At 62.7% G+C, this 56,811-nt stretch carries 51 protein-coding genes and 2 pseudogenes (2 of these 53 only partly in view); 15 read left to right on the top strand and 38 right to left on the bottom strand.

What is annotated here, in order from left to right; all coding sequences use genetic code 11:
• The 6 genes and pseudogenes from PSH78_RS08320 to mtnA form a co-directional block, all read right to left on the bottom strand.
• Window positions 1–1,425, bottom strand: partial view of a bifunctional prephenate dehydrogenase/3-phosphoshikimate 1-carboxyvinyltransferase gene (locus PSH78_RS08320; protein ID WP_305501208.1) — the 5' portion only. It extends 783 nt beyond the left edge of the window; only the first 1,425 of its 2,208 coding nucleotides appear in the window; its start codon is at window positions 1,423–1,425; its stop codon lies beyond the left edge, outside the window.
• 28 nt (window positions 1,426–1,453) lie between these two features.
• Window positions 1,454–2,566, bottom strand: coding sequence for a histidinol-phosphate transaminase (gene hisC, locus PSH78_RS08315; RefSeq protein ID WP_305499690.1), 1,113 nt, complete (start codon window positions 2,564–2,566; stop codon window positions 1,454–1,456).
• Window positions 2,567–2,578: 12 nt separating this feature from the next.
• Window positions 2,579–3,673, bottom strand: a complete 1,095-nt coding sequence (pheA, locus tag PSH78_RS08310; RefSeq protein ID WP_305499689.1) for a prephenate dehydratase — start codon at window positions 3,671–3,673, stop codon at window positions 2,579–2,581.
• Window positions 3,673–4,758 carry a 3-phosphoserine/phosphohydroxythreonine transaminase gene (gene serC, locus PSH78_RS08305; RefSeq protein ID WP_305499688.1) on the bottom strand — a complete coding sequence of 362 codons (1,086 nt, stop codon included), beginning with the start codon at window positions 4,756–4,758 and terminating at the stop codon, window positions 3,673–3,675. The genes pheA and serC overlap by 1 nt, the downstream gene beginning before the upstream one ends.
• 304 nt (window positions 4,759–5,062) lie before the next feature.
• Window positions 5,063–7,737, bottom strand: a pseudogene (gyrA, locus tag PSH78_RS08300) (DNA gyrase subunit A).
• Window positions 7,738–8,159: 422 nt separating this feature from the next.
• Window positions 8,160–9,236 carry an S-methyl-5-thioribose-1-phosphate isomerase gene (gene mtnA, locus PSH78_RS08295; RefSeq protein WP_305499687.1) on the bottom strand — a complete coding sequence of 359 codons (1,077 nt, stop codon included), beginning with the start codon at window positions 9,234–9,236 and terminating at the stop codon, window positions 8,160–8,162.
• Window positions 9,237–9,342: 106 nt separating this feature from the next.
• On the opposite strand from mtnA, the gene PSH78_RS08290 reads away from it, so the two are divergent.
• From PSH78_RS08290 to PSH78_RS08270, 5 genes are all read left to right on the top strand, one after another.
• Window positions 9,343–10,674, top strand: coding sequence for a TRZ/ATZ family hydrolase (locus PSH78_RS08290; RefSeq protein ID WP_305499686.1), 1,332 nt, complete (start codon window positions 9,343–9,345; stop codon window positions 10,672–10,674).
• A 60-nt stretch (window positions 10,675–10,734) separates the two neighbouring features.
• Complete coding sequence (gene ubiG, locus PSH78_RS08285) at window positions 10,735–11,433, top strand: bifunctional 2-polyprenyl-6-hydroxyphenol methylase/3-demethylubiquinol 3-O-methyltransferase UbiG (protein WP_305499685.1); 699 nt, start codon at window positions 10,735–10,737, stop codon at window positions 11,431–11,433.
• A gap of 4 nt (window positions 11,434–11,437) precedes the next feature.
• On the top strand, window positions 11,438–12,109 hold the full coding sequence (mupP, locus tag PSH78_RS08280; RefSeq protein ID WP_305499684.1) for an N-acetylmuramic acid 6-phosphate phosphatase MupP: 672 nt from the start codon (window positions 11,438–11,440) through the stop codon (window positions 12,107–12,109).
• Window positions 12,110–12,295: 186 nt separating this feature from the next.
• A complete protein-coding gene (locus PSH78_RS08275) occupies window positions 12,296–13,036 on the top strand; it encodes a YciK family oxidoreductase (protein ID WP_305499683.1) in 741 nt (246 codons plus the stop codon).
• Between the two features lie 353 nt (window positions 13,037–13,389).
• Window positions 13,390–14,316: a GGDEF domain-containing protein gene (locus PSH78_RS08270; protein WP_305499682.1), complete on the top strand. Its 927-nt coding sequence runs from the start codon at window positions 13,390–13,392 to the stop codon at window positions 14,314–14,316.
• A 181-nt stretch (window positions 14,317–14,497) separates the two neighbouring features.
• Here the strand turns inward: PSH78_RS08270 and PSH78_RS08265 are convergent, their stop codons facing one another.
• The 7 genes from PSH78_RS08265 to PSH78_RS08235 form a co-directional block, all read right to left on the bottom strand.
• Window positions 14,498–15,268: a TenA family transcriptional regulator gene (locus tag PSH78_RS08265; RefSeq protein WP_370871116.1), complete on the bottom strand. Its 771-nt coding sequence runs from the start codon at window positions 15,266–15,268 to the stop codon at window positions 14,498–14,500.
• Window positions 15,269–15,347: 79 nt separating this feature from the next.
• On the bottom strand, window positions 15,348–17,807 hold the full coding sequence (locus tag PSH78_RS08260) for an EAL domain-containing protein (RefSeq protein WP_305499680.1): 2,460 nt from the start codon (window positions 17,805–17,807) through the stop codon (window positions 15,348–15,350).
• Between the two features lie 191 nt (window positions 17,808–17,998).
• Window positions 17,999–19,828: an ABC transporter ATP-binding protein gene (locus tag PSH78_RS08255; protein ID WP_305499678.1), complete on the bottom strand. Its 1,830-nt coding sequence runs from the start codon at window positions 19,826–19,828 to the stop codon at window positions 17,999–18,001.
• A complete protein-coding gene (locus tag PSH78_RS08250; protein WP_305499677.1) occupies window positions 19,821–20,456 on the bottom strand; it encodes a DsbA family protein in 636 nt (211 codons plus the stop codon). The genes PSH78_RS08255 and PSH78_RS08250 overlap by 8 nt, the downstream gene beginning before the upstream one ends.
• Window positions 20,457–20,459: 3 nt before the next feature.
• Window positions 20,460–21,401, bottom strand: coding sequence for a rhodanese-related sulfurtransferase (locus PSH78_RS08245; RefSeq protein ID WP_305499676.1), 942 nt, complete (start codon window positions 21,399–21,401; stop codon window positions 20,460–20,462).
• Window positions 21,402–21,574: 173 nt separating this feature from the next.
• Complete coding sequence (locus tag PSH78_RS08240) at window positions 21,575–21,874, bottom strand: BolA family transcriptional regulator (protein WP_305499674.1); 300 nt, start codon at window positions 21,872–21,874, stop codon at window positions 21,575–21,577.
• A 13-nt stretch (window positions 21,875–21,887) separates the two neighbouring features.
• Window positions 21,888–22,409 (bottom strand): DUF2059 domain-containing protein, encoded by a 522-nt coding sequence (locus tag PSH78_RS08235; protein WP_030141033.1) that lies wholly within the window; start codon window positions 22,407–22,409, stop codon window positions 21,888–21,890.
• Between the two features lie 190 nt (window positions 22,410–22,599).
• Between PSH78_RS08235 and PSH78_RS08230 the strand changes: the two genes are divergently transcribed.
• Window positions 22,600–23,994: a class II fumarate hydratase gene (locus PSH78_RS08230; RefSeq protein ID WP_305499673.1), complete on the top strand. Its 1,395-nt coding sequence runs from the start codon at window positions 22,600–22,602 to the stop codon at window positions 23,992–23,994.
• A gap of 169 nt (window positions 23,995–24,163) precedes the next feature.
• Here the strand turns inward: PSH78_RS08230 and PSH78_RS08225 are convergent, their stop codons facing one another.
• Entirely contained in the window at window positions 24,164–25,126 is a 963-nt protein-coding gene (locus tag PSH78_RS08225) for a DMT family transporter (RefSeq protein ID WP_305499672.1), read from the bottom strand.
• Between the two features lie 188 nt (window positions 25,127–25,314).
• Between PSH78_RS08225 and PSH78_RS08220 the strand changes: the two genes are divergently transcribed.
• Window positions 25,315–25,518 (top strand): DUF6316 family protein, encoded by a 204-nt coding sequence (locus PSH78_RS08220; protein ID WP_305499671.1) that lies wholly within the window; start codon window positions 25,315–25,317, stop codon window positions 25,516–25,518.
• A 188-nt stretch (window positions 25,519–25,706) separates the two neighbouring features.
• On the opposite strand, the gene PSH78_RS08215 is transcribed toward PSH78_RS08220, so the two are convergent.
• Together PSH78_RS08215 and pap are read right to left on the bottom strand one after the other, a co-directional pair.
• Complete coding sequence (locus tag PSH78_RS08215) at window positions 25,707–26,891, bottom strand: thiolase family protein (RefSeq protein WP_305499670.1); 1,185 nt, start codon at window positions 26,889–26,891, stop codon at window positions 25,707–25,709.
• A 106-nt stretch (window positions 26,892–26,997) separates the two neighbouring features.
• Window positions 26,998–28,511, bottom strand: a pseudogene (pap, locus tag PSH78_RS08210) (polyphosphate:AMP phosphotransferase).
• 150 nt (window positions 28,512–28,661) lie between these two features.
• Here pap and mnmC point away from each other — a divergent pair.
• The 5 genes from mnmC (at window position 28,662) to PSH78_RS08185 (ending at window position 36,197) form a co-directional block, all read left to right on the top strand.
• Window positions 28,662–30,647 carry a bifunctional tRNA (5-methylaminomethyl-2-thiouridine)(34)-methyltransferase MnmD/FAD-dependent 5-carboxymethylaminomethyl-2-thiouridine(34) oxidoreductase MnmC gene (gene mnmC, locus PSH78_RS08205; protein ID WP_305499669.1) on the top strand — a complete coding sequence of 662 codons (1,986 nt, stop codon included), beginning with the start codon at window positions 28,662–28,664 and terminating at the stop codon, window positions 30,645–30,647.
• A gap of 266 nt (window positions 30,648–30,913) precedes the next feature.
• Window positions 30,914–32,686 carry an N-acetylglutaminylglutamine amidotransferase gene (locus PSH78_RS08200; RefSeq protein WP_305499668.1) on the top strand — a complete coding sequence of 591 codons (1,773 nt, stop codon included), beginning with the start codon at window positions 30,914–30,916 and terminating at the stop codon, window positions 32,684–32,686.
• A 3-nt stretch (window positions 32,687–32,689) separates the two neighbouring features.
• On the top strand, window positions 32,690–34,435 hold the full coding sequence (ngg, locus tag PSH78_RS08195) for an N-acetylglutaminylglutamine synthetase (protein ID WP_305499666.1): 1,746 nt from the start codon (window positions 32,690–32,692) through the stop codon (window positions 34,433–34,435).
• Between the two features lie 162 nt (window positions 34,436–34,597).
• Window positions 34,598–35,788 (top strand): osmoprotectant NAGGN system M42 family peptidase, encoded by a 1,191-nt coding sequence (locus tag PSH78_RS08190; protein WP_370871077.1) that lies wholly within the window; start codon window positions 34,598–34,600, stop codon window positions 35,786–35,788.
• Between the two features lie 181 nt (window positions 35,789–35,969).
• Window positions 35,970–36,197, top strand: coding sequence for a YheU family protein (locus PSH78_RS08185; protein ID WP_305499664.1), 228 nt, complete (start codon window positions 35,970–35,972; stop codon window positions 36,195–36,197).
• Here the strand turns inward: PSH78_RS08185 and csrA are convergent.
• The 3 genes from csrA to PSH78_RS08170 all read right to left on the bottom strand — a co-directional run bounded on the left by csrA (window position 36,194) and on the right by PSH78_RS08170 (window position 37,737).
• Window positions 36,194–36,385: a carbon storage regulator CsrA gene (gene csrA / locus PSH78_RS08180; protein ID WP_305499663.1), complete on the bottom strand. Its 192-nt coding sequence runs from the start codon at window positions 36,383–36,385 to the stop codon at window positions 36,194–36,196. The two genes, PSH78_RS08185 and csrA, sit on opposite strands and share 4 nt — an antisense overlap.
• Window positions 36,386–36,531: 146 nt before the next feature.
• Entirely contained in the window at window positions 36,532–36,864 is a 333-nt protein-coding gene (locus PSH78_RS08175; RefSeq protein ID WP_305499661.1) for a YnfA family protein, read from the bottom strand.
• Between the two features lie 63 nt (window positions 36,865–36,927).
• Window positions 36,928–37,737 (bottom strand): SDR family oxidoreductase, encoded by an 810-nt coding sequence (locus PSH78_RS08170; RefSeq protein ID WP_305499660.1) that lies wholly within the window; start codon window positions 37,735–37,737, stop codon window positions 36,928–36,930.
• Between the two features lie 382 nt (window positions 37,738–38,119).
• Between PSH78_RS08170 and PSH78_RS08165 the strand changes: the two genes are divergently transcribed.
• Complete coding sequence (locus PSH78_RS08165) at window positions 38,120–38,272, top strand: DUF3309 family protein (protein ID WP_018606531.1); 153 nt, start codon at window positions 38,120–38,122, stop codon at window positions 38,270–38,272.
• Window positions 38,273–38,329: 57 nt separating this feature from the next.
• Here PSH78_RS08165 and PSH78_RS08160 read toward each other — a convergent pair whose 3' ends face one another.
• The 12 genes from PSH78_RS08160 to ccmA form a co-directional block, all read right to left on the bottom strand.
• Complete coding sequence (locus PSH78_RS08160; protein ID WP_305499659.1) at window positions 38,330–40,423, bottom strand: LTA synthase family protein; 2,094 nt, start codon at window positions 40,421–40,423, stop codon at window positions 38,330–38,332.
• Between the two features lie 285 nt (window positions 40,424–40,708).
• Complete coding sequence (speE, locus tag PSH78_RS08155) at window positions 40,709–41,584, bottom strand: polyamine aminopropyltransferase (RefSeq protein WP_305499658.1); 876 nt, start codon at window positions 41,582–41,584, stop codon at window positions 40,709–40,711.
• A gap of 131 nt (window positions 41,585–41,715) precedes the next feature.
• Window positions 41,716–42,123 carry a hypothetical protein gene (locus PSH78_RS08150; protein ID WP_305499657.1) on the bottom strand — a complete coding sequence of 136 codons (408 nt, stop codon included), beginning with the start codon at window positions 42,121–42,123 and terminating at the stop codon, window positions 41,716–41,718.
• A gap of 14 nt (window positions 42,124–42,137) precedes the next feature.
• Window positions 42,138–43,340, bottom strand: a complete 1,203-nt coding sequence (gene ccmI, locus PSH78_RS08145) for a c-type cytochrome biogenesis protein CcmI (RefSeq protein WP_305499656.1) — start codon at window positions 43,338–43,340, stop codon at window positions 42,138–42,140.
• Window positions 43,333–43,806, bottom strand: a complete 474-nt coding sequence (locus tag PSH78_RS08140; RefSeq protein WP_305499655.1) for a cytochrome c-type biogenesis protein — start codon at window positions 43,804–43,806, stop codon at window positions 43,333–43,335. Before PSH78_RS08140 ends, ccmI begins: the two co-directional genes overlap by 8 nt.
• On the bottom strand, window positions 43,803–44,339 hold the full coding sequence (locus PSH78_RS08135; protein ID WP_095963989.1) for a DsbE family thiol:disulfide interchange protein: 537 nt from the start codon (window positions 44,337–44,339) through the stop codon (window positions 43,803–43,805). The genes PSH78_RS08140 and PSH78_RS08135 overlap by 4 nt, the downstream gene beginning before the upstream one ends.
• Entirely contained in the window at window positions 44,336–46,324 is a 1,989-nt protein-coding gene (locus PSH78_RS08130) for a heme lyase CcmF/NrfE family subunit (RefSeq protein WP_305499652.1), read from the bottom strand. The genes PSH78_RS08135 and PSH78_RS08130 overlap by 4 nt, the downstream gene beginning before the upstream one ends.
• 3 nt (window positions 46,325–46,327) lie before the next feature.
• Window positions 46,328–46,783: a cytochrome c maturation protein CcmE gene (ccmE, locus tag PSH78_RS08125; RefSeq protein WP_305499651.1), complete on the bottom strand. Its 456-nt coding sequence runs from the start codon at window positions 46,781–46,783 to the stop codon at window positions 46,328–46,330.
• Window positions 46,780–46,956, bottom strand: coding sequence for a heme exporter protein CcmD (ccmD, locus tag PSH78_RS08120; RefSeq protein ID WP_007939192.1), 177 nt, complete (start codon window positions 46,954–46,956; stop codon window positions 46,780–46,782). The genes ccmE and ccmD overlap by 4 nt, the downstream gene beginning before the upstream one ends.
• Complete coding sequence (locus tag PSH78_RS08115) at window positions 46,953–47,708, bottom strand: heme ABC transporter permease (RefSeq protein WP_305499649.1); 756 nt, start codon at window positions 47,706–47,708, stop codon at window positions 46,953–46,955. Before PSH78_RS08115 ends, ccmD begins: the two co-directional genes overlap by 4 nt.
• 95 nt (window positions 47,709–47,803) lie before the next feature.
• Window positions 47,804–48,472, bottom strand: a complete 669-nt coding sequence (gene ccmB / locus PSH78_RS08110) for a heme exporter protein CcmB (protein ID WP_305499647.1) — start codon at window positions 48,470–48,472, stop codon at window positions 47,804–47,806.
• A complete protein-coding gene (gene ccmA, locus PSH78_RS08105; RefSeq protein WP_305499645.1) occupies window positions 48,469–49,104 on the bottom strand; it encodes a cytochrome c biogenesis heme-transporting ATPase CcmA in 636 nt (211 codons plus the stop codon). Before ccmA ends, ccmB begins: the two co-directional genes overlap by 4 nt.
• Window positions 49,105–49,302: 198 nt before the next feature.
• On the opposite strand from ccmA, the gene PSH78_RS08100 reads away from it, so the two are divergent.
• A complete protein-coding gene (locus PSH78_RS08100; protein WP_305499643.1) occupies window positions 49,303–50,874 on the top strand; it encodes a flagellar hook-length control protein FliK in 1,572 nt (523 codons plus the stop codon).
• A complete protein-coding gene (locus PSH78_RS08095) occupies window positions 50,871–51,200 on the top strand; it encodes an EscU/YscU/HrcU family type III secretion system export apparatus switch protein (RefSeq protein ID WP_305499642.1) in 330 nt (109 codons plus the stop codon). Before PSH78_RS08100 ends, PSH78_RS08095 begins: the two co-directional genes overlap by 4 nt.
• An 801-nt stretch (window positions 51,201–52,001) precedes the next feature.
• Here PSH78_RS08095 and PSH78_RS08090 read toward each other — a convergent pair.
• The 7 genes from PSH78_RS08090 to PSH78_RS08060 all read right to left on the bottom strand — a co-directional run.
• A complete protein-coding gene (locus tag PSH78_RS08090) occupies window positions 52,002–52,397 on the bottom strand; it encodes a DUF2802 domain-containing protein (RefSeq protein WP_305499641.1) in 396 nt (131 codons plus the stop codon).
• A 1-nt stretch (window position 52,398) separates the two neighbouring features.
• Complete coding sequence (locus PSH78_RS08085) at window positions 52,399–52,884, bottom strand: chemotaxis protein CheW (protein ID WP_003199144.1); 486 nt, start codon at window positions 52,882–52,884, stop codon at window positions 52,399–52,401.
• A gap of 72 nt (window positions 52,885–52,956) precedes the next feature.
• Window positions 52,957–53,832 (bottom strand): CheW domain-containing protein, encoded by an 876-nt coding sequence (locus tag PSH78_RS08080; RefSeq protein WP_305499640.1) that lies wholly within the window; start codon window positions 53,830–53,832, stop codon window positions 52,957–52,959.
• 96 nt (window positions 53,833–53,928) lie between these two features.
• Window positions 53,929–54,720, bottom strand: a complete 792-nt coding sequence (locus tag PSH78_RS08075; RefSeq protein WP_305499638.1) for a ParA family protein — start codon at window positions 54,718–54,720, stop codon at window positions 53,929–53,931.
• A gap of 49 nt (window positions 54,721–54,769) precedes the next feature.
• Window positions 54,770–55,654, bottom strand: a complete 885-nt coding sequence (motD, locus tag PSH78_RS08070) for a flagellar motor protein MotD (RefSeq protein ID WP_305499636.1) — start codon at window positions 55,652–55,654, stop codon at window positions 54,770–54,772.
• Between the two features lie 15 nt (window positions 55,655–55,669).
• Window positions 55,670–56,410 carry a flagellar motor protein gene (locus PSH78_RS08065; RefSeq protein WP_305499634.1) on the bottom strand — a complete coding sequence of 247 codons (741 nt, stop codon included), beginning with the start codon at window positions 56,408–56,410 and terminating at the stop codon, window positions 55,670–55,672.
• A protein-coding gene (locus tag PSH78_RS08060) for a chemotaxis response regulator protein-glutamate methylesterase (RefSeq protein ID WP_305499632.1) crosses the window boundary here: on the bottom strand, window positions 56,410–56,811 show its final stretch. The gene runs 723 nt beyond the window's last position; only the last 402 of its 1,125 coding nucleotides appear in the window; the start codon falls outside the window, past its right edge — the gene reads right to left on this strand; it ends in the stop codon at window positions 56,410–56,412. The genes PSH78_RS08065 and PSH78_RS08060 overlap by 1 nt, the downstream gene beginning before the upstream one ends.

Genomic DNA, 56,811 nt, shown 5'->3' with positions numbered 1-56,811 from the left:
CAGCAGGCAGGATTTAACCTGGGCGCTGGCCATCGGCATGGTGTAGGTCAGGCCCTTGAGCTTGTTGCCGCCGCGAATGGTCATCGGTGGGCGACCGTCGGCAGCGGTCTCGATCACCGCGCCCATTTCCCGCAGCGGGTTGGCGACACGGTTCATCGGACGCTTGGACAGCGAGGCGTCACCGGTCAGGGTGCTGTCGAAATCCTGGGCGGCCAGCAGGCCGGACAACAGGCGCATCGACGTGCCGGAGTTGCCCAGGTAGATCGGGCCCGGAGCGGGCTTCAGACCGTGCAGGCCAACACCATGGATAGTCACGCGGCCGTGGTGCGGCCCCTCGATGACCACGCCCATGTCGCGGAACGCTTGCAGCGTTGCCAGGGCGTCTTCGCCCTCGAGGAAACCTTCCACCTCGGTCACGCCTTCAGCCAGGGAGCCGAGCATGATCGAGCGGTGGGAAATCGATTTATCGCCCGGTACACGAATCCGCCCACTCAGGGAGCCACCAGGTTGTGCCAGGAAAATCAGATCGTTGGAGTTCATAGCGTCCACATAGGCCCGACGGGCCAGGATTTTACTGAAATGCTCGCGGGCCACCCTGGCGCGCGTGAAAACGCCCAGCAATTGGTGCCCGTCCCCTGCATCGACCGCGTCGCGCAAGGCGTCGAGATCGCTGCGAAATGTATCGAGTGTGCGCAGGACAGCTTCGCGGTTGGCGAGGAAGATGTCGTGCCACATGACCGGGTCGCTACCCGCGATTCTCGTGAAATCGCGGAAACCGCCGGCAGCGTAACGGAAGATCTCAAGATTTTCATTGCGTTTGGCTAATGAATCCACCAGACCGAACGCCAACAGGTGCGGCAAATGGCTGGTGGCGGCCAATACTTCGTCGTGTCGCTCGACCTGCATGTGCTCGACATCGGCCCCCAGCTCGCGCCACAGACGGTCCACCACCGACAATGCTGCGGGGTCGGTCTGGTCCAGCGGCGTCAAAATGACCTTGTGACGACGGAACAGCTCGGCATTGGATGCCTCTACCCCGCTCTGCTCGGAGCCGGCAATCGGATGACCGGGCACGAAGCGCGCCGGCATGCCGCCGAACGCCTCGGTCGCCGCCCGCACGACATTGCCCTTGGCGCTGCCGACATCGGTGAGAATCGCTTGCCCGAGGTCCATGCCGGCCAAGCGGGCGAGCAGTTTCTCCATGGCCAGGATCGGCACCGCCAGCTGGATCACATCAGCCCCTTGGCAGGCGACCAGCAGGTCATCCTCGCAGCGATCCACCACGCCCAGCTCGACGGCGAGCCTGCGCGATTGCGGATCGAGGTCGACCCCCACCACTTCCCGGCACAGCCCGCTTTCACGCAGGCCCTTGGCGAACGAACCGCCGATCAACCCCAGGCCGACCACCACCAGGCGACCGATCATAGGTGTCGCAGGTTGCAGCGAGGTGACATCAACCACGAGCCAGGACCTTGCTCAGCGCCTCCAGGAAACGGCTGTTTTCCGCCGGCAGGCCGACGGTGACCCGCAGGTGATTCGGCATGCCGTAATTGGCCACCGGACGGACAATCACGCCTTCGCGCAGTAAGCCCTGAAACACCGGCGCCGCGACGCAGCCCACGTCGACACAGATGAAATTGCCCTTGGAAGGAATCCAGCTCAGCCCCAGCTCACGGAAGCCGGCTTCCAGCTGCTGCATACCGGCCTCGTTCAAGCGGCGGCTCTCGGCCAGGTAGGCCTCGTCCTGCAAGGCGGCGCAGGCGGCGGCCAGGGCGAAGCTGTTGACGTTGAACGGTTGACGCACGCGGTTCAGCACATCGGCCACCACCGCGGTGGAGAGGCCGTAACCGACCCGCAGCGACGCCAGGCCATAGGCCTTGGAGAAGGTGCGCGACACCAGCAGGTTCGGGTACGCGGCGAGGAAGTCCAGGCCGTCGGGCAGGTCGCTGCCCTCGGCGTACTCGATGTAGGCCTCGTCCAGCACCACCAGCACGTGCTCGGGCACGTCCTGCAGGAAGTCGTCCAGGGCCTGGGCATCGAACCAGGTGCCGGTCGGATTGTTCGGGTTGGCGATGAAGACCACGCGGGTATTGGCGTCTATGGCGGCCAGCATGGCCTGCAGATCGTGCCCCCAATCCTTGGCCGGAACCACATGGGCATCGGCACCAACGGCCTGGGTGGCAATCGGATAGACCGCAAACGCATGCTCGCTGAACACAGCGTTGAGGCCCGGCGCCAGATAGGCGCGAGCGACCAGCTCGAGAATGTCGTTGGAGCCGTTACCCAAGGTCACCTGGCTCAGCTCGACGCCGCAGCGCTCGGCCAGCAGGCTTTTCAAGGCAAAGCCATTACCATCGGGGTAGCGGGTCAGCTCGGCCAGCTCGTCGCGGATCGCCGCCAATGCCTTGGGGCTTGCGCCCAGCGGGTTTTCGTTGCTCGCCAACTTGACGATGCTGGCCGGATCCAGATCCAGCTCGCGAGCCAGTTCGTCCACAGGCTTGCCTGGAACGTATGGCGAAAGTTGTTGCACGCCTGGCTGCGCCAGTGCGAGGAAGTTGCCACTCATTGCTATCCGCCCTTAAAGAACTGCCTTGGGGTAGGAACCCAGCACCTTGAGTGCCACTGCTTCCTGACTGATTTTCTCCAGCACACCCTTGACCAGCGGATCGCGGTGGTGGCCGACAAAATCGATGAAGAACACGTAGGTCCATTTACCGCTGCGCGACGGACGGGTCTCGATCCGCGTCAGGTCGATCCCATTGTCGTGGAACGGCACCAGCAATTCGTGCAGCGCGCCCGGCTTGTTGCTCATGGAAACGATGATCGAGGTCTTGTCGTCGCCGGTCGGTGGGACTTCCTGGCTGCCGATCATCAGGAACCGGGTGGAGTTGTCCGGACGGTCCTCGATTTTCTCGGCCAGGCGCGTCAAGCCGTAGAGGCCTGCCGCCATATCCCCGGCGATGGCCGCCGAATTCCACTCGCCCTTGACCCGCTTGGCCGCTTCGGCGTTGCTCGACACCGCCACGCGCTCGACATTCGGGTAATGCGCGTCCAGCCATTTGCGGCACTGGGCCAGGGACTGGGCGTGGGAATAGATGCGACTGATGCTGTCGGTCTTGGTGCTCTCGCCCACCAGCAGGTGGTGATGGATCCGCAGCTCGACTTCGCCACAGATCACCATGTCATGCTCAAGGAAGCTGTCCAGCGTGTGGTTGACCGCGCCTTCGGTGGAGTTTTCCACCGGCACCACACCGAAATTCACCGCGCCAGCGGCCACTTCGCGGAAGACTTCGTCGATGGCCGCCATCGGCTTGCTGATCACCGCGTGACCGAAATGCTTCATGGCGGCAGCCTGGGTAAAGGTCCCTTCCGGCCCCAGGTACGCGACTTTCAGCGGCTGTTCAAGGGCCAGGCACGAGGACATGATTTCGCGAAACAGCCGCGCCATCTCTTCGTTGCCCAGCGGGCCCTTGTTGCGCTCCATGACGCGCTTGAGCACCTGGGCTTCGCGCTCCGGCCGGTAGAACACCGGCACTTCGCCTTCAGCCAGGGAGGCCATTTTCACCCGGGCGACTTCCTGGGCGCAGCGTGCACGCTCGCTGATCAGTTCCAGGACTTTTTCGTCGAGGGCGTCGATGCGCAGGCGCAGCGCCTTGAGTTCTTGCTCGGACATCAGCCGTGTTCCTTCTCGAACTCTGCCATGTAGGCGATCAGCGCGTTGACGGCGTTGATGTCTACGGCGTTGTAGATGGAGGCGCGCATGCCGCCGACCGAGCGGTGGCCCTTGAGGTTCAGCAGGCCGCGCTCGTCGGCGCCGGCCAGGAACGGTTTGTCGAGACGGTCGTCCGCCAGGCGGAACGGCACGTTCATCCACGAGCGGTCGGATTTGTTGATCGGGTTGCTGTAGAGGCCGCTGGCGTCGATGAAGTCATACAGCGTGCGCTGCTTCACTTCGTTGAGCTTGCCGATGGCTTCGACACCGCCCTGCTCTTTCAGCCACTCGAACACCAGGCCCGACAGGTACCAGGCCAAGGTCGGCGGAGTGTTGTACATCGAGCCGTTGTCGGCGGCGACCTTGTAGTTGAGCATGGTCGGGCACAGGGAACGGGCGCGACCGAGCAGGTCTTCGCGGATGATCGCGACCAGGATGCCGCTTGGGCCGATGTTTTTCTGGGCGCCGGCGTAGATCATGCCGAAACGGGAGATATCCACGGGACGCGAGAGGATGTCGGAGGACATGTCGGCCACCAGCGGCACGTCACCGGTTTCCGGGATCCAGTTGAATTCCAGGCCACCGATGGTTTCGTTCGGCGCGTAGTGCACGTAGGCCGCGTCCTTGGACAGGTTCCACTCGTTCTGGCCGGGGATCGCGAAATAATCGTAAGGCTTGGCGGTGGCGGCAACGTTGACGTGGCCGTAGCGCGACGCTTCTTCGATGGCTTTTTGCGACCAGATACCGGTGTCGATGTAGTCGGCCTTGCCACTTTCCGGCAACAGGTTCAAAGGAATCTGCGCGAACTGCTGGCTGGCGCCGCCCTGCAGGAACAGCACTTTGTAGTTGGACGGGATGTTCAGCAGATCACGCAGGTCCTGCTCGGCCTTGGTGGCGATGGACACGAACTCATCGCTGCGATGGCTCATTTCCATGACGGACAGGCCCTTGCCATGCCAGTCGAGAAGTTCACCCTGGGCGCGTTTCAGGACCGCCTCAGGAAGCGCCGCCGGGCCGGCACAGAAGTTATAGGCTCTCTTGCTCACATCCAATCTCGCTCTGATCTGGTGGTCACTTAAATCTTCTGGTTTGCACCGCTCCCACAGGGGCCACCGCTCACTCAAGGTATGGATGAATCCGTGGCGAGGGAGCTTGCTCCCGCTGGGCTGCGCAGCGGCCCCCTCTTTGTTGTGAGCGCTTCGCACTCAAGCGGGAGCAAGCTCCCTCGCCACGATAAATCCAACAAGCCTCAAGAGAGGGGCAGTCCCATAGGGAACGCGCAGTGTCGCAAATTTTCAAACGGAACAAACAACAAGGGGGCGAATCTTCATCCGCCCCCTGTGTGTCCGCTTAGTCCTGCGGTTCTTCTTCGTCTGCGGCGGCATCGAGTTGTTGGTCGCCGACGCCGTCGTCGCCATCAGCACTGAGGGTGCCGTCGAACGCCACGCCTTCCTCGCCTTCCTCGCCTTCCAGCTCCTCGCCTTCGACTTCCGACGGCTCCTGGACCCGCTCAAGCCCGACCAGCGTTTCGTCGCTGGCGAGTTTGATCAGTGTCACGCCCTGGGTGTTACGACCCAGGCTCGACACTTCGGCAACACGCGTGCGCACCAGGGTGCCCTGGTCGGAGATCAGCATGATCTCTTCACCATCGAGCACCTGGACAGCGCCGACCAGACGACCGTTACGCTCGTTGCTGACCATGGCGATCACGCCCTGGCCGCCACGCTTGTACTCTGGGAACTCGCTGATGGCGGTACGCTTGCCGTAGCCCCGCGCGGAAGCGGTGAGGATCTGGCTGCCTTCTTCCGGAATCAGCATGGAAATCAGCTTTTGCCCTTCCGGCAGGCGCATGCCGCGAACACCACGGGCGGTACGGCCCATGGCGCGGACGTCGGATTCCTTGAAGCGCGTGACCTTGCCGCCGTCGGAGAACAGCATGACTTCACGCTCGCCGTCGGTAATGGCAGCGGAAATCAGCACGTCGCCTTCGTCCAGCTCCAGCGCGATCAGGCCGACGCTACGCTGACGGCTGAAGGATTCCAGTGGGGTCTTCTTCACGGTGCCCTTGGCGGTCGCCATGAAGATAAAGTGACCTTCGGTGTATTCCTCGACCGGCAGCATGGTGGTGATGTATTCGTCACTGTCCAGCGGCAGCAGGTTGACCAGCGGACGACCACGGGCCGCGCGGGACGCTTCGGGGATTTCGTAGGTCTTCAGCCAGTACACCTTGCCCTTGCTGGAGAACAGCAGCAGCGTGGTGTGGCTGTTGGCGACCAGCAGGTGAGCGATGTAGTCCTCGTCCTTGACGCCGGTCGCCGACTTGCCTTTGCCGCCGCGACGCTGGGCCTGGTAGGCGGCCAGCGGCTGGGTCTTGGCGTAGCCACCGTGGGAAATGGTCACCACGCGCTCTTCTTCCGGAATCATGTCGCCCAGGGTCAGGTCGAGGCGCGCATCGAGGATCTCGGTGCGGCGCACGTCGCCGTACTCGGCGCGGATCACTTCCAGTTCTTCGCGGATCACTTCCATCAGGCGCGTGGCACTGTTGAGGATGCGGATCAGCTCGCCGATCTGGTTGAGGATCTCCTGGTACTCGGCCAGCAGCTTCTCGTGCTCCAGACCGGTCAGGCGGTGCAGGCGCAGTTCCAGGATGGCTTGCGCCTGTTCCGGGGACAGGAAGTACTTGCCTTCGCGCAGACCGTACTGCGGATCGAGGTTTTCCGGACGGCACGAGTCGGCGCCAGCGCGCTCGACCATCGCCACTACCGCGGAGGATTCCCAAGGGGTGCTGATCAGCGCTTCCTTGGCTTCCGACGGGGTTGGCGAGGCCTTGATCAGGGCGATGACCGGGTCGATGTTCGACAGGGCAACGGCCTGGCCTTCAAGGATGTGGCCGCGTTCGCGAGCTTTACGCAGTTCGAATACGGTCCGCCGGGTAACCACTTCGCGACGGTGACGCACGAAGGCTTCCAGCAGGTCCTTGAGGTTCAGGATCCGCGGACGGCCGTCGATCAGCGCGACAATATTGATGCCGAACACGCTTTGCAGCTGGGTCTGGGCGTAGAGGTTGTTGAGGATCACCTCCGGCACTTCGCCACGGCGCAGTTCGATCACGACGCGCATGCCGTCCTTGTCGGACTCGTCACGCAGCTCGGTGATGCCTTCGAGTTTCTTTTCTCTTTCACCAGCTCGGCGATCTTCTCGATCAGGCGGGCCTTGTTCAGCTGGTACGGCAGCTCGGTGATGACGATCTGCTGGCGGCCACCGACCTTGTCGATGTCCTCGACGGTCGAGCGGGCGCGCATGTAGATGCGACCGCGACCAGTACGATAGGCCTCGATGATGCCGGCGCGACCGTTGATGATCGCCGCCGTCGGGAAATCGGGACCGGGGATGTATTGCATCAGCTCATCGACGGACAGCTCGGGGTTGTCGATAAGGGCCAGGCAACCGTCGATGACTTCACCGAGGTTGTGCGGCGGGATGTTGGTCGCCATGCCCACGGCGATACCGCTGGAGCCGTTGACGAGCAGGTTCGGGATACGCGTCGGCATGACCGCCGGGATCATCTCGGTGCCGTCGTAGTTCGGCACCCAGTCGACGGTTTCCTTGTGCAGGTCGGCCAGCAGTTCGTGGGCCAGCTTGGTCATGCGCACTTCGGTGTATCGCATGGCCGCGGCGTTATCGCCGTCCACCGAACCGAAGTTGCCCTGGCCGTCCACCAGCAGGTAGCGCAGGGAGAATGGCTGGGCCATCCGAACGATGGTGTCGTACACGGCAGTGTCGCCGTGGGGGTGATACTTACCGATCACATCGCCGACGACACGGGCGGATTTCTTGTACGGCTTGTTGAAGTCGTTGCCCAGCTCGCTCATCGCGAACAGCACGCGCCGGTGCACGGGCTTCAAGCCATCGCGCGCATCCGGCAGCGCCCGCCCGACGATTACGCTCATCGCGTAGTCGAGGTAGGACTGTTTCAGCTCGTCTTCGATATTGACCGGGAGGATTTCTTTGGCCAGTTCGCCCATGAGAAGCCTGATTCCTTTTTCTGGTGAAACCTCGCCACATCCAGATGGGATGAACGAAGCTCGCCGCTGCAGGACAGGTGCCGTGCAGCGACTTACGACAAATCAACGAGTTATGCCATGGATCTGCGCAGTAAAGGCCACCTCGCGAGGCAGCCTTGGAAACCGCCGGATGTTATCACAAGAGCCGCCACGCACCTATCCCCCTGATGCGCATGGTGCGTAGTTAGTTGACTGATGACAGGCTGGAACGGGACGAGAGGGGCTCAGAGGCGATCCGGATGGAGAACCAGAGGGTAGATGCAAGGTGTTTGTTGCGCTTTAGTGCCTCTTCGCGAGCAGGCTCGCTCCCACAATGAAGACATGCGGCGCCCTTGTGGGAGCGAGCCTGCTCGCGAAGGCAATGGATCAGACAGAACCCGCTATCAATGCAACCGCTTGCGACACATCAATTGGGCCATCTTCGCGGTATCCGGCCGCTCGACGATGCCCTTCTCCGTCACGATCGCATCGATCAGGTCCGCCGGGGTCACGTCGAACACCGGGTTGAACGCATCGGCATCAGCCCCGACCCGCTTGCCGCCGACTTCCAGCAGCTCGCGCCCGTCGCGCTCTTCGATCGGGATGTCATCACCGCTGGCCAGGTTCATGTCGATGGTCGAGCTTGGCGCCACCACCATGAAACGTACGCCGTGGTGCATGGCACAGACCGCCAGCTGGTAGGTGCCGATCTTGTTCGCCACGTCGCCATTGGCCGTGATGCGGTCGGCGCCGACGATGACCCAGGTCACGCCCTTGGTCTTCATGATGTGGGCAGCGGCGGAATCGGCGTTGAGCGTCACCGGAATGCCCTCGTTCGCCAGCTCCCAAGCCGTCAACCGTGAGCCCTGCAGCCATGGACGGGTTTCGTCGGCGTAGACCCGCTCGACCATGCCCTCCAGAAACGCCCCGCGAATTACCCCGAGGGCCGTTCCGAAGCCGCCGGTGGCCAGGGCCCCGGTGTTGCAATGGGTCAAGATGGCCTGGGCGTTGCCCTGATGCTTGCGGATCAGGTCGACGCCAAGCTGGGCCATGGTCAGGTTGGCTTCGCGGTCACTTTCATGAATCGCAATGGCCTCGGCCTCCAGGACCGCCAGCGGTTCGGCATGCTCCTTCAAGCGTCCCAACCGGTCGCGCATGCGATCCAGCGCCCAGAACAGATTGACCGCCGTCGGCCGGGAATCGGCCAGCAAGGCGAAATCCGCCTCCAGTGCCGCTTGCCAATCGCCGCCCTCGGCCATCCGCGCCCGCGCCGCCAGCACTACGCCATAGGCGGCGCTGATGCCGATGGCCGGCGCACCGCGCACCACCATCGAACGAATGGCCTCGGCCACACCGGCCGCGCTGGTGTAGGCGATCCAGTTTTCCTCGAACGGCAAAACACGCTGATCCAGCAGGTAAAGAGCGCCATCGCGCCAATCGATGGCCTTCACCTTCTCCGCAGCCAACAGTCGATCGCGCATCCCTCACCCCGCACTCAAGAACAAAAGCCGCCGATTATAGCGATCCCTCCGCGAAGACGCTCGGGTATACTTCGTCATCCTTTATAACCCATGGAACCGTTCCACGATGCCCAAGCCTGCCGTTGCGCTCGACTTATTATTGCTGCCGACCTGGTTGGTGCCTGTCGAACCCGCCGGTATCGTGCTCAAGGACCATGGCCTGGGCATTCGCGACGGTTGCATCGTGTTCATCGGGCCACGGGCCGAAGCCATGCAATGCGCAGCCACGCAGGTTCGCGAACTGCCCGGCATGCTGCTCAGCCCGGGCCTGGTCAATGCCCACGGTCACGCGGCAATGACGTTGTTCCGTGGCCTGGCCGACGACCTGCCGCTGATGACCTGGCTCGAACAGCACATCTGGCCCGCCGAGGGCAAATGGGTCGACGAGGCTTTCGTCCGCGACGGCACCGACCTGGCGATCGCCGAGCAGATCCAGGGCGGCATCACCTGTTTCTCCGACATGTACTTCTATCCCAAGGTGGCCAGCGAACGCGTGCATAACAGTGGCATCCGCGCGCAGATCGCCATTCCGATCCTCGACTTTCCGATCCCCGGCGCCGCCAGCGCCGACGAAGCCATTCGTCAGGGCATCGAATTGTTTGGCGACCTCAAGCACCATCCGCGGATCAAAGTCGCATTCGGCCCTCACGCCCCGTACACCGTCGGCGATGAGAACCTGGAAAAGATCCGTGTGATCGCCGAGGAACTGGACGCGGCCATCCACATGCATGTTCATGAAACCGCCTTCGAAGTGCAGCAGGCTGTGGATAACACCGGCGAGCGGCCGATGGCCCGATTGGCGCGCCTTGGCCTGCTGGGGCCGCGCTTCCAGGCGGTGCACATGACCCAGGTCAGCGACGAGGACCAGGCGCTGCTGGTAGAACACAATTGCAGCGTGATCCATTGTCCGGAATCGAATCTGAAGCTGGCCAGCGGCTTCTGCCCGGTGGAACGCCTGTGGCAGGCCGGCGTCAACGTAGCGGTCGGCACCGATGGCGCGGCGAGCAACAACGACCTCGACCTGCTTGGCGAAACTCGCACCGCCGCCCTGCTGGCAAAGGCTGTCGCCGGTTCGGCCACGGCCCTGGACGCTCACCGGGCGTTGCGCATGGCCACGCTCAATGGCGCCCGCGCGCTGGGCATCGAGGCGATCGTCGGCTCGCTGGAAGTCGGCAAGGCCGCCGACCTGGTGGCCTTTGACCTGTCCGGCCTGGCGCAGCAGCCCATCTATGACCCGGTGTCGCAACTGATCTACGCCACCGGCCGCCATTGCGTGAAACACCTGTGGGTGGCCGGCAAGCCATTGCTGGAGGACGGCCGCCTGACGCGCATGGACGAATCGCAGCTGATCGCCACGGCCCAGGACTGGGGCCGTCGGGTCAGCGGCCAGAACGAATAGCACAGCCCTTGAGCCACGGCTCGGGACCACTGATTTTTCAAGTTTTTCGAGGAACTGCACATGAGCAACGTCGACCACGCTGAAATTGCCAAGTTCGAGGCCCTGGCCCATCGCTGGTGGGACCGCGAAAGCGAATTCAAGCCGCTGCACGACATCAACCCGCTGCGCGTCAACTGGATCGACGAGCGCGTCGGCCTGGCCGGCAAGAAAGTCCTCGACGTCGGCTGTGGCGGCGGCATCCTCAGTGAAGCCATGGCCCTGCGCGGCGCCACCGTAATGGGCATCGACATGGGCGAGGCGCCGCTGGCGGTGGCGCAACTGCATCAGCTGGAGTCCGGCGTCAGCGTCGAATACCGGCAGATCACCGCCGAAGCCCTGGCCGAGGAAATGCCCGGCCAGTTCGACGTAGTCACCTGCCTGGAAATGCTCGAACACGTACCGGACCCGTCATCGGTGATCCGTGCCTGCTTCCAGATGGTCAAGCCCGGCGGCCAGGTGTTCTTCTCCACGATCAACCGCAACCCGAAGGCGTACCTGTTCGCGATCATCGGTGCCGAATACATCATGAAGCTGCTGCCACGCGGCACCCACGACTTCAAGAAATTCATCCGGCCTTCGGAGCTGGGCGCCTGGAGCCGCATGGCCGGGCTGACCGTCAAGGACATCATCGGCCTGACCTACAACCCGCTGACCAAGCACTACAAGCTGGCCGCCGATGTGGACGTCAACTACATGATCCAGACCCTGCGCGAGGAATAAGTCGATGCGTCTCAAAGCGGTTCTCTTCGACATGGACGGCACGCTGCTCGACACCGCGCCAGACTTCATCGCCATCTGCCAGGCCATGCGCGCCGACCGTGGCCTGCCGCCGATGAACACCCAACACATCCGCGACGAGATTTCCGGCGGCGCCCGGGCGATGGTCGCGGTGACGTTCTCCATGGATCCGGAATCGCCGGGTTTCGAGGAGCTGCGCCAGGAGTTCCTCGACCGCTACCTCAAGGGTTGCGCGGTCCACAGCCATCTGTTCGATGGGATGGCCGAAGTACTGGCCGATATCGAGGCGGCCAATCTCATTTGGGGCGTGGTCACCAACAAGCCGGTGCGTTTCGCCGAGCCGATCATGCAGCAGTTGGGCCTGGCCGAGCGCTCGAAAGTGCTGATCTGCCCCGACCATGTGAAAAACAGCAAACCGGACCCCGAGCCGCTGATCCTCGCTTGCAAGATGCTCGACCTCGACCCGGCCAGCGTGCTGTTCATCGGCGACGACCTGCGGGACATCGAGTCCGGCCGCAGCGCCGGGACCAAGACCTGCGCGGTGACCTACGGCTACATCCACCCGGACGACAACCCCAAGCACTGGGGCGCGGATGTGGTAATCGACCATCCCCTGGCGCTGCGCGAAGTGCTGGATAACGCGTTGTGCAGTTGCTGACCTGACGCTGGCTGGATTGCCTTTGTGGTGAGGGGATTTATCCCCGCTGGGGTGCGAAGCGCCCCCAAAATCTGCCATGCACTGCATCAAACAAGTCGTGAGGAGGGCCGCTTCGCGACCCAGCGGGGATAAATCCCCTCGCCACAAAAGCCGGTTTCGTGCAGTTTTCAATTGTTGAGGTTTTTTATGTTTGACTACTCTGCCCGCCCCGACCTGCTCGCAGGCCGGATCATCCTGGTCACCGGTGCCGGTCGCGGTATTGGCGCGGCTGCCGCCAAGGCCTATGCCGCCCATGGCGCCACCGTGCTGTTGCTGGGTAAGACCGAGGCCAACCTGACCCAGGTCTACGATGAAATCGAAGCGGCCGGTCATCCGCAGCCGGCAGTGATCCCCTTCAATCTCGAAACCGCCCTGCCTCATCAATACGATGAACTGGCGGCAATGATCGAGACCGAATTCGGTCATCTGGACGGCCTCCTGCACAACGCCTCGATCATCGGCCCGCGCACGCCGCTGGAACAGCTTTCCGGCGAGAATTTCATGCGGGTGATGCAAGTGAACGTCAACGCCATGTTCATGCTCACCAGCACCTTGCTGCCGCTGCTCAAACTGTCCAAGGATGCATCGGTGGTGTTCACGTCCAGCAGCGTCGGGCGCAAGGGCCGGGCCTATTGGGGCGCTTATGGCGTGTCCAAGTTCGCCACCGAAGGGCTGATGCAGACCCTGGCCGACGAAGTCGACACGGTTGCACCGGTGCGCTCCAACAGCATCAACCCCGGCGCCACCCGCACCAGCATGCGCGCCCTGGCCTATCCGGGGGAGAATCCGCTGAACAACCCGACACCCGAAGAAATCATGCCGGTCTACCTGTACCTCATGGGCCCGGACAGTACCGGCGTCAACGGCCAGGCTTTCAACGCGCAGTAACCGCCGGATCCGACGTCGCGGCGGTTTACCGTCGCGGCGCGCCTTTCTTTGATCCGCCGCCCAGGCGAAACGCCAAGGCCCCGCCGCACACCGCCCGCGCTACCAGCTCTCAACCCTTTGATTCGCCAGCGACTTTTATCACAATGAACTGAATGGCACGAGTTTCGCTCTAACCCTTTCAAACACGCCGTGTCCGGCGAGTCGGAGACACTGAGAGGGGACATCCGCCAGCACGCAAAGCGGACTAGACTCAACTCAGCGTCCCTCGGGACTGATGGATCAGTACGACGCGTAGCCCAGAGCCGCTTCACCCCCGCCGGTCAGGATCGAATCAGTTCAGGGGCTTCCGCCATATGAAAACGCCCACACAGATCAATGCAATCGCTTTCGACAACGCCAAGTTGCAGCGCCTGGGCCTCGCCCAGCCGTCGCCGCTCGTGACGCGGCCGATCAGCCTGGCGCAGCTGCGCCAGCAATTGAGCCAGCAGTTGCAGACCAGCCTGGAGCCGCAAAGGATTCTCGGTTTGTTCTTTCGTGAAATCCAGCGGCTGGTGCCTCTGGACGCACTGGTTTACCAGCACAAACCCAGCGACCTGCGCCTGGAGCTCGGCCACCGCGGGCACCACAACCTCAGCTACAACCTCAGCCATGAGGGCGAGCATCTGGGTGAGCTGGTGTTTCGTCGCAACCAGCGCTTCAGCAGCGCGGAACAGAGCGACCTGGAATCAATCCTGTCGGCGCTGTTTTTCCCGCTGCGTAACGCATTGCTCTACCGCGCCGCCACCCAGAGCGCCCTGCGCGATCCGCTGACCGGCACCGGCAATCGCATCGCCATGGACCAGACGCTGGAGCGGGAAATCGACATGGCCAGGCGGCATATGCAGCCGCTGTCGTTGCTGATGCTGGACATTGACCATTTCAAACGCATCAACGACAGCCATGGGCATGGGGTCGGTGACGAAGTACTCAAGGCCGTTGCCGACTCGATCAAGGGCCAGTTGCGCAACGTGGATATGGTGTTCAGGTTCGGCGGTGAGGAATTCCTGATCCTGCTGGCCAACACCAGCCGGGAAGCGGCAGCCATGGTCGGTGAACGGCTGCGTTATGCCGCCCAGGCCCAGGATTATTTTGCCGACGGCACGAGGATCGAATTGACGGTGAGCCTGGGCTGCGCGACGTTGCTGCCGGGCGAGTCCGCTGAAAGTCTCGTGCGCCGGGCGGATAATGCGCTGTACGTGGCCAAGCGCGAGGGGCGGAACCGGTTGACGATGGCGGGCTGAAACCCGGATTTCCCCTGCTGGCCGACACACCGCTTTCGCGAGCAGGCTCGCTCCCACCCAACACCACAAACCAATGTGGGAGCGAGCCTGCTCGCGAAGGGGCCGAACCAGTCAACACAAGGTTGCCAGGCAGACCGCTATCACGAGCAAGCTCGCTCCCACAGGGTGAAGCTATCGGGTATCAGTTACTGGCCAGCGCCAGCCGTTCACGGCCAGCCGAGGCTTTTTCGCCGGCGCCCGAGTGCTCCAGCTGCATGCACCTTTCCAGAAACAGATACATGTAGTCGTAGCTCTTGCAAACGGCCTGGCGCAGTTCCATCTGGAGCGCCTTGCTCGGGTTCATCCCCGCCAGCGTACAGATGATTTCCAGCGCTTCCCACGGGTGGGCATCGTCATACTGGGCATGCATCTTCAGCCACTTCATGGCCCGCTTGCGGTCTTCCTCGGCGAACGCCGACGCATAGACACCAGTAGAGCAGACCAGTGCCGACCACTCCCCGGTCGCCCCCTCGATGGCATAGTTGGTCGCGGCGATAGCCACGATCAGCGAGTCCGCCGAACTGGTGTGCCAGCACCAATGGCTCAGCGCATGAAGCTCCGGCGGCACCTGCTGCGCCTGCAAGTCTCCGAGCGTCACGCCGTGGGCAGCGCTCCAGTTGACCCAATAATCGGCGTGATTGAGCTCGACACGAATGTTGCGCATCAACCAACGACGCGCCATGTCCTCGCCGGGGTGGCGGGCGAAGCGGGTCTTGGTAAGGTTCTGTGCCATGTACAAGGCGAACTGTTCGACGACCGGCCAACCACCGATGAGGTAGTGGCGCATGGTCTTGGCGCTGAGCTTGTTGTCGCGCATGCGTTGATACAGTTCGTGTTCGACAACCCGGCGCTTGCTCTCGCTGCAGTCGGCAATGAGCTGCTGTGCCCATTGTGGATAACTGGCGGCGTCCATGAGCGGGCCTGTTCGGTTGAATGTGTCGATCACTGTCGGGCTCCTTCTGATTGTGATTTTTTTCGGATCAACAAGAGGTTCAGCGGAACGTGCCGGGGGCCTTGAACAACAGTGGCTGAGGCCTGGCCGGCCGGCATTGCAACGTGTCACAGGTAAACAGTTGTGGACGCTCGATGACATAACCTTGGGCGAAATCCACGCCGATTTCCAACAATGCCTGTTCGATCTGAGTAGTTTCCACGAACTCGGCAATGGTGCGCTTCCCCATCACATGGCCGATGTGATTGATCACCTCGACCATTGCCCGGTTAATCGGGTCGTCCAGCATATCCTTTACGAAACTCCCATCGATCTTCAGGAAGTCTACAGGTAAATGTTTCAAGTAAGCGAATGAAGACATTCCGGCACAAAAGTCATCCAGCGAGAAGTAACAACCCAAGCTCTTGAGTTCGTTTATAAAACGAATCGCGCTGCCCAGATTTGAAATGGCACTGGTCTCGGTGATTTCAAAACAAATCATTTCCGGAGGAATCGAGTAAGCAGCGAACTGTTTACGCAGGAAATCCAGGAACGCCTGATCACCGATGGTGGTGCCTGACAGGTTGATCGCACACATGGCCAACGGACCTTGCCGCGACTCATTCAGGCATTGGCGAATGATCTTGAACACATTCTCCACGACCCAACGGTCCAGCGAGGTCATCAAGCCGTAACGCTCCGCCGCCGGAATGAAGCTGTCCGGCAGGATCATCCGCCCTGCCTCGTCATGCAGGCGCAACAGGATCTCGATATGCCCGCCATCGTGGTCACCCGGGCCCAACGCGGCGATTTCCTGGGCGTAGAGGCAGAAACGGTTTTCCTCCAGCGCCATGTGCAAGCGCTGCACCCAAGCCATTTCGCCAAAACGCAGGGATAACTCCGAGTCGTCGGCATGGTAGACCTGGACCCGGTTGCGCCCTTTCTCCTTGGCCATATAGCAGGCCATGTCCGCGGCCCGCAATGAGGCTTCCAGCGTCGTCGGGCTCTGGGCGATATGCACCAGGCCGATGCTCACGGTGGTCACGAATGGCCGGCCTTTCCAGACGAAATGCAGGTTCTGCACAGTCTGGCGCAGGCCCTCGGCGATCTTTTCCGCCGCCTCGGGCGAGCAGTTTTCCAGCAGGATGCCGAACTCGTCCCCGCCCAGCCGGGCAAGCGTGTCGTTTTCCCGCAACCCCGATTGCAGCAAGGCACAGATGTGTCGCAGCAACTCGTCGCCCGCCGCGTGGCCGCAGGTGTCGTTGACCAGCTTGAACTGGTCAAGGTCGAGAAACATCAACGCGTGGCGCCCGACCTGGCGCGTGAGGTTGTGCAGGGCCTGCTCAAGGCGGTATTCGAATTCCCGGCGGTTCGCCAGGCCGGTCAGGGCGTCGTGGGTGGCCTGCCATGACAGGTTGGCAATGTACTGGCGCTCCTGGGTCATGTCGTGCAGCACCAGCACCGCGCCGCTGACCTTGCCGGCATGACGGATCGGCGCCCCCACCAGGGTCACCGACACCGTGCTACCGTCCAGTCGCTGGATCAGCTTGGAATGCTCGCTGCCGCCGCCGAGTCGTCCGCTGAGGATGTGCTCGATCAAGGTCAGGCCTTCGGTCTGGGCATTGTCGTCGAGCAGGTTGAACAGCGCCGCCAGGGGCAGCCCGGTGGCGTGCTCGGCTTTCCAGTGGGTCATCGCTTCGGCAGCGGGATTCATGTACGCAATGGCGCCTTCGACGTCGGTGGTGATCACGCCATCGCCAATCGATTGCAGGGTGATCTGCGCCCGCTCCTTCTCCAGTTGCAGCGCATTGGCGAAGACCTGCCGCTGTGCCAGCAACTTGTGCGTGCGTAGCAGCGCCAGCACGATCAACCCCAGCGCGGTGGCGAAGTTGGTCACCAGCAACAGGCGCAGGATAAATCGCGATCCTTCGCCCAGCGCGTCGCTGAATGCCTTGGCGGCAGGGGTAACGGAATCGTTGATGGCGAAAATCTGCGCTTTCCAGCCGCGGACATCGGCCTCGGAGGCTTCTCCCGCCGTGATGCTGCGATGCATCTGCCGGGCGACGTTATCCAGTTCGGTCAGGTAACCATCGCCAACCGTCCACAGATCGATGGCTTCTTCCAGGTAACTGAAATGGCGAAAGTTGAGGTACAACCAGATCAGGCTAGAAACATCGTCCGGATGATTGCCGCCCTGGAGAATCCCGACCCGCGCCGCTTCGAGGTCCGGCGGCTGGCGATCCAGGGCCACGCGTAAATCGTGACCGCCCTCGGGCACGGCGATGGCCTGCTGGTATTTGCGAAAGATCGCCTCGTCACGGCTGTCGGCGTAAAGATTGAGGTAATAGATAGCGTCTTTCTGGCCCTTGGACCAAAGGCTCTCACCCGCCACGTAGCCGCGAACTGCGGACAGGACATAAAGGCTGACGCCTCCTAGCAATGCTTGAAATAGCACGACGGCGATAAAGGGCCAGACGATGCCCAACAACCGAGGCGTTCCGAGAGTCCGCTTTTGCTTCATGAGGTCCCTTGCACAGGCATTGCCAATAGAGCACCCGCGAGAATTCCGTTCCTGACTCCACAGCCTAGGCTAGTTTTCGACCCTTCGAAGGACTGGATGTTCGGATCGCCCGGCTCAGGATGGAGATTTGGAACAATCGACGGATTTGGCTGATTTTTTTCCGATACTAAGCACAGAAAAGTGCATGAAACTCAAGGTCGCTGTATTTGTTGCAGATGACCGTAGAGCCGGGCGTACAGGCCACCTTCGGCAATCAGCTGCAAGTGGTCGCCGTCTTCGGCGATCTGCCCGCCGTCGAACACCAGTACCCGGTCAGCCTGTTTCACCGCCGACAGCCGATGGGCGATGATCAACGTGGTGCGCCCGCTCAGGAACCGCGCCAACGCCTGGTGAAGGTTGTATTCCGTAGCCGCGTCCAGCGCGGACGTGGCTTCGTCGAGAATCACCACGCGCGGATCGGCCAGGACCATGCGGGCGATCGCCAGTCGCTGGCGTTGCCCGCCGGACAGCCTCACACCGGAACGCCCGACGATGCTCTCCAACCCCATGGGAAGCGCCCGCACTGTTTCGTCCAGTTGGGCGATTGCCAAGGCTCGCCAGCAGGCCTCATCGCTGCGCTCGCGGCCCATGGACAGATTGGCGCGCACCGTGTCGTTGAACAGCGCCGGATGCTGCAGGACCACCGCGACATTTTCGCGGATGGTCTCCAGGCCAATTTCCTCTTGGGTGGCTCCGCCAAAGCGGATGCTGCCGGACTGTGGCGTGTAGAGCCCCAGCAGCAGTTGCACCAGGGTACTTTTGCCGCCCCCGCTGGCCCCGACGATAGCGACCTTTTCCCCCGGCGAAATGGACAGGTTCAATTGGTCGAGCACCTTTTCCTCGCCATAACCGAAGCTGAGCCCCTGGATGTCGATGCCCACGGTGTCGCGCCCCTTGAAGGGATCGACGCCACCGCTGTACTGGGGCTCGTCGGCGCGCGCCAGCAGTTCGTTGATACGGTTCAATGCCCCACCCGCCGCGTAGTAGGCATATTGAAGGTTAAGCAGTTGCTCGACCGGGCCGATCATGAACCACAGGTAGCTGAACACCGCGAGCATCTGGCCGATCGACAGATCGGAGAACAGCACGGTAAGCATGGCCGCCGCGCGAAAAATATCGATACCGAACTGGAACAGCAAACCACTGGCGCGGTTCGAGGCGTCGGTTTTCCACTGCGAGCTCACCGCGTAGTCGCGCACTTCCCGGGCGCGCGTGCCCAGGCGTCCGAGGAAAAACCCCTGGCGATTGCCGGCGCGCACTTCCTGGATCGCATCCAGGGTTTCGGTCAGCGCCTGGGTGAAGCGCGAGGTGCTGTCATTCTCCAGCTTCTTGAGGTGCTTGACCCGTTTTCCCAACTGCACCGTGGCGTAGATCACCAGCGGGTTGAACAGCAGGATCAGCAGCGCCAGTTTCCAGTGCATCCATACCAAGATGCCCGCGGTGCCTACCAGGGTCAGCATCGCCACCAGGAACCGACTCAGGGTTTCGCCGACAAATTTGTCGAGGGTGTCCAGGTCGGTGACCAGGTGCGTCGTCACCGTGCCGCTGCCCAGGCTTTCGTATTCGCCAAGGGAGATCCGCTTGAGGCGCTCGATCAACCGGATGCGGATGCGATAGACGATGTCCTTGGCGAGACTGGCGAACAGCCGCGCCTGCAACACGTTGAACAGCAATGCGCCGCAGCGCAGGGCCAAGGTCACCAGGAGCATCAGCCCGATGTAGCCGGCAGCGCTCTGCCAAGCGCTCGGCAGCGCCTGGTTCATGACCTTCAATGCCGCATCGCCGTGGCCCAGCAGCACTTCGTCCACCAGCAATGGCAGCAACAACGGAATCGGCACGCTGCACAACGTCGCCAGCACGGCGACGCCGTTGGCGATCCACAGGGCTTTTTTGTGCGTAAGGGCCAGACGACGGATTTCCGTCCAGCTCAACCGGTCGATGCGCCGCGAGGTCGATACGTCATCTGCGGGCAGGTCAGGCACAGGCCGCACGCTCCAGCCAGCGACCCAGCAATGGCGACAGCTGGTCCAACGGTTGGTAGCCGTTGGTCAGCAGGGCCAATTGGCCGTCACGTTCGGCCAGCATCGTAGGGAATCCGGCGATGCCAAGGTCTTGCACCCAGGTGAAGTCGGCGGCGGTGGCGGCATGCTGGTCGGCACGGTCGAATGCCGCGGCAAACTCGATGCGGGGCAGCCCGGCCTGTTCGGCCAGTTCCACCAGGACGCTGGCGTGGGTCACGTCGCGGCCTTGTACATAAAACGCCTGCTGGATCAGCTTCAGCAACTGCCAGGCCAGGTCCGGCGCCAGGCTGCGGGCCGTCACCAAGGCGCGGCATGCGGGTTCGGTGTCGTAGACAAAACCGTCCGGCAACGCGCCTTCAAGCTTGAACGGTTGGCCAGTGGCCTGGGTAACGGCCTGCCAGTGTTCGAGAATGTAGCGTCGGGTCGTCGGCTCCAGGGCCGAACCGCTGCCGGTGCGCAAGCCGCCCACCACCAGGTGCAGCTCCACGCCCGCCGCCTGCGCCTGCACGGCCAACGCTTCGGCCACTGGCGCGAAGCCCCAGCACCAGGAACACATCGGGTCCATCACATACAGCAGGCGCGACGCCATGGCTCAAGCCTCGGAAGATGATTGCTTGTAGTTGTAGCCGATCGGATGCGGCATGTTGCGCGCCTTGGCCAGTTCGATCTGCTTTTGCCGGTCGATGGCGCTGCGGCGGGTCTTTTCGCTCAGCTTGTCCCAGCAATGCGGGCAACTGATGCCAGGCGAATAATGCTCCGAAGCACGATCCTCTGCGCTGATGGGGGTGCGGCAGGCATGGCACTGATCGTAGTCGCCTTCGCTGAGATCGTGGCGTACGGTCACGCGGTTGTCGAAGACAAAGCAGTCGCCGCGCCATCTGGTCTCTTCCTGGGGCACCTCTTCGAGGTACTTGAGGATCCCGCCCTTGAGGTGGTAGACCTCTTCGAAACCCTCGCCGAGCATGAAGCTCGAGGCTTTTTCACAGCGAATGCCGCCGGTGCAGAACATCGCGACTTTCTTGTGCCGGGCCGGGTCGAAGTTGGCTTTGATGTACTCGGGGAACTCACGGAAGCTGGCGGTCTTGGGATCGATCGCGCCTTCGAAGGTGCCAATGGAGACTTCATAATCGTTGCGCGTGTCGATCAGCAGCACTTCCGGATCACTGATCAGCGCGTTCCAGTCCTGCGGTTCGACATAGGTGCCGACCCGCTTGTTCGGGTCCACGCCTTCTACGCCGAGGGTAACGATCTCTTTCTTGAGCTTGACCTTGGTGCGGTAGAACGGCTGCTCGTCGCAGTACGACTCCTTGTGGTCGATGTCGTCCATGCGCGGGTCGTTCTTGAGCCAGGCCATCAGCCCGTCGATGCCTTCGCGGGTGCCGGAAACGGTGCCGTTGATGCCTTCCTCGGCAATCAGCAAGGTTCCTTTGATGCCGTTGTCGAGCATCGCCTTGAGCAGGGGCTCACGCAGCTCGACGTAATCTTCCAGGGTGACGAACTTATACAGTGCCGCCACGACAATCGGTGGTGTCATGGGTATTTCTCCAGGTGGCTACCCTCGCAAAGGGTGAACCGGATGCGAAAAAAAACGCGCCGGGTGAGCGGCGCGTTGCGGATTCTAGCAAAAACCCTGTGGCTTTAGGAGCGACAGCCTTTGTGGCGAGGGAGCAAGCTCCCTCGCCACGAAAAGCTCATTTGCCTCAAATATCAGTGTTTACTGCCACCGGCACAGGTCGGCGACGCCGGGGCTGCGTCGACCTGGGCCCATTCTTCAGGCGTGTAGGTGTGCAGCGCCAGCGCATGGAATTCACCCATCAGCTCGCCCAAGGTACCGTAGACCTTCTGGTGCCGCTTGACCCGATTGAGCCCCTCGAACTGCTGGCTGACCACCACTGCCTTGTAGTGGGTCTCAAGCCCACGGCTGTGCATGTGGCTTTCATCGAGCACTTGCAGGTGCTCGGGCTGCAGCAGCCCGAGGGTCGATTCAATGCGTTGTTGCATGCTCATGCCGGGGCTCCGCTTATGGCTTTTTCTTGGCCGGGGCGGCGGCTTTCGGCTCAAGCTCGGCGGTCATGTCGGCCAGCAGCTTGTTGACCACCGGCACCGCGCTTTCCAGCTTGGCCTGGGTCAGTTGCGCCGATTGCTGGGTCAGCTGCGGCATTTTTTCCAGGACCTTCTTGCCCAGGGGAGACTGATAGAAGGACACCAGGTCCTTGAGCTCCGATTCGCTGAAATTGGAAGTGTAGAGCTTGACCATGTCCGGCTTGAGCTTGTTCCAGCCGATCGCCTGGTCCAGGGCGGCATTGGCCTTGGCCTGGTAGGTTTCCAGGGTGGCTTTTTTCGACTCGGGAGCCTTGGTCTGCTCAAAGCGCTGGGCAAACATCTGCTGTACCTGCATGTACACCGGGGTACCCAGCTTGTCAGCGTGCGCCAGGGTCAGGAACGCTTCGGCACTGGCGTTGTGGCTGGCGGTATCGGCAAGAACAGGGCCGCTGGCACACACCAGAGCAACTGCGGTACAGATGGCACGAAGACGGGTCATCGAGTTTCCTTTTCTAACAGGCGAGGTAAAACCCCAAGGGCGACCATTCTGCGCCTAAAAAACGCCGGGGCTCAACCCTGTACTTGGCTCGACTGATTGACGGGCCGAACCGGCCAGCCCTAGATTGAGGGAACCGGTGACGCCCGTCAGGGCCTAAACTGCGCATTCAGCCCTACAGGAGTTTGACCCGATGAGCCGTATCGAAACCGACAGCCTTGGCCAGGTTGAAGTCCCGGATGAAGCCTATTGGGGCGCCCAGACGCAGCGCTCGATGATCAACTTTGCCATTGGTAACGAACGCATGCCGCTGTCGGTGCTGCATGCCCTGGCGCTGGTCAAGAAAGCCGCCGCGCGGGTCAACGACCGCAATGGCGACCTGCCCGCCGACATCGCCCGCCTGATCGAACAGGCGGCCGACGAGGTGCTGGCCGGCCAGCATGACGATCAGTTTCCCCTGGTGGTCTGGCAGACCGGCAGCGGGACCCAGAGCAACATGAACGTCAACGAGGTGATCGCCGGGCGCGCCAACGAGCTGGCGGGCAACCCCCGTGGCGGCAAGAGCCCGGTGCACCCCAACGACCATGTCAACCGGTCCCAGAGCTCCAACGATTGCTTCCCCACCGCCATGCACATCGCCGCCGCCCAGGCCGTTTACCAGCAATTGCTGCCGGCCATCAGCGAGTTGTCCGGCGGCCTGGCGGAACTGGCGGCGCGCCACATGAAACTGGTCAAGACCGGTCGCACCCACATGATGGATGCCACGCCGATCACGTTCGGCCAGGAGCTGTCCGCCTTCATTGCCCAACTCGACTACGCCGAGCGGGCGATCCGCGCTTCGTTGCCGGCGGTCTGCGAGCTGGCCCAGGGCGGTACGGCGGTGGGTACCGGGCTCAATTCGCCGCACGGTTTCGGCGAAGCGATTGCCGCTGAACTCGCGGCGCTGTCCGGGCTGCCGTTTGTCACCGCACCGAACAAGTTCGCCGCACTGGCAGGTCATGAACCGCTGACCACGTTGTCCGGCGCGTTGAAAACCCTCGCCGTGACGCTGATGAAAATCGCCAATGACCTGCGCCTGCTAGGTTCCGGGCCACGGGCGGGATTTGCCGAAGTGAAATTGCCGGCCAACGAACCGGGCAGCTCGATCATGCCTGGCAAGGTCAACCCGACCCAGTGTGAAGCCTTGTCGATGCTCGCATGCCAGGTATTGGGCAATGACGTGGCGATCGGTTTTGCCGCCAGTCAGGGACACTTGCAGTTGAACGTGTTCAAGCCGGTGATCATCCACAACCTGCTGCAATCGATCCGCCTGCTGGCCGATGGCTGCAGCAACTTCCAGCAGCACTGCATCGCCGGCCTCGAACCGGATGCCGAGCAGATGGCCGCGCACCTGGAGCGTGGTCTGATGCTGGTGACAGCGCTGAATCCGCATATCGGCTACGACAAGTCGGCGGAGATCGCCAAGAAAGCCTACGGCGAAGGGCTGACGCTACGGGAAGCAGCGGTGCAGCTGGGGTACCTGACCGACGAAGAGTTCGACGCGTGGGTCAGGCCGGAGAACATGCTGGAGGCGGGTGGCCAGGGCTGAGTTGTGCGTTGATCAATAGCCCGCCATCGCGAGCAAGCTCGCTCCCACAAGGAATTTGTGTGAACCGCGCTATCGCATCCACCCAAGCTCCATTGTGGGAGCGAGCTTGCTCGCGATGAGGCCGGCAGGCTCGACATCACTGTGCCTGACAGCCCGCTCCCACAGAGGGCTAACGCCCCAGCGCCAGGCGTTCGCGCCGGGCCCTGAGCCCGGCGATGAGCGATGGCCCCAGCGCCACCAGCGCCGACCCCAATACCACCAACACTGCCCCACCGTAGCCCAGCAGATTGATCTGCTCGGCATGCACGTAGTCGGGCCACCACCAGGCAGCCATCGCCACGGCGGCGAAGGTCACCAGCGGCGTGATCGCCAGCGTCGCGCTGACCCTCGAGGCTTCCCAATGCGCCAATGCCTCGGCGAACGCGCCATAGGCAATCAGCGTGTTGAGGCAGCAGGCCAGCAATAGCCAGCCTTGTAGCGGGCTCAGTTGCAACGCTTCCAGTGGATGCACCCAGGGCGTGAGCAACAGCGCGCAGAACAGGTAGATCACCATCATCACCTGCAATGAATTCCACACCGTCAGCAATTGCTTCTGGCCCAGGGCATAGAACGTCCAGACGGTCGAGGCCAGCAATACCAACAGAACGCCGGCGGTGTACTCGCTCAGGGATGTAAGCAATTCGACGAGGCGCTGATTGAAGAACAGCGCAAAACCGATCAGCAGCACCAGCAAACCAATGCCCTGCCCCACACTGAAACGCTCCTTGAATACAAACAGGCTGGCGACCAGCAGCATGATCGGCCCCATCTGCACCACCAGTTGGGCGGTGCCGGGGCTCAGGCGGTTCAGGCCCATCAGGTACAGCACGTAGTTACCCACCAGCCCCAGCACCGCCATGCCTACCAGCCAACCGCCACGGGGGCCGAGCACCTTGCGGCTGGGCAGGCGTCGGGTTGCCGCCAGGTAGATGAACAGCAGGCCACCGGACACCGTCAGCCGAAACCAGGTCACCGTCACCGGATCCATCACCTGCAGCACTTGCTTGAGCTTGATCGGCAGGATTCCCCACAACAAGGCGGTCAGCAGGGCAAGGAACAGGCCGTAGACCCAGCGACCGGACGATATGTGCATGCAACCCTCGAAGCCAAGACATGAACGAGCATTCTAGGTCCGAATTGCTCGGCAACACAGGGACAGTTGGCGCTGCGACGCTGATGGAATTGTAAAGGTCGTAGCCGTCGATCGGCTGGACAGGCGCAAAACGGCGGCACCACATATGCTCAATTGAAACGACCACGCAGCCCCCAATGGAGACCGAAATGCCTGGAACGCGCGCCGAAGACACAGATGCTCCCAAGACGATTTACCGCAGCAGCGATCGGATCGTCCGGGAAAATGGCAAGTTCTATTTCGATACGCGCGAAGGCACCCAGGAAGGTCCGTTCGAAAGCCGCGAGGCTGCGGAGCGGGAGATAGCGGCGTATATCCAGCGGATGCTGCAACTGACCAAGGTTGCCAGCTGAGGGCTCGATAGCTTGTGAAGAGAAGCTTCTGTGGCGAGGGGATTTATCCCCGCTGGGCCGCGGAGCGGCCCCACAAGGTCATCCAATCGGGCCTGATATACCCAGTCGCTGATATCGGGGCTGCTACGCAGCCCAGCGGGGATAAATCCCCTCGCCACACATAACCATCCTTGCCACTAGGGCGGCGGTTAGCGAACCGCCTCGAACAACCCCGTTGCCCCCATCCCGCCGCCCACGCACATGGTCACCACGCCGTAGCGCAGGCTGCGTCGTTGCAGCTCCCGCACCAGATGCCCCACCTGCCGCGAGCCGGTCATGCCGAACGGGTGACCGATGGAAATCGAGCCGCCGTTGACGTTGTATTTCTCGTTATCGATCTCCAGCCGATTGCGGCTGTACAGGCACTGGGACGCAAACGCCTCGTTGAGCTCCCACAAATCGATATCGCCGACCTGCAAACCCTTGGCCTGGAGCAATCTGGGCACCGAGAACACCGGGCCGATGCCCATCTCGTCCGGCGCGCAGCCGGCCACGGTAAAGCCACGGAAAAATGCCTTGGGCTTGAGTCCCAATGCCAGGGCTTTTTCCAGGCTCATCACCAGAGTCATCGAGGCGCCGTCGGACAACTGAGAAGAGTTGCCCGCCGTCACCGAACCGTCTTCGGCGAACACCGGATTCAGCCCGGCCAGGCTTTCATACGTGGTATCGGGGCGGTTGCAATCATCGCGATCAACCACGCCGTCAACGATCTGCACCGCACCGGTGGTCTTGTCCTCGACCCGATACTTCACCGCCATCGGCACGATTTCATCGTCGAACAGCCCGGCTGCCTGGGCCCGGGCCGTGCGCTGCTGGCTCTGCAAGGCGTAGCGGTCCTGCTCCTCGCGGCTGACCTGATAACGGCGCGCGACGATCTCGGCGGTCTGGCCCATGGGGAAGTAGATCCCTGGCACCTGCTCCTTGAGCAAGGGGTTGATCAGGTTGTCAGTGTTGACGCTTTTCATCGTCAGGCTGATAGATTCGACGCCACCGGCGACGATGATCTCGCTGCAGCCGGAGGCGATCTGGTTGGCGGCGATGGCGATGGCTTGCAGGCCCGAGGAACAGAAGCGGTTCAGTGTCATCCCGGCCGTGCCGATGCCCAGCTGCGAGAGCACCGCCACGTTGCGCCCGATGTTGTAGCCTTGGGCGCCTTCGTTGGAACCGGCGCCGACGATACAGTCCTCGACGCTGGCCGGATCGATATCATTTCGCGCCAACAACGCGTTGACGCAATGGGCCGCCATGTCGTCCGGGCGGGTCATGTTGAACTTGCCGCGAAAGGACTTGGCCAGGCCGGTCCGTACGCTGTCGACGATCACCACTTCACGCATGGCGGATACCTCATTGTTGTTATCGGTTCAGGAGTGGATTCGAGGATAAATCCAGCCCATAACCGAACGCGACAATCATTCACCCCGCGTATGCGCCGCCATCGGCCTATTTCTTTTTGCGCGCCTGCCTGGCGGAACGTTCGAATGCGGCCTCCAGCGCGTCGTTGAGCGTACGCAATACCTTGACCCGGGCCCAACGCTTGTCATTCGCTTCGACCAGGGTCCACGGCGATATCTCGGTACTGGTGCGATCGACCATGTCGCAGACCGCCGACCGATAGGCATCCCACTTATCACGGTTGCGCCAATCATCCTCGGTGATCTTGAAACGCTTGAAAGGGATTTCCTCGCGTTCCTGGAAGCGCTCCAGTTGGGTTTCCTTGTCGATGGCCAGCCAGAACTTCACCACCACCACGCCGGCATCGGCCAGTTGTTCTTCGAAGTCGTTGATTTCACCGTAGGCCCGCAGCCAGTCGGCGCGGCTGCAGAAACCTTCGACCCGCTCCACCAATACCCGCCCGTACCAGGAGCGGTCGAACATGGTGAACTTGCCCCGCGCCGGAATGTGTCGCCAGAAACGCCACATGTAGGGGTGGGCGCGTTCTTCCTCGGTGGGCGCGGCAATCGGCACGATGCTGTACTGGCGCGGGTCGAGCGCCGCCGCGACCCGACGGATCGCCCCACCCTTGCCCCGCCGCGTCGTTACCTTCGAACACCGCCACCAGGGCGTGCCGGCGCATGCGTTTGTCCCGCAGCAGACCGGCGAAGCGGGCCTGCTCGGTGATCAACTGCTCCTCATAATCGGCCTTGTCCAGGCGCAACGTCATGTCGAGGCTGTCGAGCAAGGTCACCTGGTCGTCCAGTGCCGGCAGCGGCGCCACGTTGACTTTTTCCGGTCTGATCTTCGGCCGGTCCAGGGCCTGGCGCAGGCCTTCGAGCAAAATCTGCCCAACCGCGAGGCTGCGATAAACAGGCATCGACGCCTTCGATCACATGCCAGGGTGCATAGTCGCGACTGGTGCGGCGCAGCACGCGCTCGCCGTATTTGACGAACTTGTCGTAGGTCTGGGATTGCTGCCAGTCGAGCGGGCTGATACGCCAGCTGTGCAGCGGGTCGTCCTTGAGACTTTTCAGGCGGGCCTTCATCTGCTTCTTGGAGAGGTGGAACCAGAACTTGAAGATCAGCGCGCCCTCATCGCAGAGCATCTTCTCCAGGCGCTCGGCGCCGTTGATCGCCTGATCGAGCCGCGGGTCCTTGAACTCGCCATGCACCCGCCCCTGGAGCATCTGGCTGTACCAGTTGCCAAAAAAGATCCCCATCCGCCCCTTCGCTGGCAGCATCCGCCAATAGCGCCAGGCCGGCGGCCGCGCCAGTTCCTCGTCGGTCTGCTGGTCGAAGGTGCGCACCTCGATCAGCCGCGGATCCATCCACTCGTTGAGCAACTTCACCGTCTCGCCCTTGCCCGCGCCTTCGATGCCGTTGATCAGGATGATGACCGGGAAGCGGCCTTGCTGATGCAACTCGTACTGAGCTTCGAGCAATGCTTCACGCAACGCCGGCACCTCGGCTTCATAGGTTTCTTTGTCGACGACGTGACCGATTTCAGCGGATTCGAACATGGACAGCTCCTTCCAGGAATGGGGCAAGACTAGCGGATTGGATACGCCGCTGCGCAGCAGATTCCCTTCAGACGTGCCCACGCTTGCCGTGGATCAAGCATTGCCGCGCCGATCGGCTAGAATGGCGGCCTTGTTTTGACCGAGCCCACCATGACGCCCATCCAGCACCACGCCCAACTCGACTGGGATGACCAGGGTCGCCCCCGCTCCCGGGTATTCGGCGACGTGTATTTCTCCGACCGGTCGGGCCTGGAAGAAACCCGCTACGTGTTCCTTGCGCAGAACAACCTGGCCGAGCGTTTCGCCGCGCTGGCGGAGCACGGACGGCTGGTGATCGGCGAAACCGGATTTGGCACCGGGCTGAATTTTCTCTGCGCCTGGCAGCTGTTCGAAGAATGCGCGCCGGCCGGGGCGCGCTTGCATTTCGTCAGCGTCGAAAAATTTCCCCTGAGCCCCGAGGATCTGCGCCGGGCCCTTGCCCTTTGGCCGGAGCTCAAGCGCCAGGCTGATCAATTGCTTGAGCAGTACGTCGCGATTCACCAAGGCTTCCAGCGCATGACCCTGGCGGGCGGGCGAGTGACATTGACTCTGTTGATTGGCGATGCCCTGGAGCAACTGCCGCAGCTGGACGGACAGATCGACGCCTGGTTCCTCGACGGTTTTGCCCCGGCGAAAAATCCGGATATGTGGACCGCCGAGCTGTTCGCCGAACTGGCGCGGCTGGCAGCGCCCGGCGCCACCCTCAGCACCTTTACCAGCACCGGTTGGGTGCGCAGGCTGCTCAATGCGGCGGGCTTCAAGATGAAGCGCACCCCGGGCATCGGCCACAAGTGGGAAATTCTCCGAGGGGTATTTCTCGGCTGGCCGGACCAGGTGCCCAAACCTGCCCCGGCCAAGCCCTGGTATACCCGCCCCGCCCCGCCGGCTGGCGAACGCCATGCGCTGGTGATCGGCGGCGGCCTGGCCGGTTGCGCCAGCGCGGCGAGTCTCGCGGCCCGCGGCTGGCGAGTGACCTTGCTGGAGCGTCACGCCGGGTTGGCCGAAGAAGCGTCCGGCAACCCCCAGGGCGTGCTGTACCTCAAGTTGTCGGCCCACGGCACGGCGTTGTCGCAGATGATCCTCAGCGGTTTCGGCTACACCCGGCGCTTGCTCGAAAACCTGCAACGGGGCCTCGACTGGGACGGATGCGGAGTCTTGCAGCTGGCCTTCAACGAGAAGGAAGGCCAACGCCAGCGCCAACTGGCCGAGGCGTTTCCAGCGGGTCTGCTGCGAATTGTCGATCGCGCCGAAGCCCAGGCGCAGTCCGGCATCGGCCTGGCCTGTGGCGGCCTGTTCTATCCCGAAGGCGGCTGGGTACACCCGCCAGCCCTGTGCCGCTGGCAAGCCTCAGCTGCTGCGATTAGCGTGCAGCCACATCGCGAAGTGCTTGAACTGCGACGTGTCGACGGCCAATGGCAAGCCTGGGACGGCGAACGTTGCCTGGCCAGCGCCCGGGTGGCAATCCTCGCCAGCGCCGCCGAGATCAAACGCTTCGAACCGGCGGCCGAGTTACCCCTCAAGCGCATTCGCGGGCAGATCACGCGGCTGGCGCAAACCGCCCGCAGCCAAAGCCTGGCGACAGTGGTCTGCGCCGAAGGTTATGTGGCCCCGTCGCGAATGGGCGAGCACACCCTGGGCGCCAGTTTCGATTTTCACAGCGATGACCTGACCCCCACCGCCGCCGAGCACGCCGGCAACCTGCAGATGCTCGAAGAAATCTCCCACGATCTGGTGGACCGCCTGGACGCCGACACCCTTGATCCACAGCACCTCGAAGGCCGCGCGGCGTTCCGTTGCACCAGCCCCGACTACCTGCCGATTGTCGGACCGCTGGCTGACAGCCGGGCGTTCGTCGAAACCTACGCGGCCCTGGGCAAGGATGCGCGCCAAGTGCCGGACACACCGTGCCCCTGGCTCGACGGCCTGTACGTCAACAGCGGGCATGGCTCCCGAGGCCTGATCACCGCGCCGCTGTCGGGCGAACTGATCGCCGCCTGGCTGGACAACGAACCGCTGCCGCTGCCGCGAAGCGTCGCCGAGGCCTGCCACCCGAACCGGTTTGCCCTGCGGGCGGTGATTCGCGGCAAGACCAATTGACGAGCAGCCACCCTTTTCACTGTGGGAGCGAGCTTGCTCGCGATAACGTTAGATCAGCCGAGACAGTCGCGCCTGACACGACGCCATCGCGAGCAAGCTCGCTCCCACAGAAATTGCGTCGGTCTGAATGACTGGCGATCCCCACCCGTCGGCTTATAACGCATTGATATAAAACTCAGAGCAATCCCACCGGTCAGTTTCAGAGTACCCACCATTTCGGCGGGTACTGTTTGACCCCTCCCCAACGGAAAAACCGGTAAGGACTTATGTGCGGATTAGCTGGTGAGTTACGTTTCGATCAACAACCTGCGGACCTTGCGGCCGTAGAGCGCATCACCCATCACCTGGCCCCTCGCGGCCCTGACGCGTGGGGTTTTCATAGCCAGGGGCCGATCGCCCTCGGCCACCGACGCCTGAAAATCATGGACCTGTCCGATGGTTCGGCCCAGCCGATGATCGACAATCAACTGGGCCTGTCCCTGGCGTTCAACGGCGCGATCTACAACTACCCGGAACTGCGCAGCGAACTCGAAGGCCTGGGCTACACCTTCTACTCTGGCGGCGACACCGAAGTGTTGCTCAAGGGTTATCACGCCTGGGGCGAAGCCCTGCTGCCCAAACTCAATGGCATGTTCGCCTTCGCCATCTGGGAACGCGACGCCAAGCGGCTGTTCATCGCTCGCGACCGTCTCGGCGTCAAGCCGCTGTACCTGTCCCGTACCGGCCAGCGCCTGCGCTTTGCCTCGGCGTTGCCGGCCCTGCTCAAGGGTGGCGACATCAATCCGGTGCTTGACCCGATCGCCCTCAATCATTACCTGAATTTTCACGCGGTCGTCCCGGCGCCACGCACCTTGTTGGCCGGCATTGAAAAACTGCCACCGGCGACCTGGATGCGCATCGAAGCGGACGGTCGCACCGAGCAGAAAACCTGGTGGACGCTGCCCTACGGCCCACAGGCCGATGAACAGAACCTCAACCTGGAAGACTGGATCGATCGCGTGCTCGACAGCACCCGTGAAGCCGTCGCCATCCGCCAGCGCGCCGCCGTCGACGTGGGCGTGCTGCTCTCCGGCGGCGTCGATTCGAGCATGCTTGTCGGCCTGTTGCGTGAAGTCGGCGTGGAAGACTTGTCCACCTTCTCCATCGGCTTCCAGGACGCCGGCGGCGAGCGCGGTGACGAGTTCCAGTATTCGGACCTGATCGCCAAGCACTACGGCACCCGCCATCATCAGTTGCGCATCGATGAGAAAGAAATCATCGAACAGCTGCCCGCGGCGTTCCGCGCCATGAGCGAGCCGATGGTCAGCCACGACTGCATCGCCTTTTACCTGTTGTCGCGGGAAGTCGCCAAGCACTGCAAGGTGGTACAAAGCGGCCAGGGCGCCGACGAGCTGTTCGCCGGTTACCACTGGTATCCGCAAGTGGACGGCGCCAGCGACCCGTACGCCGCCTATCGCGCGGCATTCTTCGACCGCAGCTATGAAGAATATGCCGCGACCGTGCAGCCTGAATGGCTGACGGCCAACGACGCCGCCGGTGATTTCGTCAAGGAGCACTTCGCCCAGCCGGGCGCCGATGCCGCCGTCGACAAGGCCCTGCGCCTGGACAGCACCGTGATGCTGGTGGACGACCCGGTCAAGCGCGTCGACAACATGACCATGGCCTGGGGCCTGGAAGCGCGCACGCCGTTCCTCGACTACCGGCTGGTGGAGCTTTCGGCACGGGTGCCGGCGAAATTCAAGCTGCCCGATGGCGGCAAGCAGGTACTCAAGGAAGCGGCCCGCCGGGTGATCCCGAGCGAGGTCATCGACCGCAAGAAAGGTTATTTCCCGGTCCCGGGCCTCAAGCACTTGGAAGGCAACACCCTGGCCTGGGTTCGCGAACTGCTGCTGGACCCGAGCCAGGATCGCGGCTTGTTCAACCCGACCATGCTCGACCGTTTGCTGACCGACCCCAACGGCCAGCTCACGCCGTTGCGCGGCTCGCGGCTATGGCAATTGGCGGCGCTGAACCTGTGGCTCAGCGAGCAAGGAATCTGATCGATGAAACCCCACCCGACCCTTCACAACCAACGTCTTTTGCGCGGCCAACCACCGTCCTACGAACGCTTGCAGGCGCGCCTGGCCGAAGACGGCAGCGAACTGGGCGCCGCGCCGATCGCCGTGCATTGCGGCTGGGGCCGCTTGCTCATTGGCCATACCTTTCCGGACCCGGCGACTCTGGCCCAGGAACTGCTCAACGAGCAGCCCGGCGAGCGCGACATTGCCTTGTACGTCGCCGCGCCCCAGCAAGTGCTGGGGCTGGAACCGGCGCATCTGTTCCTTGACCCGTCGGATACCCTGCGCCTGTGGTTCAGCGATTATCGCCAAGCCATGCGAGTGTTTCGCGGCTTCCGGATCCGCCGGGCCCAGAGCGACAGCGACTGGCAAGCCATCAACCAGCTCTACCAGGCTCGCGGCATGCTGCCCATCGATCCCGAGCGCCTGACCCCGCGTCACCAGGGCGGCCCGGTGTACTGGCTGGCCGAAGACGACGACACTGGCGCGGTGATCGGCAGCGTCATGGGCCTCAACCACCAGAAAGCGTTCAACGACCCGGAAAACGGCAGCAGCCTCTGGTGCCTGGCGGTGGACCCGCAATGTTCGCGGCCCGGTGTCGGCGAAGTGCTGGTGCGCCATCTCATCGAGCATTTCATGAGCCGTGGCTTGAGCTACCTGGACCTGTCGGTGCTGCACGACAATCGCCTGGCGAAAAATCTCTACGCCAAGCTCGGCTTCCGCAGCCTCCAGACCTTCGCCATCAAGCGCAAGAACGGCATCAATCAGCCGCTGTTCCTCGGGCCGGGTCCCGAGGCGCAATTCAACCCGTACGCGCGGATCATCGTCGAGGAAGCGCACCGGCGTGGCATCGAAGTGCAAGTGGATGACGCCGAGGCCGGGCTGTTCACCCTGGTGCATGGCAGCCGGCGGATTCGCTGCCGGGAATCGCTGAGCGACTTGACCAGTGCGATCAGCATGACCCTGTGCCAGAACAAGAGCCTGACCCACAAGGTGCTGAAAAATGCCGGTCTGAACCTGCCGGCGCAACAGCTGGCGGGCAATGCCGACGACAACCTGGCGTTTCTCGATGAACACCAGCGCGTGGTGGTCAAGCCGCTGGACGGCGAACAGGGCCAAGGCGTGGCGGTGGACCTGCGGACCATCGAGGAAGTCCAGAACGCCATCGAAACGGCCCGACGCTTCGACAGCCGCGTGCTGCTGGAGAGCTTCCACGAAGGGCTCGACCTGCGCATCCTGGTGATCGGTTTTGAAGTGGTGGCGGCGGCGATCCGGCGCCCGGCGGAAGTGATCGGCGACGGCCAGCACACCATTGGCGCGCTGATCGAGGCGCAGAGCCGGCGGCGGCAGGCGGCTACCGGGGGCGAAAGCAAGATCCCGATGGATGCCGAGACCGAGCGAACGCTGAGCGCGGCCGGGTATGACTATGACAGCGTGCTGCCGGCGGGTGAGCATCTGTTTGTCCGGCGCACCGCAAACCTGCATACCGGCGGCGTGCTGGAAGACGTCACCGCGATCCTGCATCCGACCCTGGCGGATGCGGCGGTGCGCGCTGCGCGGGCGCTGGATATACCGATGGTCGGCCTCGACCTGCTGGTGCCGGCGGCCGATCAACCGGAGTACGTGTTCATCGAAGCCAACGAACGCGCCGGCCTCGCCAACCACGAACCGCAACCGACTGCCGAGCGCTTTGTGGACCTGTTGTTTCCCCATAGCCAGTCGGCGGTCTGATTCAAATCTCTCTGTGGCGAGGGAGCTTGCTCCCGCTAGAGCGCGAAGCGGTCGCCTGGGCCCCGAGGCCTGAAAAGAAGGACCGCTTCGCGGCCCAGCGGGAGCAAGCTCCCTCGCCACAAGGTTCCCCATTCAAAACTTAATGTTCCGCGAGGAGTTTCCATGATCAGCAAAATTCCCGAACCGGATCTCGAATACCTGCAGAAAGTCCTGTTGGAAATGCTCGCCATTCCCAGCCCGACCGGCTTCACCGACACCATCGTGCGGTACGTCGCCGAGCGACTCGAAGAGCTGGGGATCCCTTTCGAAATGACCCGGCGCGGCACGATTCGCGCCACCCTCAAGGGCCGCAAGAGCAGCCCCGACCGGGCCGTATCGGCTCACCTGGACACCATCGGCGCCTCGGTTCGCGCCATCAAGGACAACGGCCGCCTGACGCTGGCGCCGGTGGGTTGCTGGTCGAGCCGTTTTGCCGAGGGCAGCCGGGTCAGCCTGTTTACCGACACTGGGGTGATCCGTGGCAGCGTGCTGCCGCTGATGGCTTCCGGGCACGCGTTCAACACCGCCGTGGATGAGATGCCCATCAGTTGGGACCACATCGAACTGCGCCTGGATGCGTACTGTGCCACCCGCGCCGATTGCGAAACGTTGGGGGTGGGCATCGGCGACTATGTGGCGTTCGACCCCTTGCCGGAGTTCACCGAAAGCGGCCATATCAGCGCCCGTCACCTGGATGACAAGGCCGGGGTCGCCGCGTTGCTGGCGGCGCTCAAGGCGATTGTCGACAGCGGCGAGGAACTGTTGATCGACTGCCACCCACTGTTCACCATCACCGAGGAAACCGGCAGCGGCGCGGCGGCCGCGCTGCCTTGGGACGTCAGCGAGTTCGTCGGGATAGACATTGCACCGGTCGCGCCAGGCCAGCACTCCAGCGAACACGCGGTGAGCGTGGCCATGCAGGACTCGGGAGGCCCGTACGACTACCATCTGTCGCGACATTTGCTGAAGCTGGCCAAGGAGCACGAACTGCCGGCGCGCCGCGACCTGTTTCGCTATTACTTCAGCGACGCCCATTCGGCGATCACCGCCGGGCACGACATCCGCACTGCCCTGCTCGCCTTCGGCTGCGACGCGACCCATGGTTACGAGCGCACCCACATCGACAGCCTGGCCGCGCTGAGCCGCCTGCTCGGCGCCTACATCCTCAGCCCGCCGGTATTTGCCAGCGACGCGCAACCGGCCCAGGGATCACTGGATCGCTTCAGCCATCAGATCGAACACGATGCGCAGATGGAAAGCGACACCCGGGTGCCGTCGGTGGACAGCCTGATCGGGCAGCGTTCGGATAGCTGAACCAAGCCCCTATTGATTCTTACGATGCTTTCGCGAGCAGGCTCGCTCCCACAAGGTCATTACGCCATCCATGTGGAGCGAGCCTGCTCGCGACGAGGCCCACATGGCTCTACAGAACTCAGGCTAGCCGCAGCAGCGCATCCACCGTAGCATCCGCTCTATTGTTTTGCGGAGCCCCACCATGCTGATCCCCTACGACCAACTCGAAGTCGATACGCTCACCCGCCTGATCGAGGATTTCGTCACCCGTGACGGTACTGACAATGGCGACGATACCCCGCTGGAAACCCGCGTCCTGCGGGTCAGGCAGGCCCTGACCAAAGGCCAGGCCATGATTGTCTTCGATCCCGAAAGCGAACAGTGCCAATTGATGCTCAAGCACGATGTGCCCAGACATCTGTTCGATTAACCGACCTTGCGGTCGGACCCGGCCTTTTTCCTCTGGATCCTGTCGTAGACCTCGGAACGATGAACCTCCACGTGCCGGGGCGCTTCTACGCCAAAGCGCACGGTGCCGCCGCTGATCGACAGCACACGGACGGAAATCTCATCACCGATGGAAATCAACTCACCTACGGTACGGCTTAATACGAGCATGGTCTTGTCCTTAAGAGTGATTGGACATTGACCATGCACGGCCTGTTTTCCGAGCACAAGATACCGGCGGGAATTCAGTAAACCCCTACAAACAACTGTCCGTTGGCTGAAGGAAACGTCCTGCAAAACCCCGCCGAAACGTCGGTTTACGGCCCCGAAAAACGCGGACCAAACAGAATCACGCTGGCCCCGATCACACAGAGAGCCACGCCGATCCAGTCGGAACCCAGCGGTCGAACCCGCTCCACCACGGCCAGCCAGCCAATCGAGGCGATGATGTAAATGCCACCGTAGGCGGCGTAGGCGCGACCGGCATAAGTGGCTTCGATGCGCGTCAGCAACAGGGCGAACAACGCAAGGCTGAGCAGTGCCGGCAGGATCCACCAGGCGCTCTTGCCCTGGCGCAACCACATCCAGAAGGCATAGCAGCCGGCGATCTCGAACAACGCGGCGAGAAAAAACCACAGGTAATTGAGCATTGTCATGTCCATCAGGAAGGCACGAATGGCGCCATCCTGAGGACACCCGGCAATCAGGTCAACTCAGGCCTGCCGTGCCTTGGCGCGCATCTTGTCGGCCATGGCGGTCATTTCGTCGTACAGCAGTTGTGGATTTTTCTGTTTGAGGGCCCAGGCCATGCGCCCCTGCTCGTGGGGCAGGATCATGAATTCACCCTGGGCGACATGCTGGTAGATGTAATCGGCAATGTCCGCCGCGCTGATCGGCGAGCTTTCCAGCAGTTTGCCCACCTGGGCCTTCATGGCCGGGGTCGGGCCACGGAACGAGTCCAGCAGGTTGGTCTGGAAGAACGACGGACATACCACATGCACGCCGATTTCCTGCTGGGCCAGCTCGACCAGCAGGCTTTCCGACAGCGCCACGACGCCGGCCTTGGCCACGTTGTAGTTGCTCATGGCAGGCCCCTGCATCAGCGCCGCCATGGAAGCGATGTTGATGATCTTGCCGCGGCTTTTTTCCAGCAGTGGCAGGAACGCCTTGCAGCCCTTGACCACCCCCATCAGGTTGATCGCGATCTGCCAGTCCCAATCCTCCAGCGAGAGCTCGCTGAAGAATCCGCCCGAAGCCACGCCAGCGTTATTGACGATGATATCGATGCCGCCAAGCTTCTCCTCGCAGGCCTGGGCGAATGCGGTGAGCTGGCTGTAGTCGCGCACGTCACAGCGCTGGACGAAACCCTCGCCACCGGCATCGCGCACCAGCCTGAGGGTTTCCTGAAGGCCGGGCTCGCTGACATCGGACAGGGCCAGGCGCCAGCCTTCACGGGCCCAGCGCAGCGCGATTTCGCGGCCCAGGCCGGAGCCGGCACCGGTGATCATCATGCGATTTTGCATAGGGAAACAGCCTTGTTGTTCCGGGAGAGATGCGCCGAGTGTAGCGAAGGACCCGAACAGACCCATGCACCATCAGATTGCTGAATGGCGAGGGCAAACCGTGGCGGGTTTTGATTGCCAACGCTTCCGTGGCGAGGGGATTTATCCCCGTCGTTTGCATGAGCCAACTGGCCAAAATGGAAGGGGGCCGCTACGCGACCCAACGGGGATAAATCCCCTCGCCACCAAAGGCAGCGTCTGGCATCAATAGACTAACAACAAAAAACATTGAATTTTTTACAGGACGTTACGGTCGGACTTAATAAGCCGCCCGGATTTAATGCATGCGCGCTGGCAGTTGAAAGTTACATCACTCCAGAACTGACCAATAAGGAAATCAACAATGGGCACTATTCTTATCATCATCCTGATCCTCCTGCTGATCGGTGGCCTTCCGGTCTTCCCGCACTCCAGAAGTTGGGGTTATGGCCCGTCCGGTATCATCGGCGTTGTGCTGGTCGTGCTGTTGATCTTGTTGTTACTTGGCAAGATATAAACCACCCAGCGTAAAAAAAGAGGCCATTGAGGCCTCTTTTTTTATACGTCGCGATTATCAGTCCGGCTTGCCGTCAACCACACCGGCGGTGTTATCCAGCAGGCTCTTGGTCGCGGTTTGCAAGAACGCCTCGAGCTTGAGTTTCATCGCTGCGGTGTCAGGTGCGTCCGGGATGATCTCGGCATGCGGATTAGCCCCCAGCTGATAGCGGAACAGCTTCGCTGGCATGGCCTTTTCTTCCGGCAGCACCAGGATCCTGTCGTCGCGAATGATCGCGGTGGTCTGGTCGCTGCCCGACGGCTTGATCACGCCAAACCCGGTGTCGCCTGGCGGCAGGTTCAACAGGTCACGGCCCCAGCACTGGTTACGCACCTGCCCGCCGAGCCGTCCCATGATGGTTGGGACGATATCGACCTGGGTGCCCACGGTGTGGCTGCGCTGGCCGAATTTTTCCTGGATGCCCGGGCCGATCAGCAACATCGGCACGTTGAAGCGGCCAAGGTCCATTTCGGTGATCTGGCGCTCGTTGCCGAAGCCATGGTCGCCAACCACGACAAACAGGGTTTCCTTGAAGTAAGGCTCCTTGCGCGCCTTCTCGAAGAACTGCCCCAGCGCCCAATCGGAGTACCGCATGGCGGTCAAGTGTTCGTTCAGGCGACCACGGTCCGTGACCGGCTCGACCGGCAACGGCGTCGGCAGTGCGTAAGGCGTGTGGTTGGACAGGGTCTGCAACAAGGCATAGAACGGCTTGCCGTTCTCGCGCGCCTTGAGCTCGATCAGGCCACGGTCGAACATGTCCTGGTCGGACACGCCCCAGGTCGGGTCGGAGAACACCGGGTTCACATAGTCATTGCGTCCGATGAAGGTGGTCATGCCCTGGTTGCTGAAGAAACCCGACTGGTTGTCCCAGGCAAAGTCGCCGTTGTAGACATACACATCGTCGTAGGCACGCGCACTGAGCAGTTGCGGCAGCCCCGAGAGCTTGTGACTGCCTTCCGGTGTCTGCATCAGGTATTCAAAACCCGGCAGGTTCGGGAAACACGCCATGGTGGCGAACATGCCCTGGTGGGTGTGGGTGCCGTTGGAGAAGAAGCGGTCGAACAGCAGGCCTTCCTTGGACAGCTTGTCCAGGTAGGGCGTGATGTTGCCCGGCGCGCCCAGGGCGCCCACCGAGTGACCGGCCATGCTTTCCATCAGGATCACCACCACGTTCTTGATCGGCAGTGTCTTGTCGGCCGGCGGCGTGTAGTCGCGTCTTACCGCGGCCGTCCCGGCATCGACGAGCTTGTCGTCGGGCATCACCAGCATGTCGCGCACGGTCTGCTGGGCCAGCGACGACTCGAGGGTGGCTTTCCAGACATTGTCACGGTGTTCGGACATCCGGCTCTTGGCCGCCGCCACCAGCGACAGCGTCCCATTGAGGCCCAACTGGTTGGCGAAGTTCGAATCGGTGGTATAGACATCGCCCCAACGCAAGGGCGGGCCTTGGCGCAAGGTGCCACGGGCGGCGGCGACGGCCACCACCAGGCAGACCAGGAACACCGCGACGCGGCCATACCACGGGGCGATCTGGCGGGTGCCGATGCTGCCGCCACTGAACGGCCCGCGCGGCCGGGTAGCGCGATCAGCGCCCTTGAAGGCCAGGGCCAGGATCAGCGTGCCGCCGGCCCAGGCCAGCAGGTAGCGCACCACCGGGAAACCGTACCAGAGCATGCTCATGACGGTTTTCGGGTCTTCCTGCACATATTGGAAGACCAGGCCGTTGAGGCGCTGGTGGAACTCGCGGTAGAAGTCCATTTCCATCAAGCCGAGAAACAGCGCGATGCTGGACGTGACGGTCAGCCAGAAACGAAAGAATCCACGTGCCGCCATCGCCCGTGCGCTGAACAGGGCCAGCAGCAGCGGGATGCACAGGTAGACCACCAGGCGCAGGTCGAAACGCAGGCCGTTGGCGAACGCTTCGACGAAAGTAGAGGCCGGTGTATCGAGGATCATCTCGCGGTTGTAGACCAGCAGCGCAACGCGCAGCAGGCTCAGCATGACCATCATCACCAACGCACAGAGCAACGTGTAGGCCAGGTGCGATTTGACGGTCGGTTGCAGCAGGCGATGCGTGGTGCGCTGCTGACTCAGGGCGTCCGGGATTGCCATGTCGTTTGAGGACCTATTGGAGTTGGAGTGACAAATAGAACAACGGCGCGCCCTCTGTTGGCCAGATATAAGGCCCGGGGCTTGCGCAAGTGCGCGAATGTCGCACGAACGGCCATGGCATTGCCATTAAATAACCGCTGGCGACAGAGCGCGGGGGATTGTCGACAAGACTTGGTGAAAATTTCGTTCAATGAATATCTGGAAACACAAAAGCACCCCAGCGCTCTTGTGGCGAGGGAGCTTGCTCCCTCGCCACAGAAGCATCTCGCCTCAATTACCGGGGCTTCAGTCGTTGCTCGGCTTGTTGATCGCCTGCAGCACATATTGCGGCATGGCGAAGGCGCCCAGATGGATCTCGGGGTTGTAGTAGCGCGTCACGATACCGCTGCCAATGAAGCGCTCGCGCAGGGTTTCGCGAGAAAGCTTGCGGTGAGCGGTATCAGTCGAGCCCCAGGCGAAGGTCATGGCGCCGCCGATGTAGGTCGGCACGGCGGCCTGGTAGAAATGCCAGTCGGCGAACAGGCCGTGCAAGCGTCCGGCGGTGGTCTGCACTTCGCCCAGTTGCATGAACGGCGTGCCGTTCTGGGTCACCAGGATCCCGCCTTCGTTCAGGCAGCGATGGCAAGCCTGGTAGAAGTTTTCCGAGAACAGCACTTCGCCCGGGCCGATCGGGTCGGTGGAGTCGGAAATGATGACGTCGAATTTCTCCTGCGTGGTGGCGACGAAACGCATGCCATCGTCGATCACCAGGTTCAGCCGCGGGTCGTCGTAGGCACCCTTGGAGTGGTTGGGCAGGAACTCCTTGCACATGTCCACCACGGTGCCATCGATCTCGACCATGGTGATGTGCTCGATGCCGACGTGCTTGGTCACTTCACGGAGCATGCCGCCGTCACCGCCACCGATGATCAGCACGCGCTTGACTGCGCCATGGGCGAGGATGGGTACGTGGGTGAGCATCTCGTGATAGATGAATTCATCGGCTTCGGTGGTCTGGATGACACCATCCAGGGCCATGACCCGGCCCATGCGCGGGTTTTCGAAAATCACCAGGTGCTGGTGCTCGGTGCGCACTTCGTGCAGCAGCTTGTCCATGCGAAAACGCTGGCCATAGCCTTCGTAGAGGGTTTCCAGGTAGTCGCCGGTCGGGGTGGTCGTCATGGTCAGGTGCTCCGATCAATACGCGTTGGCCAGTGAAGGCTCGCAAAGGCGCGCATTCTACGACGCTGGGGATGACAGGTCGAACCTTCTGGTGGCGAGGAGCAAGCTCTCTCGCCACCAGGGCCCAGGCTTCAGTGAAACTTCTGTCCGAGCCCCGCCGGTACGCCTTCGATAGTGGTCTCTTCCCACGGGCCGTTCGGGCTGACGGAGCGGCTCCAGCCGTTGTTCCAACGATAATAGGTGCGCTGGCGATAGAACGTGTTGGGCTGCTTGTCCAGCACATAGACCCCGAGCTTGGCGTCCCAGTGGCTGTTGCCGCCCGGTGGTGGAGCGAAACTGGCGGAGGTGCGCGGCAGCGGCTTGGCCGGTTTGTTCGGGGTCACGGGTTTGCCGGGCGCGGTCGACGGGCCTGGCTTGGTGGTCGGCGTCGAAGGCGGAATCGGTGGCAATGGCGCCGACGGCTCCGGTGGACGCTGGACCGCACAAGCGCTCAGGCCCAGGACGAGGGTGAGCAGGGTCATACGGGCGATGGCGGTCATGGTGCGAATTCCTGTCATTGGTCCGGACTGTCGATAATCAATTGTTGTAGCGCCGTGGTGCTGCTCGCCAGGGGCTGGCTGCGACCGATCCACTCGCCGGCGGTGGGTTGGCCGGCCCGGGAGATGCGCGCCACCAGTTGGACTTCGGGGAAGTTCGACAGTTTCAGCTGCGGCATCATCGCATCAGCGTCACCCAGCTCGACGCTGGCCGGCAGGTCGGCGACGGTCAGGCGCCTGGCCGCCAACGGCGCGGGCGGGCCGGACACGGCGCGAGCGAAAATGAACACGCTGTCGCCCGGCTGCACCTTGGCTTTGAGGGCCGGATCGAGCTCGACACGGACCTTGAGCAGCGCCGCAGCCTTGGCGACTGGCGCCTGGGCAACCTTGCCGCCATTGGCTTGCAGCTTCTCGGTGGCGCGAGTGATGCCCCCCTGCAACGCCTCCCGCGACTTGTCGCCTTCGGGCAACTGCGCGAGCAGGCGGCCCCAGTAATCGATCGCCTCCTGATAGCGCTCGCCTTCGAACGCGGCGATGCCCAACAGGCCGAGGCTGGTGACTTCCTTCGGATCGAGCTTCAGCGCCTCGTCGGTGAGGGCCTGGACCTTGTCCGACCACTTCTTGCCATCGGCAAAATACTGCGCCTGGGCCCACTGCCCGAGCAGCTCGGGCTGGCGGCCGGCCAGCGCGACGGTGCGCTCGAAGATCTTCGCCGCGTCCGCCGGCCGATCCTGCGCCATGTAGGTCCGCCCGAGGAAATACAAACCTTCGGCGGAATCCGGTTGTGCCGCCACCGCGCGCTCCAGGCGCAAAGTCATTTCTTCCATGGACTTCGGCGCTTGGGCGAATTCACGGGTCAGCTCGACCTTGTCGCTGGCGCCGAAATGCAGGTACAGCGCCAGGCCCAATACCGGCACCAACACCGCCGCGAGCAGCGGCAACGGCTTGCCCAGTCGCGATTCGCGCGGCGCCTCGGCGCCCTCGGTGTCAGCGAGCAATTCACGGGCGGCCTCGGCGCGACCGGTGTCCAGTTGCGCGGCGTTGAGCACGCCCTCCTCCCGCTCGGCCTGCAGTTCGGCAACACGCTCCTGGTACAGCGCCACGTTCAACGCAGTGCGGTCTTCTTCCAATTGGGCGCGACGGCCACGCAACACGGGGATCAACAGAAAACTCAGGGCAACCAGGAGAAGCAGACCTGCGGCGAGCCAGAAATCAATCATGCTTGGTTTTATCCAACAGTTGGTCGAGGCGCTGGCGCTCTTCGACAGAAAGCGTGTCCGGGGCGGCAGTGCGCTGGACCCGGCGGCGGCGCACGATCACCGCGATGACGACGAAACCACCGAGCAGCAGCCCGGCGGGGCCGAACCAGAGCAGCGCGGTCTTGGGGGACAGGGCCGGGTTGTAGCGCACGAACTCACCGTAGCGATCGACCATGAAGTCAATGATCTGCTGGTTGTCCTTGCCCTCGCCGAGCATGCGGAAGATCTCCTTGCGCAAGTCGGCGGCAATCGGCGCGTTGGAGTCGGCGATGTCCTGGTTCTGACACTTGGGGCAGCGCAGTTCCTTGGTCAGTTCGCGAAACCGCTCGCGCTCGCCATCGTTGGCAAATTCGTAGGTATCGATGGCGGCGTGGGCCACGCCGGCCAGGCTCAAGCCGAGGACGGCAGCCGCTAACCAGCGCTTCATGGCTTGGCCTCATCCACCAGCGCCTGATATTTGCCGGCCAGCTTCTCGCGCCAGACCTGCTCGTCGATCACCCCGATAAACTTGTCGCGGATGATGCCCTTGGCATCGATGAAGAAAGTTTCCGGCGCCCCATAGACGCCCAGGTTCAGGCCGAGGGTGCCCTCTTCATCGCGGATGTCCAGTTGATAGGGATTGTGGAACTCGGCCAGCCACTTCAAGGCATCGGCATTGACGTCCTTGTAGTTGACGCCGTAGATCACCACGCCGTTCTGGGCCAGTTTGTTCAGCACCGGATGTTCGACCCGGCAGGAAATGCACCAGGTGCCCCACACGTTGACCAGTGCAGGCTTGCCCAGCAGGTCGGCGCGAGTCAGGGTCTTGTCGCCTTGTACCGATGGCAGGGAGAACTCCGGAAACGGTTTGCCGATCATCGCCGAGGGCAGTTCGGACGGGTTCAGGTAAAGCCCGCGGTACAAGAACACCGCCATCACCAAAAACAGCGCCAGCGGCAACACCATCAACCAACGTTTCATGCAGTGGCTCCCGTCACGCCCAGGGCTTCGCGCACCCGGGTTTTCACTTTGACCCGATAACGCCGATCCAGCGCCGCGAGGACGCCGCCCAGTCCGGTGAGCAGGCCACCGAACCAGATCCAGCGTACGAACGGCTTGACGTGGACGCGTACCGCCCAGGCGCCATCACCGAGGGGTTCGCCCAGCGCCACGTAGAGGTCGCGGGTGAAACCGGCGTCGATCCCGGCTTCGGTCATCACCGAGTTCTGTACGGTGTAGAGGCGTTTTTCCGGGTGCAGCACGGTGATTTCCTGGCCGTCGCGAATGACCCGCACGGTGCCTTTGTCGGACGTGAAGTTCGGACCTTCGAAATGCCTGGCACCCTCGAAAACGAATTGATAGCCACCCAGGTCCATGGACTCGCCCGGCGCCAGGCGCAGGTCGCGTTCGGCGCTGTTCTGGCTGGACAGCACCACACCGAGGGCGCAGACGGCGATCCCCAGGTGGGCGAGCTGCATGCCCCAGTAACTGCGGGTCAGGGTCGGCAGGCCTTTGACAAGACCTTTATGGCGGGTCTTATCGAAAATATCCCGCACGCCCGCCAGCAATACCCACGCCGCCAGCACGAATGTCGCCAGCACCGCCCAGTTGAAATCGCCATAAGCGATGCCCGCCACCACGGCCAGGGCGGCGGTGCCGAGCAGCACCGGCGTGAGCATGCCCAGCAGCCATTTGACCGGCGTGTCCTTCCAGCGCACCAGCACACCGATCGCCATCACCACCATCAGGATCGCCATCAGCGGAATGAACAATGCGTTGAAATACGGCGGGCCGACCGACAGCTTGGCGCCGGACAACGCATCGAGCACCAGCGGATACAGTGTCCCGAGGAGGATCATTGATGCCGCCACTACCAGCACCAGGTTATTGCCCAGCAGCAGGGTTTCCCGGGACCAGAGGTTGAAGCCGACCTGGCTTTTCACCACGGGCGCCCGCAGGGCGAACAGCGTCAGCGAACCGCCGACCACGAACAGCAGGAACATCAGGATGAATACGCCACGCTCGGGGTCCGAGGCGAAGGCATGCACCGAGGTCAGCACGCCGGAGCGCACCAGGAAGGTCCCGAGCAGGCTCAGCGAGAACGCCGCGATCGCCAGCAGCACGGTCCAGCTCTTGAACACGCCGCGTTTTTCAGTGACGGCCAGGGAGTGGATCAGCGCCGTGCCGACCAGCCATGGCATGAAGGAGGCGTTCTCCACCGGGTCCCAGAACCACCAGCCGCCCCAGCCAAGTTCGTAGTAGGCCCACCACGAACCGAGGGTGATGCCGATCCCGAGGAAGGCCCAGGCGACAATGGTCCATGGCCGCGACCAGCGCGCCCACGCGGCGTCGAGGCGACCACCGAGTAACGCGGCGATGGCGAAGGCGAAGGCCACGGAAAAGCCGACGTAGCCCATGTAGAGCATCGGCGGATGGACGATCAGGCCGATATCCTGGAGCAGCGGGTTGAGGTCGCGGCCGTCCATCGGCACTTGCGGCAGGATGCGCTCGAACGGGTTTGACGTGAGGATGAGAAACAGCAGGAAACCGATGCTGATCATGCCCATCACCGCCAGCACCCGGGCCAGCATCACTTGCGGCAACTGTCGGGAGAACACCGACACCGCAAAGGTCCAGCCGGCAAGAATCAATGCCCAGAGCAGCAACGAACCTTCGTGGGCACCCCACACCGCGCTGAACTTGTAGTACCAGGGCAAGGCGCTGTTGGAGTTGCTGGCGACATAGGCCACGGAAAAATCGTCGGCCATGAACGCGTAGGTCAGGCAACCGAACGCGAACAGCATGAATGCAAACTGCCCCCATGCCGCCGGCTGGGCGAGGCTCATCCACAAGCGGTCGCCGCGCCAGGCACCGAGCAACGGCACAACCGCCTGGACCAGGGAAAAACACAGGGCCAGGATCATCGCCAGATGGCCCAGCTCAGGAATAAACAGACCGGCATTCATCGATCAACCCTCCTTCACGGGAGCGGGCGCCGATTGGCCGCTGTCTTTCAGGGCCTTGGTCACTTCCGGCGGCATGTATTTCTCATCGTGCTTGGCCAGCACCTCGTCGGCCACCACCACGCCATCGGCGTTGAGTTTGCCCAGGGCAACGATGCCCTGCCCTTCGCGGAACAGGTCCGGGAGGATCCCGCGATAGCTGATGGTCACGGTCTTGTTGAAGTCGGTGACGTTGAACTTCACGTCCAGCGAATCACCGGAACGCACCAGCGAGCCCTGCTCCACCATGCCGCCAGCGCGGATGCGCGTATCCTTGGGAGCTTCGCCATTGGCGATCTGGGTCGGGGTGTAGAACAGGTTGATGTTCTGTTGCAAGGCGCTGAGGGCGAGGCCGACCGCCGCGCCGACGCCGACCAGGATCGCCAGAATGATGACAAGACGTTTTTTGCGCAGCGGATTCACTGACCGTTCTCCCGACGCAGACGACGCGCCTCTTGTTGCAGATACCGCTTGCGGGCCAGGATCGGCGCCGCCACGTTGAGGGCCAGCACCGCCAGGCAGATGCCATAGGCTGACCAGACATACAGGCCGTGATGGCCCATGGCGAGGAAGTCGCCGAATGACGCGAAACTCATCGAGCGGCCTCCAGGCTGTTCTGTACTTCGGCTTTCACCCAACTGGCCCGGGCTTCGCGCTTGAGCACTTCGAGGCGCATGCGCAGCAGCAGCACCGCGCCGAAGAAGCAGTAGAAACCCAGCACGGTCAGCAGCAGCGGCAGCCACATCTCGACCGGCATCGCCGGTTTTTCGGTGAGGGTAAAGGTCGCGCCCTGGTGCAGGGTGTTCCACCACTCCACCGAGTACTTGATGATCGGGATGTTGATCACGCCGACGATCGCCAGCACCGCGCAGGCCTTGGCGGCGCTGTCACGATTGCTGATTGCGTTGCCCAGCGCAATAAGACCGAAGTACAGGAACAGCAGGATCAGCATCGACGTCAGTCGTGCATCCCAGACCCACCACGAACCCCAGGTCGGCTTGCCCCAGATTGCCCCGGTGACCAGCGCCACGGCGGTCATCCAGGCACCGATGGGCGCTGCGCATTGCAGCGCGACGTCGGCCAGCTTCATCTTCCACACCAGCCCGACCACACCGCAGATCGCCAGCATCACGTAGACCGACTGGGCGAGCATCGCCGCCGGAACATGGATATAGATAATGCGAAAGCTGTTGCCCTGCTGGTAGTCCGGCGGCGCGAAAGCCAGGCCCCAGACCAGGCCGATGCAGATCAGCAACAGGGCGGCGATACTCAACCAGGGCAGCATCTTGCCGCTGATGCCGTAGAACCACTTGGGTGAGCCGAGCTTATGAAACCAGGTCCAGTTCATTGCAGTTTCCATCACGGTTGCGGCTCGTCTTCACGAGCCGCCAGGTCAGCCTTCGCTTCCAGTGGAAGTGGTCAATTCCTGACCAGGCCGCATTATTATTCGCCGACGCTGATCTTCAGGCCAGCGGCTATTGCAAAGGGTGTCAGGGTTATCGCCAGGGCGGTCAGGCTCCCAAGCCACAGCAGATAACCGGTTGCCGGCATGCCTTGCAGCGCCGCTTGCAAGGCGCCACTGCCGAGGATCAGTACCGGTATGTACAGCGGCAGGATCAGCAACGCCAGCAACAAGCCGCCACGCTTGAGCCCTACCGTCAGCGCCGCACCCACCGCGCCGAGCAGGCTCAGCACCGGTGTGCCGAGCAACAGTGACAGCAGCAGCACCGGCATGCACGCGGCGGGCAAGCCCAGCATCATCGCGAGCAGCGGCGAGAGCAGCACCAGCGCCAGGCCGGAAAAAACCCAGTGTGCCAGTACCTTGGCTAAAACCAGAAGGGCCAGGGGGTGCGACGAAAGGACCCACTGTTCCAGGGAACCGTCTTCGAAATCACTGCGGAAAAGCCCGTCCAGCGAGAGCAGGACCGACAAAAGCGCGGCCACCCAGACCAGTCCCGGCGACAAGGTTTGCAACAATTGAGTCTCCGGACCGACCGCCAGCGGAAACAGCGCGATGACGATCGCGAAAAACACCAGCGGATTGGCCAGTTCAGCCGGACGCCGACATAGCAGGCGCGCTTCACGGGCAAGCAACAGGCCAAAGACACTCATACCGCCCAGTTCCCCAGGTCAATGCTGCGATAGCCAGCGGGCATCCGGGTCAACGTGTGGTGGGTCGTCAACAACACCATGCCGCCGCGCTCGCAATGCCGGGCCAGGTGTTCTTCGAGCTGTGCGACGCCCTGCTTGTCCAGTGCGGTGAAGGGTTCGTCGAGAATCCACAGCGGCGGGCTGTCCAGGTACAGCCGGGCCAGGGCCACGCGGCGCTGCTGGCCGGCCGACAATGTGTGGCTGGGCACGTCCTCGAAACCCTTCAGGCCTACCGCCGCCAGGGCCTGCCAGATCGCCTCGCGACCGGCCGGCCGGTGCAAGGCGCACAGCCAGCTGAGGTTTTCTTCCGGCGTCAGCAGGTCCTTGATACCGGCGGCATGGCCGATCCAGAGCAGGTTGCGGGCGAGTTCGCCGCGCTGGCTGTCCAGGGGCTGGCCGTTGAGCAGCACCTGGCCGGCGGTGGGTTGCATCAACCCGGCCAGCAGGCGCAACAGGCTGGTCTTGCCGCTGCCGTTGGGGCCACTGACTTGCACCATATCGCCACGCGAGAGTCTCAATTCGAGATTTTCGAAAAGCAGCCGCAGGTCTCGCTCGCAGGCGAGGCCGATGGTTTGCAAGAGAGGACTGGTCAAGGGATCGCGGGCCTTATACGGTTCAAGTCGGCAGTGCAGCGGCCGTTAAAGTGATGCAGCATAGATGCATTGACGGCCCGTTCCACAGAGCTGCGTCAAACAATTGCAAGATTTTCGCCGCTCTCTGGAAGGCGGGCGGCATTATACATGTGAAGCCTCGCTCCAAAGAGCGCTGATTTCCCCAAGGTAAGACTGCAGATGACAGGCGACATGAACATCCCGCCGCTGCCCCAGCCCACGGCAACCACGCGCATGCCGGCGGTGACGGGCGAGCTGCTCAAGTTGCTGGCGCCGGCCGAGGGGCTGATCGGCCCAGGTCAGACAGCCAAGGCCGAGGTGTTGTCACTCAAGCAGGCGGACCAGGCCTTCCAGCTGTTGCTCAAGCTGACCCTGGAAAGCGGCCGGCAGGCCACGGTGCAGGCCACCAGCGCCCAGCCGTTGCCGCAAGGTACCAGCCTGGCCGTGACCCAGCCGTCGGCCAGCAACCTGGCGATCACCGTGCAACAGGCGCTCGCGTCCAGTGTCGCCGCCCTGACCCGCATCGACACTGCGCAATTGCCCGTGGGCACCTTGTTGCAGGGTAAAGTTCTGACCAGCCAGGCGCTGCCGCAATTGCCTGGGCAAGCGGCGGTGTATCGCTCGCTGGTGAGTCTGCTCAACACCGTCCAGGCCGGCAGCACCCTGGACATCGACAGCCCCCAGCCCCTGCGCATCGGCACGTTGTTGAGCGCTCAGGTGCAGGATGCGCAGACCTTGAAGTTCGTCCCCCTGAGCAACCGCCAGGAACAATTGGCGGTCAGCCAGCAACTGGTTACGCAGGTGAGCCGCCAGGGCTCGCTGGACAGCTTGCTCACCGCCCTGCAAAACCTTCCCGCCACCGACGACGCCGGCCCCGAGCTGCGCGCGGCGGTAACGCGCCTGTTGGCCGGTCTGCCGGACGTCCAGCAACTGAGCACACCCAAGGGCCTGGCCCAGGCCATGGTCGCCAGCGGCATGTTCCTGGAGAGCAAACTCCTCGCCGGACAGCCGCCGAGCCTCGCCCCGGACATGAAAGGCGATCTGCTGAAACTGATCGCCCAACTGACACCGGCCCTGCCCGCGTCCACCAACCTCAGCGCCATCATCGCCGCCAATACCCTGGCCCAGGCGCTGCCCAACTTCGTGCGCAGTGCCTTGGGGATGCTTGGCCAGGTCAGCGCCAAGCCGCAGCCCACCAGCTTTCCCCTGCCCTCGCGCCTGTTGAAAGGCCAGGACGAGGAAGGCGATCTGGAACACCTGTTGCGTCTGGCCGCAGCCGCTGTCTCGCGCCTGCAAAGCCATCAGTTATCGAGCCTGGAGCAGACCGGGCTGACCGACGATGGCCGGCTGATGAGCACCTGGCAGTTGGAAATCCCGATGCGCAACCTGCAGGACATCGTGCCATTGCAGGTCAAGTTCCAACGCGAGGAAACCCCTGCCCGGGAGCAGCCGGACGAGCGCCGCGAACCCCGCGAAGCGAAACAGCAATTGTGGAGGGTCGAGCTGGCGTTCGACATGGAGCCGCTGGGGCCGTTGCAGATCCAGGCCCAATTGCTCGGCGGCAGCCTGTCCAGCCAGTTGTGGGCGCAAAGGCCGTACACCGCGAGCCTGATCGAAAGCAACCTGACCGCCCTGCGTGAGCGTCTGGTGACGTGCGGGCTGAACGTCGGCGACCTGGATTGCCACCTCGGCACCCCGCCCCAGGGGCCCAAGACCCGACTGGATCAACGCTGGGTGGACGAAACCGCATGACAACCCACACCGAACCCCGCCAGGCCATCGCGCTCAAGTACGACGGCCACCACGCCCCCACCCTCACCGCCAAGGGCGACGAAGCCCTGGCCGAGGAAATCCTGCGCATCGCCCGGGAAAGCGAAGTGCCGATCTATGAAAACGCCGAGTTGGTGAAATTGCTGGCGCGGCTGGAGTTGGGCGACAGCATCCCGGAGGAGCTGTACCGCACGATCGCCGAGATCATTGCCTTTGCCTGGAACCTGAAGGGCAAATTCCCCCAGGGCTTCGCCCCCCACGCGCCGGATGTCGAAAAGGACGTGACGGACCGTGGGGATGATTACTGATTTGTGGCGAGGGGATTTATCCCCGCTCGGGTGCGCAGCAGCCGCTAAAAAGCGGGGTCGCTGCGCAACCCAGCGGGGATAAATCCCCTCGCCACAGGTCTGGGTTGGAATGACTATTTCTGAACGCCAGAAAAACCTGTGGGAGCGAGCCTGCTCGCGAAGGCGTCCGGTCAGTCAACATCTCTATTGACTGTCACACCGCTTTCGCGAGCAGGCTCGCTCCCACACAGACGTCACGGAACGCTGGATGATTAGCGATCAGCAACGACGCTACCCCTGTGGCGAGGGAGCTTGCTCCCGCTCGGCTGCGCAGCGGCCGCAAAAGCCTGGGGCCGCTGCGCGACCCAGCGGGAGCAAGCTCCCTCGCCACGGGGTCTGGGTAGGAACGACTATTTCTGAACGCCAGAAAAACCTGTGGGAGCGAGCCTGCTCGCGAAGGCGTCCGGTCAGTCAACATCTCTATTGACTGTCACACCGCTTTCGCGAGCAGGCTCGCTCCCACAGACGTCACGGAACGCTGGATGATTAGCGATCAGCAACGACGCTACCCCTGTGGCGAGGGAGCTTGCTCCCGCTCGGCTGCGCAGCGGCCGCAAAAGCCTGGGGCCGCTGCGCGACCCAGCGGGAGCAAGCTCCCTCGCCACGGGGTCTGGGTAGGAACGACTATTTCTGAACGCCAGAAAAACCTGTGGGAGCGAGCCTGCTCGCGAAGGCGTCCGGTCAGTCAGCATCTCTATTGACTGTCACACCGCTTTCGCGAGCAGGCTCGCTCCCACATTGGCCTCGGGCGACAGAAAAATATCAGCCGCCCTTGTGCAACTTGCTCATCAGTTCCGCTTCGGCCTGGGTCAGACCACACGCCTGGGTCAGTTCGTCGACGCTGGCGCCCATGCCGACCAGGCGGGCGGCCTGGGCGAAGGACAGGCTGGAGGGGTCGCGCTGTTCAAGTTGCGCCAGTTTGTCCGGCAATGGCCCGACCACGGCACGCAGCTCATGGAGCGCTTCGCCCATGCGCACAGTGCCGTTCTGATAGTCGTCGACGCGCTTGGCCAGGTCGCGGATGCGCTGATCGCGCAGCGCATCGCCCTGGGCCTGCTGAGCGGCGATCTGCCGCTGGCCGCGTATGTAGGACAAGAACATTGCCAGCGTGCCTGCCCAGAAAAGGAACAGGACAATGACTGCTACCTCAAGAATCAAATCAGATACTCTCCAGTTCCGACCACTCTTCTTCGCTCATCATCTTGTCCAGTTCAACCAGGATCAGCAACTCATTGTTCTTGTTGCACACGCCCTGGATGAACTTGGCGGACTCTTCGTTACCGACGTTCGGCGCGGTTTCGATTTCCGACTGACGCAGGTAAACCACTTCGGCGACGCTGTCGACCATGATGCCAACCACTTGCTTGTCGGCTTCGATGATGACGATCCGGGTGTTGTCGCTGATCTCGGCGTTCATCAGGCCGAAGCGTTGACGGGTATCGATCACGGTGACCACGTTGCCACGCAGGTTGATGATCCCCAGCACATAGCTTGGCGCACCTGGAACCGGGGCGATCTCGGTGTAGCGCAGCACTTCCTGAACGCGCATCACGTTGATGCCGTAGGTTTCGTTATCGAGCTTGAAGGTCACCCATTGCAGAATCGGATCTTCAGAACCCTTTTGAGACGACGCCTTATCATTCATACCCTGACCCCTCGAAAAACCGCCTGTGGCGGTGTGTGTTCTGTCCGGCGGCGCCCTGCGCCCCCGGTTGTCTTATTTCGGTTTCTGGACCGGCTTGCTGCCGCCCAGGTGTTTTGCCCCGCCGCTGGCGATCAGCTCCGCCAGTTCGGAAACGTCCAGCAAGGCGCACATGTGTTCGATCACCGTACCGGCCAGCCATGGCCGTTGCCCTCGATGGCTGCGCCATTTGATTTCGTTCGGGTCCAGGCGCAGCGAACGGCTGACCTGATGCACCGCCAATCCCCACTCGTAGCCTTGCACTGAAATCACGTATTGCAGGCCCTGGCGAAAATCATCGCGATAACGGTCCGGCATGACCCAGCGCGCGGTGTCCAGCACCTTCAGGTTGCCGGCCTGGCTCGGCAGGATCCCGAGGAACCATTCCGGCTGGCCGAACAACGGCGTCAGTTCCTGCCCCGCCAGGGAATAAATCGATCCCAGGCACACCAGCGGCACCGCCAGGGTCAACCCGGCCACATCGAACAACAGACACTCGAACGGCTCGGCGGCCCAGGCCGGACGGTCGTCCCCCTGCACCGGCGGCGGTGTGTTGCTCGGCGGCGGCAAGTGGATTTCCACTACCGGCGTCACCAGGCCCTGCAACAACGGTGCAACGGTCGAGACCGGCGCCAGGATCGGCGCGGGCGCTTCCATCACGGCCACCTTCGGCTTGATGAGCGGCGCCTCGACCGCTGCGGCGGTCATGGAAATCCGTGCATCACGGGCCTGCTCCTCGAGCACGGCCGCCTGGAACTCGTCCAGTACAGCTTCAGCTTCGACGGGCTCGGGCAACGCCTCGGCCGCGCTCGGCGGCGCTGGCAATTCTTCGGTCGCTTCCTGCAAGAGCCCGTCCAGGTAGGACTGCAAGGCCAGTTGCGGACGCGAGGTTGTCTTGATCGGGCGGTTCATGAGAACTGTGCGCCACTTGAAAAGGTTATCGGCATGGATACGTCAGGACTTGAGCGCCCGCAAGCAAGCACAACGGCTGTGGAAAACTTCGTCACTTCAAGCCACCTGCTGCGGAACGAGCTGCTGGGCCAGCAGATGCTTGAGAAGCGCGCGATAGGCCAGGATGCCACGGCTCTTGCCATCGAATTGCGAAGGGGTCACGCCGGCGCGGCTGGCATCGCGCAGACGCGTATCGACCGGGATGTAACCTTGCCAGATGTCGTCCGGGTACATATCGCGCAACACGCGCAGGGTACCGAGGGACGCCTGGGTGCGACGGTCGAACAGGGTCGGCACGATGTTGAACGCCAGGGATTGCTTGCGCGAGCGGTTGACCATCGCCAGGGTGTTGACCATGCGCTCCAGGCCTTTGACGGCCAAGTGTTCGGTCTGCACCGGTATCACCAGTTGCTGGCTCGCGGCCAGGGCGTTGACCATCAGCAGCCCGAGCAATGGCGGACTGTCGATGATCGCGTAATCGAAATCCTGCCACAGCTGCGCCAGACTCTTGGCGATCACCAGGCCCAGGCCGCCCTGCCCGGGCGACTGGCGCTCCAGGGTAGCCAGGGCCGTGCTCGATGGCAGCAGGGAAATCCGCTCGTCACTGGTAGACAGCAACAACTGGCCGGGCAAGCCCTCGGGCACGCTGCCCTTGTGCAGGAACAAGTCGTAGTTGCTGTGCTCCAGGCTATCGGGATCGTAGCCGAAATAGCTGGTCATCGAGCCGTGGGGGTCCAGATCGACGATGACCACGCGCTTGCCCGCCTCGGCCAGCAAACCGGCTAAAGCGATGGAGGATGTGGTTTTGCCCACACCACCTTTTTGATTGGCGACTGCCCAGACTCTCATTCGGATCGTTCCTCCCGGTCGAATCGGGTTCGACCGAGAAATAGCTCGGTTATAAAGCCGGTGACGGAGAATTGACGGCGTTCTGTCTTTCCGGCGACTTGACCGGGGCCGGTGCAGTTTGTGTGCCAGCCCGCTTCAATGCCGCGTCCGGTTTCGCGTTGGCGGTGCCGGTACCGGTCAGGCTGCGCCGGACATCAAGGTTACGCGACACCACGAGCACTACCCGCCGGTTGCGCGCGCGCCCTTCGGCGGTGGCGTTGTTGGCCACCGGCTGGAATTCGCCATAACCCACCGAGGCCAGGCGTCCGGGATTGACGCCCTGCATGGCAAGCATGCGCACGATGCTTGCCGAACGTGCCGACGACAACTCCCAGTTGGTCGGGTATTGCGCGGTGCGGATCGGCTGGTCATCGGTGAAACCTTCGACGTGGATCGGGTTGTCGAACGGTTTCAGGATCGCCGCGACCTTATCGATGATGTTGAACGCCATGTCGCTGGGCATCGCGTCACCGCTACCGAACAGCAGGCTGGAATTGAGCTCGATCTCGACCCACAATTCATTGCCGCGCACGGTCATCTGGTTGGAGCTGATCAGGTCGCCGAATGCCGCGCTGATGTCATCGGCAATGCTCTTCAACGGATCGGCACCACCGGCAATACCTGCATCGACCTGCTCGCTGTCCTTGACCAACGGCTTGGCCGGGGTCGTTGTCTTCGGCCGTTCGTCGCCGATGGGAATCGGCTTGAGGGCGCGGTCCGAGTCAGTGAAAACGCCAATCAACGCTTCGGAAATGACCTTGTACTTGCCCTCGTTGACCGAGGAGATCGAATACATGACCACGAAAAAGGCGAACAGCAACGTGATGAAGTCGGCGTAGGAAACCAGCCAGCGTTCATGGTTGACGTGTTCTTCACGATGTCTGCGACGCGCCATCTTCCATATCCTCCATCAGTCCATGAAGCCCTGGAGCTTCAACTCGATGGAGCGCGGGTTTTCACCTTCGGCGATCGACAGGATGCCTTCCAGCAGCATTTCCCGATAGCGCGACTGGCGCAACGCGATGGACTTGAGCTTGGCCGCGATCGGCAGCAGCACGAGGTTGGCGCTCGCCACGCCATAGATGGTCGCGACGAAGGCCACGGCGATGCCGCTGCCCAGCTGCGACGGGTCGGCCAGGTTGCCCATCACATGGATCAGGCCCATCACCGCACCGATGATGCCGATGGTCGGCGCGTAGCCGCCCATGCTTTCGAAAACTTTCGCCGCTTCGATGTCGCGACTTTCCTGGGTGTAGAAATCCACCTCCAGGATGCTGCGGATCGCTTCCGGCTCGGCGCCGTCGACCAACAACTGCAGGCCCTTGCGCGAGTAGCTGTCGGGTTCGGCGTCGGCCACCCCTTCCAGACCGAGCAGACCTTCCTTGCGGGCGGTCAGGCTCCAGTTCACCACGCGGTCGATGCCGCCGGCCAGGTCGACCCGCGGCGGGAACAGGATCCACACCAATACCTGCATGGCGCGCTTGAAGGCGCTCATCGGCGACTGCAACAGCGCAGCGCCTACGGTGCCACCGATCACGATCAACGCGGCCGGGCCGTTGGCCAACGCGCCGAGGTGACCGCCTTCCAGGTAATTGCCACCAATGATGGCGACGAACGCCATGATGATGCCGATCAGGCTGAGCACGTCCATTACAGGCACGCCTCGACCAGATGTTTACCCATGTCGTCCAGGCTGTAGACCGCGTCGGCCAGGTCGGCCTTGACGATTGCCATGGGCATGCCATAGATCACGCAACTGGCCTCGTCCTGGGCCCAGATCGCGCTGCCGCCCTGCTTGAGCAGCCGCGCGCCCTCGCGACCGTCGGCGCCCATGCCGGTGAGGACCACCGCCAGAACTTTGTCGCCGTAGGATTTCGCCGCGGAACCGAAGGTAATATCCACGCAAGGCTTGTAGTTCAGACGCTCGTCACCGGGCAGGATTTTCACCGCGCCACGGCCGTCGATCATCATCTGCTTGCCACCCGGCGCCAACAGCGCCAGGCCCGGCCGCAGGATGTCGCCGTCCTCGGCTTCCTTGACGCTGATGCGGCA

This window comes from Pseudomonas sp. FP198 (assembly GCF_030687895.1).
GTDB lineage: Bacteria > Pseudomonadota > Gammaproteobacteria > Pseudomonadales > Pseudomonadaceae > Aquipseudomonas.
Note: the sequence above shows the minus strand (reverse complement) of the source record. Positions and strands in the feature narration are given on the sequence as shown.

Excerpts from the sequence above, each read along its gene's own strand:
- hisC (WP_305499690.1), bottom strand. The coding sequence starts at position 2,566 with ATGAGTGGCAACTTCCTCGCACTGGCGCAGCCAGGCGTGCAACAACTT.
- pheA (WP_305499689.1), bottom strand. The coding sequence starts at position 3,673 with ATGTCCGAGCAAGAACTCAAGGCGCTGCGCCTGCGCATCGACGCCCTC.
- mtnA (WP_305499687.1), bottom strand. The coding sequence starts at position 9,236 with ATGCGCGATCGACTGTTGGCTGCGGAGAAGGTGAAGGCCATCGATTGG.
- PSH78_RS08290 (WP_305499686.1), top strand. The coding sequence starts at position 9,343 with ATGCCCAAGCCTGCCGTTGCGCTCGACTTATTATTGCTGCCGACCTGG.
- ubiG (WP_305499685.1), top strand. The coding sequence starts at position 10,735 with ATGAGCAACGTCGACCACGCTGAAATTGCCAAGTTCGAGGCCCTGGCC.
- mupP (WP_305499684.1), top strand. The coding sequence starts at position 11,438 with ATGCGTCTCAAAGCGGTTCTCTTCGACATGGACGGCACGCTGCTCGAC.
- PSH78_RS08275 (WP_305499683.1), top strand. The coding sequence starts at position 12,296 with ATGTTTGACTACTCTGCCCGCCCCGACCTGCTCGCAGGCCGGATCATC.
- PSH78_RS08270 (WP_305499682.1), top strand. The coding sequence starts at position 13,390 with ATGAAAACGCCCACACAGATCAATGCAATCGCTTTCGACAACGCCAAG.
- PSH78_RS08265 (WP_370871116.1), bottom strand. The coding sequence starts at position 15,268 with ATGGACGCCGCCAGTTATCCACAATGGGCACAGCAGCTCATTGCCGAC.
- PSH78_RS08260 (WP_305499680.1), bottom strand. The coding sequence starts at position 17,807 with ATGAAGCAAAAGCGGACTCTCGGAACGCCTCGGTTGTTGGGCATCGTC.
- PSH78_RS08250 (WP_305499677.1), bottom strand. The coding sequence starts at position 20,456 with ATGGCGTCGCGCCTGCTGTATGTGATGGACCCGATGTGTTCCTGGTGC.
- PSH78_RS08245 (WP_305499676.1), bottom strand. The coding sequence starts at position 21,401 with ATGACACCACCGATTGTCGTGGCGGCACTGTATAAGTTCGTCACCCTG.
- PSH78_RS08240 (WP_305499674.1), bottom strand. The coding sequence starts at position 21,874 with ATGAGCATGCAACAACGCATTGAATCGACCCTCGGGCTGCTGCAGCCC.
- PSH78_RS08235 (WP_030141033.1), bottom strand. The coding sequence starts at position 22,409 with ATGACCCGTCTTCGTGCCATCTGTACCGCAGTTGCTCTGGTGTGTGCC.
- PSH78_RS08230 (WP_305499673.1), top strand. The coding sequence starts at position 22,600 with ATGAGCCGTATCGAAACCGACAGCCTTGGCCAGGTTGAAGTCCCGGAT.
- PSH78_RS08225 (WP_305499672.1), bottom strand. The coding sequence starts at position 25,126 with ATGCACATATCGTCCGGTCGCTGGGTCTACGGCCTGTTCCTTGCCCTG.
- PSH78_RS08220 (WP_305499671.1), top strand. The coding sequence starts at position 25,315 with ATGCCTGGAACGCGCGCCGAAGACACAGATGCTCCCAAGACGATTTAC.
- PSH78_RS08215 (WP_305499670.1), bottom strand. The coding sequence starts at position 26,891 with ATGCGTGAAGTGGTGATCGTCGACAGCGTACGGACCGGCCTGGCCAAG.
- mnmC (WP_305499669.1), top strand. The coding sequence starts at position 28,662 with ATGACGCCCATCCAGCACCACGCCCAACTCGACTGGGATGACCAGGGT.
- PSH78_RS08200 (WP_305499668.1), top strand. The coding sequence starts at position 30,914 with ATGTGCGGATTAGCTGGTGAGTTACGTTTCGATCAACAACCTGCGGAC.
- ngg (WP_305499666.1), top strand. The coding sequence starts at position 32,690 with ATGAAACCCCACCCGACCCTTCACAACCAACGTCTTTTGCGCGGCCAA.
- PSH78_RS08190 (WP_370871077.1), top strand. The coding sequence starts at position 34,598 with ATGATCAGCAAAATTCCCGAACCGGATCTCGAATACCTGCAGAAAGTC.
- PSH78_RS08185 (WP_305499664.1), top strand. The coding sequence starts at position 35,970 with ATGCTGATCCCCTACGACCAACTCGAAGTCGATACGCTCACCCGCCTG.
- csrA (WP_305499663.1), bottom strand. The coding sequence starts at position 36,385 with ATGCTCGTATTAAGCCGTACCGTAGGTGAGTTGATTTCCATCGGTGAT.
- PSH78_RS08175 (WP_305499661.1), bottom strand. The coding sequence starts at position 36,864 with ATGCTCAATTACCTGTGGTTTTTTCTCGCCGCGTTGTTCGAGATCGCC.
- PSH78_RS08170 (WP_305499660.1), bottom strand. The coding sequence starts at position 37,737 with ATGCAAAATCGCATGATGATCACCGGTGCCGGCTCCGGCCTGGGCCGC.
- PSH78_RS08165 (WP_018606531.1), top strand. The coding sequence starts at position 38,120 with ATGGGCACTATTCTTATCATCATCCTGATCCTCCTGCTGATCGGTGGC.
- PSH78_RS08160 (WP_305499659.1), bottom strand. The coding sequence starts at position 40,423 with ATGGCAATCCCGGACGCCCTGAGTCAGCAGCGCACCACGCATCGCCTG.
- speE (WP_305499658.1), bottom strand. The coding sequence starts at position 41,584 with ATGACGACCACCCCGACCGGCGACTACCTGGAAACCCTCTACGAAGGC.
- PSH78_RS08150 (WP_305499657.1), bottom strand. The coding sequence starts at position 42,123 with ATGACCGCCATCGCCCGTATGACCCTGCTCACCCTCGTCCTGGGCCTG.
- ccmI (WP_305499656.1), bottom strand. The coding sequence starts at position 43,340 with ATGATTGATTTCTGGCTCGCCGCAGGTCTGCTTCTCCTGGTTGCCCTG.
- PSH78_RS08140 (WP_305499655.1), bottom strand. The coding sequence starts at position 43,806 with ATGAAGCGCTGGTTAGCGGCTGCCGTCCTCGGCTTGAGCCTGGCCGGC.
- PSH78_RS08135 (WP_095963989.1), bottom strand. The coding sequence starts at position 44,339 with ATGAAACGTTGGTTGATGGTGTTGCCGCTGGCGCTGTTTTTGGTGATG.
- PSH78_RS08130 (WP_305499652.1), bottom strand. The coding sequence starts at position 46,324 with ATGAATGCCGGTCTGTTTATTCCTGAGCTGGGCCATCTGGCGATGATC.
- ccmD (WP_007939192.1), bottom strand. The coding sequence starts at position 46,956 with ATGAGTTTCGCGTCATTCGGCGACTTCCTCGCCATGGGCCATCACGGC.
- PSH78_RS08115 (WP_305499649.1), bottom strand. The coding sequence starts at position 47,708 with ATGAACTGGACCTGGTTTCATAAGCTCGGCTCACCCAAGTGGTTCTAC.
- ccmB (WP_305499647.1), bottom strand. The coding sequence starts at position 48,472 with ATGAGTGTCTTTGGCCTGTTGCTTGCCCGTGAAGCGCGCCTGCTATGT.
- PSH78_RS08100 (WP_305499643.1), top strand. The coding sequence starts at position 49,303 with ATGACAGGCGACATGAACATCCCGCCGCTGCCCCAGCCCACGGCAACC.
- PSH78_RS08095 (WP_305499642.1), top strand. The coding sequence starts at position 50,871 with ATGACAACCCACACCGAACCCCGCCAGGCCATCGCGCTCAAGTACGAC.
- PSH78_RS08085 (WP_003199144.1), bottom strand. The coding sequence starts at position 52,884 with ATGAATGATAAGGCGTCGTCTCAAAAGGGTTCTGAAGATCCGATTCTG.
- PSH78_RS08080 (WP_305499640.1), bottom strand. The coding sequence starts at position 53,832 with ATGAACCGCCCGATCAAGACAACCTCGCGTCCGCAACTGGCCTTGCAG.
- PSH78_RS08075 (WP_305499638.1), bottom strand. The coding sequence starts at position 54,720 with ATGAGAGTCTGGGCAGTCGCCAATCAAAAAGGTGGTGTGGGCAAAACC.
- motD (WP_305499636.1), bottom strand. The coding sequence starts at position 55,654 with ATGGCGCGTCGCAGACATCGTGAAGAACACGTCAACCATGAACGCTGG.
- PSH78_RS08065 (WP_305499634.1), bottom strand. The coding sequence starts at position 56,410 with ATGGACGTGCTCAGCCTGATCGGCATCATCATGGCGTTCGTCGCCATC.